Origin of the sequence: Methylococcus sp. ANG (assembly GCF_040730495.1) — a bacterium.
Taxonomy (GTDB): domain Bacteria; phylum Pseudomonadota; class Gammaproteobacteria; order Methylococcales; family Methylococcaceae; genus Methylococcus.
Genome location: NZ_CP160399.1, coordinates 3,660,001 through 3,714,087, shown reverse-complemented (window position 1 = coordinate 3,714,087; position 54,087 = coordinate 3,660,001). Strand labels below are relative to the sequence as shown.

At 63.5% G+C, this 54,087-nt stretch carries 59 protein-coding genes and 2 rRNA genes (2 of these 61 cut by a window edge); 30 read left to right on the top strand and 31 right to left on the bottom strand.

The annotated features are described in order from the left end of the window. The 3 genes from ABZN20_RS18170 to ABZN20_RS18160 form a co-directional block, all read left to right on the top strand. On the top strand, positions 1-279 hold the end of the coding sequence (locus ABZN20_RS18170) for a 1,2-dihydroxy-3-keto-5-methylthiopentene dioxygenase (protein ID WP_367026164.1). 288 nt of this gene lie to the left of the window's left edge; only the last 279 of its 567 coding nucleotides appear in the window; its start codon lies beyond the left edge, outside the window; the stop codon is at positions 277-279. Further along, entirely contained in the window at positions 276-959 is a 684-nt protein-coding gene (gene mtnC / locus ABZN20_RS18165; RefSeq protein ID WP_218805818.1) for an acireductone synthase, read from the top strand. The genes ABZN20_RS18170 and mtnC overlap by 4 nt, the downstream gene beginning before the upstream one ends. Positions 960-1,199: 240 nt before the next feature. Then, positions 1,200-1,787 carry a YcbK family protein gene (locus ABZN20_RS18160; protein ID WP_218805817.1) on the top strand — a complete coding sequence of 196 codons (588 nt, stop codon included), beginning with the start codon at positions 1,200-1,202 and terminating at the stop codon, positions 1,785-1,787. 71 nt (positions 1,788-1,858) lie between these two features. Here the strand turns inward: ABZN20_RS18160 and ABZN20_RS18155 are convergent, their stop codons facing one another. Further along, on the bottom strand, positions 1,859-3,109 hold the full coding sequence (locus tag ABZN20_RS18155) for a hypothetical protein (protein ID WP_367026163.1): 1,251 nt from the start codon (positions 3,107-3,109) through the stop codon (positions 1,859-1,861). 260 nt (positions 3,110-3,369) lie between these two features. On the opposite strand from ABZN20_RS18155, the gene ABZN20_RS18150 reads away from it, so the two are divergent. Continuing rightward, positions 3,370-3,714: a hypothetical protein gene (locus ABZN20_RS18150; RefSeq protein ID WP_255556288.1), complete on the top strand. Its 345-nt coding sequence runs from the start codon at positions 3,370-3,372 to the stop codon at positions 3,712-3,714. Between the two features lie 20 nt (positions 3,715-3,734). Then, a complete protein-coding gene (locus ABZN20_RS18145; protein ID WP_367026162.1) occupies positions 3,735-4,403 on the top strand; it encodes a thiopurine S-methyltransferase in 669 nt (222 codons plus the stop codon). 15 nt (positions 4,404-4,418) lie between these two features. Here the strand turns inward: ABZN20_RS18145 and ABZN20_RS18140 are convergent, their stop codons facing one another. The 4 genes from ABZN20_RS18140 to ABZN20_RS18125 all read right to left on the bottom strand — a co-directional run bounded on the left by ABZN20_RS18140 (position 4,419) and on the right by ABZN20_RS18125 (position 5,829). Further along, positions 4,419-4,685, bottom strand: a complete 267-nt coding sequence (locus ABZN20_RS18140; RefSeq protein ID WP_026045904.1) for an RNA recognition motif domain-containing protein — start codon at positions 4,683-4,685, stop codon at positions 4,419-4,421. Positions 4,686-4,854: 169 nt separating this feature from the next. Continuing rightward, complete coding sequence (locus ABZN20_RS18135; RefSeq protein WP_010960118.1) at positions 4,855-5,064, bottom strand: cold-shock protein; 210 nt, start codon at positions 5,062-5,064, stop codon at positions 4,855-4,857. A 193-nt stretch (positions 5,065-5,257) separates the two neighbouring features. Further along, complete coding sequence (locus tag ABZN20_RS18130; protein ID WP_367026161.1) at positions 5,258-5,494, bottom strand: hypothetical protein; 237 nt, start codon at positions 5,492-5,494, stop codon at positions 5,258-5,260. Between the two features lie 56 nt (positions 5,495-5,550). Continuing rightward, positions 5,551-5,829 carry a hypothetical protein gene (locus ABZN20_RS18125; protein ID WP_367026160.1) on the bottom strand — a complete coding sequence of 93 codons (279 nt, stop codon included), beginning with the start codon at positions 5,827-5,829 and terminating at the stop codon, positions 5,551-5,553. 81 nt (positions 5,830-5,910) lie between these two features. On the opposite strand from ABZN20_RS18125, the gene ABZN20_RS18120 reads away from it, so the two are divergent. After that, entirely contained in the window at positions 5,911-6,441 is a 531-nt protein-coding gene (locus ABZN20_RS18120) for a PepSY domain-containing protein (protein WP_218805813.1), read from the top strand. 132 nt (positions 6,442-6,573) lie between these two features. Here the strand turns inward: ABZN20_RS18120 and ABZN20_RS18115 are convergent, their stop codons facing one another. The 11 genes from ABZN20_RS18115 to ABZN20_RS18065 all read right to left on the bottom strand — a co-directional run bounded on the left by ABZN20_RS18115 (position 6,574) and on the right by ABZN20_RS18065 (position 16,244). After that, entirely contained in the window at positions 6,574-7,098 is a 525-nt protein-coding gene (locus tag ABZN20_RS18115; RefSeq protein ID WP_367026159.1) for an SRPBCC family protein, read from the bottom strand. Between the two features lie 18 nt (positions 7,099-7,116). Then, complete coding sequence (locus ABZN20_RS18110; protein WP_218805808.1) at positions 7,117-8,088, bottom strand: VWA domain-containing protein; 972 nt, start codon at positions 8,086-8,088, stop codon at positions 7,117-7,119. Further along, positions 8,085-8,648, bottom strand: coding sequence for an MxaK protein (locus tag ABZN20_RS18105; RefSeq protein WP_367026158.1), 564 nt, complete (start codon positions 8,646-8,648; stop codon positions 8,085-8,087). Before ABZN20_RS18105 ends, ABZN20_RS18110 begins: the two co-directional genes overlap by 4 nt. Beyond that, complete coding sequence (locus tag ABZN20_RS18100; protein ID WP_218805807.1) at positions 8,645-9,628, bottom strand: vWA domain-containing protein; 984 nt, start codon at positions 9,626-9,628, stop codon at positions 8,645-8,647. The genes ABZN20_RS18105 and ABZN20_RS18100 overlap by 4 nt, the downstream gene beginning before the upstream one ends. Next, positions 9,625-10,530 (bottom strand): nonribosomal peptide synthetase MxaA, encoded by a 906-nt coding sequence (locus tag ABZN20_RS18095; RefSeq protein ID WP_367026157.1) that lies wholly within the window; start codon positions 10,528-10,530, stop codon positions 9,625-9,627. The genes ABZN20_RS18100 and ABZN20_RS18095 overlap by 4 nt, the downstream gene beginning before the upstream one ends. Then, positions 10,530-11,372: a DUF58 domain-containing protein gene (locus ABZN20_RS18090; protein WP_367026156.1), complete on the bottom strand. Its 843-nt coding sequence runs from the start codon at positions 11,370-11,372 to the stop codon at positions 10,530-10,532. The genes ABZN20_RS18095 and ABZN20_RS18090 overlap by 1 nt, the downstream gene beginning before the upstream one ends. Next, entirely contained in the window at positions 11,369-12,388 is a 1,020-nt protein-coding gene (locus ABZN20_RS18085) for an AAA family ATPase (protein WP_367026155.1), read from the bottom strand. Before ABZN20_RS18085 ends, ABZN20_RS18090 begins: the two co-directional genes overlap by 4 nt. Before the next feature lie 311 nt (positions 12,389-12,699). Further along, positions 12,700-12,981: a methanol dehydrogenase [cytochrome c] subunit gene (locus ABZN20_RS18080; RefSeq protein WP_367027582.1), complete on the bottom strand. Its 282-nt coding sequence runs from the start codon at positions 12,979-12,981 to the stop codon at positions 12,700-12,702. 44 nt (positions 12,982-13,025) lie between these two features. Then, complete coding sequence (moxG, locus tag ABZN20_RS18075; protein ID WP_367026154.1) at positions 13,026-13,505, bottom strand: cytochrome c(L), periplasmic; 480 nt, start codon at positions 13,503-13,505, stop codon at positions 13,026-13,028. A gap of 4 nt (positions 13,506-13,509) precedes the next feature. After that, positions 13,510-14,370 carry a methanol oxidation system protein MoxJ gene (gene moxJ / locus ABZN20_RS18070; RefSeq protein WP_218805802.1) on the bottom strand — a complete coding sequence of 287 codons (861 nt, stop codon included), beginning with the start codon at positions 14,368-14,370 and terminating at the stop codon, positions 13,510-13,512. A 68-nt stretch (positions 14,371-14,438) separates the two neighbouring features. Further along, on the bottom strand, positions 14,439-16,244 hold the full coding sequence (locus tag ABZN20_RS18065; protein ID WP_218805801.1) for a methanol/ethanol family PQQ-dependent dehydrogenase: 1,806 nt from the start codon (positions 16,242-16,244) through the stop codon (positions 14,439-14,441). 236 nt (positions 16,245-16,480) lie between these two features. Here ABZN20_RS18065 and ABZN20_RS18060 point away from each other — a divergent pair, with 236 nt between their 5' ends. The 8 genes from ABZN20_RS18060 (at position 16,481) to ABZN20_RS18025 (ending at position 21,051) form a co-directional block, all read left to right on the top strand. Then, the gene (locus ABZN20_RS18060) at positions 16,481-16,714 is read left to right on the top strand and encodes a type II toxin-antitoxin system Phd/YefM family antitoxin (protein WP_218805800.1); all 234 of its coding nucleotides are present in this window, start codon (positions 16,481-16,483) and stop codon (positions 16,712-16,714) included. After that, complete coding sequence (locus tag ABZN20_RS18055; RefSeq protein ID WP_218805799.1) at positions 16,711-17,109, top strand: type II toxin-antitoxin system VapC family toxin; 399 nt, start codon at positions 16,711-16,713, stop codon at positions 17,107-17,109. Before ABZN20_RS18060 ends, ABZN20_RS18055 begins: the two co-directional genes overlap by 4 nt. A 154-nt stretch (positions 17,110-17,263) precedes the next feature. Further along, the gene (locus ABZN20_RS18050) at positions 17,264-17,539 is read left to right on the top strand and encodes a type II toxin-antitoxin system Phd/YefM family antitoxin (RefSeq protein WP_367026153.1); all 276 of its coding nucleotides are present in this window, start codon (positions 17,264-17,266) and stop codon (positions 17,537-17,539) included. After that, on the top strand, positions 17,539-17,880 hold the full coding sequence (locus tag ABZN20_RS18045) for a type II toxin-antitoxin system RelE/ParE family toxin (RefSeq protein ID WP_218805797.1): 342 nt from the start codon (positions 17,539-17,541) through the stop codon (positions 17,878-17,880). Before ABZN20_RS18050 ends, ABZN20_RS18045 begins: the two co-directional genes overlap by 1 nt. Positions 17,881-18,012: 132 nt before the next feature. Then, on the top strand, positions 18,013-19,359 hold the full coding sequence (locus ABZN20_RS18040) for an ATP-binding protein (RefSeq protein ID WP_255556283.1): 1,347 nt from the start codon (positions 18,013-18,015) through the stop codon (positions 19,357-19,359). After that, positions 19,356-20,003, top strand: coding sequence for a response regulator (locus tag ABZN20_RS18035; RefSeq protein WP_218805796.1), 648 nt, complete (start codon positions 19,356-19,358; stop codon positions 20,001-20,003). Before ABZN20_RS18040 ends, ABZN20_RS18035 begins: the two co-directional genes overlap by 4 nt. A gap of 16 nt (positions 20,004-20,019) precedes the next feature. Next, the gene (locus ABZN20_RS18030; protein ID WP_218805795.1) at positions 20,020-20,454 is read left to right on the top strand and encodes a DUF29 domain-containing protein; all 435 of its coding nucleotides are present in this window, start codon (positions 20,020-20,022) and stop codon (positions 20,452-20,454) included. A 27-nt stretch (positions 20,455-20,481) separates the two neighbouring features. Beyond that, complete coding sequence (locus ABZN20_RS18025) at positions 20,482-21,051, top strand: hypothetical protein (protein ID WP_218805794.1); 570 nt, start codon at positions 20,482-20,484, stop codon at positions 21,049-21,051. Positions 21,052-21,061: 10 nt separating this feature from the next. On the opposite strand, the gene ABZN20_RS18020 is transcribed toward ABZN20_RS18025, so the two are convergent. The 3 genes from ABZN20_RS18020 to ABZN20_RS18010 are packed head-to-tail and all read right to left on the bottom strand — an operon-like array spanning position 21,062 to position 22,832. Next, positions 21,062-21,439 (bottom strand): hypothetical protein, encoded by a 378-nt coding sequence (locus ABZN20_RS18020; protein ID WP_367026152.1) that lies wholly within the window; start codon positions 21,437-21,439, stop codon positions 21,062-21,064. Then, a complete protein-coding gene (locus ABZN20_RS20125) occupies positions 21,436-21,756 on the bottom strand; it encodes a toxin-antitoxin system TumE family protein (RefSeq protein ID WP_423246414.1) in 321 nt (106 codons plus the stop codon). The genes ABZN20_RS18020 and ABZN20_RS20125 overlap by 4 nt, the downstream gene beginning before the upstream one ends. A 47-nt stretch (positions 21,757-21,803) precedes the next feature. Beyond that, entirely contained in the window at positions 21,804-22,832 is a 1,029-nt protein-coding gene (locus ABZN20_RS18010; RefSeq protein ID WP_367026150.1) for a zinc-dependent alcohol dehydrogenase family protein, read from the bottom strand. A gap of 72 nt (positions 22,833-22,904) precedes the next feature. Between ABZN20_RS18010 and ABZN20_RS18005 the strand changes: the two genes are divergently transcribed. Next, positions 22,905-23,177: a BrnT family toxin gene (locus ABZN20_RS18005; RefSeq protein WP_266024111.1), complete on the top strand. Its 273-nt coding sequence runs from the start codon at positions 22,905-22,907 to the stop codon at positions 23,175-23,177. Then, on the top strand, positions 23,137-23,406 hold the full coding sequence (locus tag ABZN20_RS18000) for a BrnA antitoxin family protein (protein ID WP_218805790.1): 270 nt from the start codon (positions 23,137-23,139) through the stop codon (positions 23,404-23,406). Before ABZN20_RS18005 ends, ABZN20_RS18000 begins: the two co-directional genes overlap by 41 nt. Positions 23,407-23,427: 21 nt before the next feature. Here ABZN20_RS18000 and pepN read toward each other — a convergent pair whose 3' ends face one another. After that, positions 23,428-26,079 carry an aminopeptidase N gene (gene pepN, locus ABZN20_RS17995; RefSeq protein WP_367026149.1) on the bottom strand — a complete coding sequence of 884 codons (2,652 nt, stop codon included), beginning with the start codon at positions 26,077-26,079 and terminating at the stop codon, positions 23,428-23,430. Positions 26,080-26,272: 193 nt separating this feature from the next. Here pepN and ABZN20_RS17990 point away from each other — a divergent pair, with 193 nt between their 5' ends. The 6 genes from ABZN20_RS17990 (at position 26,273) to ABZN20_RS17965 (ending at position 35,067) form a co-directional block, all read left to right on the top strand. Continuing rightward, positions 26,273-26,794 carry a hypothetical protein gene (locus ABZN20_RS17990; protein WP_218805788.1) on the top strand — a complete coding sequence of 174 codons (522 nt, stop codon included), beginning with the start codon at positions 26,273-26,275 and terminating at the stop codon, positions 26,792-26,794. 7 nt (positions 26,795-26,801) lie between these two features. Beyond that, on the top strand, positions 26,802-27,533 hold the full coding sequence (locus ABZN20_RS17985; RefSeq protein ID WP_218805787.1) for a response regulator: 732 nt from the start codon (positions 26,802-26,804) through the stop codon (positions 27,531-27,533). Further along, positions 27,521-28,711 (top strand): ATP-binding protein, encoded by a 1,191-nt coding sequence (locus ABZN20_RS17980; RefSeq protein WP_367026148.1) that lies wholly within the window; start codon positions 27,521-27,523, stop codon positions 28,709-28,711. Before ABZN20_RS17985 ends, ABZN20_RS17980 begins: the two co-directional genes overlap by 13 nt. A 127-nt stretch (positions 28,712-28,838) precedes the next feature. After that, entirely contained in the window at positions 28,839-30,479 is a 1,641-nt protein-coding gene (locus ABZN20_RS17975) for an NAD(P)-binding protein (RefSeq protein ID WP_218805785.1), read from the top strand. 4 nt (positions 30,480-30,483) lie between these two features. Beyond that, the gene (nifJ, locus tag ABZN20_RS17970) at positions 30,484-34,050 is read left to right on the top strand and encodes a pyruvate:ferredoxin (flavodoxin) oxidoreductase (protein WP_367026147.1); all 3,567 of its coding nucleotides are present in this window, start codon (positions 30,484-30,486) and stop codon (positions 34,048-34,050) included. 15 nt (positions 34,051-34,065) lie between these two features. Beyond that, positions 34,066-35,067 (top strand): dihydroorotate dehydrogenase-like protein, encoded by a 1,002-nt coding sequence (locus tag ABZN20_RS17965; RefSeq protein WP_218805783.1) that lies wholly within the window; start codon positions 34,066-34,068, stop codon positions 35,065-35,067. A 72-nt stretch (positions 35,068-35,139) separates the two neighbouring features. On the opposite strand, the gene ABZN20_RS17960 is transcribed toward ABZN20_RS17965, so the two are convergent. Further along, on the bottom strand, positions 35,140-35,460 hold the full coding sequence (locus ABZN20_RS17960; RefSeq protein ID WP_367026146.1) for a ComEA family DNA-binding protein: 321 nt from the start codon (positions 35,458-35,460) through the stop codon (positions 35,140-35,142). A 179-nt stretch (positions 35,461-35,639) separates the two neighbouring features. Between ABZN20_RS17960 and ABZN20_RS17955 the strand changes: the two genes are divergently transcribed. Then, entirely contained in the window at positions 35,640-36,047 is a 408-nt protein-coding gene (locus tag ABZN20_RS17955) for a hypothetical protein (protein WP_367026145.1), read from the top strand. Between the two features lie 108 nt (positions 36,048-36,155). On the opposite strand, the gene ABZN20_RS17950 is transcribed toward ABZN20_RS17955, so the two are convergent. From ABZN20_RS17950 to nifL, 3 genes are all read right to left on the bottom strand, one after another. After that, positions 36,156-36,896, bottom strand: a complete 741-nt coding sequence (locus ABZN20_RS17950) for a hypothetical protein (protein ID WP_367026144.1) — start codon at positions 36,894-36,896, stop codon at positions 36,156-36,158. Positions 36,897-37,126: 230 nt separating this feature from the next. Beyond that, positions 37,127-38,662 carry a nif-specific transcriptional activator NifA gene (gene nifA / locus ABZN20_RS17945; RefSeq protein ID WP_367026143.1) on the bottom strand — a complete coding sequence of 512 codons (1,536 nt, stop codon included), beginning with the start codon at positions 38,660-38,662 and terminating at the stop codon, positions 37,127-37,129. Continuing rightward, entirely contained in the window at positions 38,655-40,223 is a 1,569-nt protein-coding gene (gene nifL, locus ABZN20_RS17940; RefSeq protein ID WP_367026142.1) for a nitrogen fixation negative regulator NifL, read from the bottom strand. The genes nifA and nifL overlap by 8 nt, the downstream gene beginning before the upstream one ends. A gap of 151 nt (positions 40,224-40,374) precedes the next feature. On the opposite strand from nifL, the gene bfr reads away from it, so the two are divergent. Next, positions 40,375-40,839 carry a bacterioferritin gene (gene bfr / locus ABZN20_RS17935; RefSeq protein WP_218805778.1) on the top strand — a complete coding sequence of 155 codons (465 nt, stop codon included), beginning with the start codon at positions 40,375-40,377 and terminating at the stop codon, positions 40,837-40,839. Between the two features lie 261 nt (positions 40,840-41,100). Here bfr and ABZN20_RS17930 read toward each other — a convergent pair whose 3' ends face one another. Then, on the bottom strand, positions 41,101-41,388 hold the full coding sequence (locus ABZN20_RS17930; protein WP_218805777.1) for a 2Fe-2S iron-sulfur cluster-binding protein: 288 nt from the start codon (positions 41,386-41,388) through the stop codon (positions 41,101-41,103). Positions 41,389-41,649: 261 nt separating this feature from the next. Here ABZN20_RS17930 and ABZN20_RS17925 point away from each other — a divergent pair, with 261 nt between their 5' ends. Continuing rightward, positions 41,650-41,949 (top strand): type II toxin-antitoxin system RelE/ParE family toxin, encoded by a 300-nt coding sequence (locus ABZN20_RS17925; RefSeq protein WP_367026140.1) that lies wholly within the window; start codon positions 41,650-41,652, stop codon positions 41,947-41,949. A gap of 496 nt (positions 41,950-42,445) precedes the next feature. On the opposite strand, the gene ABZN20_RS17920 is transcribed toward ABZN20_RS17925, so the two are convergent. Genes ABZN20_RS17920 through ABZN20_RS17905 form a run of 4 tightly spaced genes read right to left on the bottom strand, consistent with a single transcriptional unit; the run spans position 42,446 to position 44,229 of the window. Next, positions 42,446-42,847: a Dabb family protein gene (locus ABZN20_RS17920; protein ID WP_255556279.1), complete on the bottom strand. Its 402-nt coding sequence runs from the start codon at positions 42,845-42,847 to the stop codon at positions 42,446-42,448. Positions 42,848-42,889: 42 nt separating this feature from the next. Then, the gene (locus ABZN20_RS17915) at positions 42,890-43,207 is read right to left on the bottom strand and encodes a DMT family transporter (protein ID WP_218805776.1); all 318 of its coding nucleotides are present in this window, start codon (positions 43,205-43,207) and stop codon (positions 42,890-42,892) included. Positions 43,208-43,211: 4 nt separating this feature from the next. Continuing rightward, the gene (locus ABZN20_RS17910; protein ID WP_218805775.1) at positions 43,212-43,688 is read right to left on the bottom strand and encodes an HMA2 domain-containing protein; all 477 of its coding nucleotides are present in this window, start codon (positions 43,686-43,688) and stop codon (positions 43,212-43,214) included. Positions 43,689-43,710: 22 nt separating this feature from the next. Further along, entirely contained in the window at positions 43,711-44,229 is a 519-nt protein-coding gene (locus ABZN20_RS17905; RefSeq protein ID WP_367026138.1) for a WbuC family cupin fold metalloprotein, read from the bottom strand. A gap of 125 nt (positions 44,230-44,354) precedes the next feature. On the opposite strand from ABZN20_RS17905, the gene ABZN20_RS17900 reads away from it, so the two are divergent. From ABZN20_RS17900 to eutC, 5 genes are read left to right on the top strand one after another with little or no spacing between them, the layout of a single operon-like run. Next, positions 44,355-45,818, top strand: coding sequence for a TldD/PmbA family protein (locus tag ABZN20_RS17900; protein WP_367026137.1), 1,464 nt, complete (start codon positions 44,355-44,357; stop codon positions 45,816-45,818). After that, entirely contained in the window at positions 45,815-47,179 is a 1,365-nt protein-coding gene (locus tag ABZN20_RS17895; RefSeq protein WP_367026136.1) for a TldD/PmbA family protein, read from the top strand. The genes ABZN20_RS17900 and ABZN20_RS17895 overlap by 4 nt, the downstream gene beginning before the upstream one ends. 26 nt (positions 47,180-47,205) lie before the next feature. Then, complete coding sequence (gpmI, locus tag ABZN20_RS17890; RefSeq protein ID WP_367026135.1) at positions 47,206-48,846, top strand: 2,3-bisphosphoglycerate-independent phosphoglycerate mutase; 1,641 nt, start codon at positions 47,206-47,208, stop codon at positions 48,844-48,846. Beyond that, positions 48,843-50,231, top strand: a complete 1,389-nt coding sequence (locus ABZN20_RS17885; RefSeq protein WP_367026134.1) for an ethanolamine ammonia-lyase subunit EutB — start codon at positions 48,843-48,845, stop codon at positions 50,229-50,231. Before gpmI ends, ABZN20_RS17885 begins: the two co-directional genes overlap by 4 nt. Further along, on the top strand, positions 50,228-50,980 hold the full coding sequence (gene eutC, locus ABZN20_RS17880) for an ethanolamine ammonia-lyase subunit EutC (protein WP_367026133.1): 753 nt from the start codon (positions 50,228-50,230) through the stop codon (positions 50,978-50,980). Before ABZN20_RS17885 ends, eutC begins: the two co-directional genes overlap by 4 nt. A 206-nt stretch (positions 50,981-51,186) precedes the next feature. On the opposite strand, the gene rrf is transcribed toward eutC, so the two are convergent. Beyond that, positions 51,187-51,299, bottom strand: a 5S ribosomal RNA gene (gene rrf / locus ABZN20_RS17875). Positions 51,300-51,396: 97 nt separating this feature from the next. After that, positions 51,397-54,087 (bottom strand): 23S ribosomal RNA (locus ABZN20_RS17870) (it continues 204 nt past the right edge of the window).

The window sequence follows — 54,087 nt, the reverse complement described above, 5'->3', positions numbered from 1 at the left end:
GAGCACACCCACGGGGACTTCGAGGTGCGCTTCTTCGTCGAAGGCCGCGGCCTGTTCTACCTGCACGTCGGCGACCGCGTCTACGGCATCCTGTGCGAGCGGGGCGACCTCCTGAGCGTCCCCTCGAATACCCGCCACTGGTTCGACATGGGCGCCGAGCCCTGCCTGAAGTGCATCCGCCTCTTCACCACGCCGGAGGGCTGGGTGGCGGATTTCACCGGCAGCGACATCGGCGACCGGTTCCCCAAACTCGAAGATTATCTGAAGAACTACGCATGATCCGCGCGATCCTCACCGACATCGAGGGCACGACCTCCTCCCTGTCCTTCGTAAAGGAGACGCTGTTTCCCTATGCCCGCGCCCGCATGGCCGACTTCGTCCACAGCCATGCCCACGACGGCGCCGTGCAGGCCCTGCTCGCCGATGTAAAGGCGGCGGCCGGTGACGCTTCGCTGGACGAGGAAGGCGTCATCGCCCAGCTCGTCCGCTGGATCGACGAAGACCGCAAGATCACGCCACTCAAGGCGATCCAGGGCCTCCTCTGGGAAGAAGGCTACCGCAACCGCGACTTCTTCGGGCATGTGTACGAAGACGCCGTACGCCGGCTTCGAACCTGGCACGAACAGGGCATCGCCCTGTACGTGTTCTCCTCCGGCTCGGTCCACGCCCAGCGCCTGCTGTTCGGCCACACCCCCGTCGGCGATCTGCAGCCGCTGTTTTCCGGCTACTTCGACACCCGGATCGGCGCGAAGCAGGAACCTGACGCCTACCGTGCCATCGCCCGGGAGCTGAACCTGCCGCCCGAAGAAATCCTGTTCCTGTCTGACATCGAAGGCGAACTGAACGCCGCCAGGGAAGCGGGCTTCAGGACGTTCCTGCTGGTCCGCGAGGGCGGGGCGAAGACGAGTGCTCATCCGCAGGGCGCGGACTTCGACGCCATCCAGCCGGAACTCCTCTGAACCTCAAAAACACCGGGGGTTGCCGCGACCTTGACGACGATTTGAAACAGTTTCGTAACATTCGGAGGGTTGATTTCAGGCGTTCATAGCGCTTAAAGTTCGGCCTTTGCCCGATTCGGGTGCAGCGATGCCGCCACTCGGGCCACCAGGATGTCGCAAAAGCCACTGGCGACGGCTCCGGCCGCAGCGGCTTTTTCCGCACCCTGTCATCAAGATGTTCGACTACCGATAGGGGTAATAATGGGATTCAATTCGTCCTTGCGCGCGCACGCGGGCGCATCCGAACCCAATCTCAGCCGCCGCAGTTTTCTCACCCGTGCAGGGATCGCCGCAACCGGAGCCCTGCTGTTCCCCAGCTTCGACGCCTACGCGTACTCCTTGAGCAGAGAGCGCACTCTGTATCTCTACAACAAGCATACCGGCGAAGACATGACCTTGGTGTGCTGCCCGGAACGAAACTACGACCGGGGTCTGCTGCGGCAGTTCAGCCACTTCCTCCGGGACCATCACGCCGATGAAAGCTGTCCCATGGATCCGGGACTGATCGACATTCTCTACGCGATCTCCGCGATGACCCGCTCCAGCGGCACCTTCGAAATCATTTCCGGCTATCGCGCCCCAGAAACCAACCGGATGCTGCGCAGGCACAGCCACGGCGTGGCCGAACACAGCCTGCACATGGAAGGGAAGGCGATCGATCTGCGCATGAGCGACGTCAGCACCCGCACCATCCGCAAGACCGCACTCGCGCTGCAATACGGCGGCGTCGGTTATTACCGCCGCGCCGATTTCGTTCATCTGGACACGGGGCGCATCCGCTCCTGGTGAGGCTTTCGGCCGGGCACGCAGTCCTTTCCAATCCAGAAATGAGCCTGAAGGAGGGTTCTGAGTGAACCTGTTCAGGCGGCGGGTTGTTGGGCAGTGTTGATGTATTGGAACAGTTCGGTGCGCGCCTGGTTGAGGAGTCGCGCGGCCTCATTGTCGCTGATGGCGTAGGCGATTTCATCCAGTTGTTTGAAGGAGATGCCGGGCTTGAGGTACTGCTCGGCCTCGGGCAGGGATTTGAGTTTTTCGTAGGGGGTCATGAGATTGGCGTAGGGATAGCGCTTGCGCCGTTTGCCCTTGGCGTCGACGACCGCCTCGGGGAAGAGGCAGGGGCGGTGGAAGTTGAGGTAGGGGGTAAGGACGCCGCTGGAGAAGGTGTTGACCCGCGCGGCGAAGCGTCCGGGGATGTGGGCATAGCCGAGGTGCTTGCGCACGACGGAGCCGTTCTTGCTTTCGACGAGGGCGTTGTCGTTGGTCTGGCGGGCGCGGGACTTGGTGAAGTCGATGCGCAGTTTCTCCAGGAGTTGGGCGACCCGGTGGTTGATGTACTCCGAGCCGTTGTCGGAGTGGAAGCCGCGGATGACGAAGGGGAAGCTGTCGAGGAGCGGGTTGAGCGCCGGGATGAGGAAGTGCTCGCTGATCCGTTCGACGCTGACGACGCACTGCATCTGGGTGGCCTCGTCGACGGCGTTGAGGTGGTAGAGGCCCTTGATGCCATCGAGATCGCCCTGATGGACGGAATCGACGCGCAGGAAGCCGGGGCGTCCGTCCGGAAAGGGTTTGCGGCGCTCGCCGATGGCCACGGGCGTGGGTCGGGTCTTGTCGTGGTGAGTGCGCTGCCGTCGATAGGCCGTGGAGTGGCGGAGGTTGTAGAGGCCGCCGTTGGAGATGCGGGCGAGGCGGACGAAGCGTTGATCCGAGAAGACGTGGAAGGCGCGCTCGCAGAGCTTGCGGGTGGCGGGGCCGGAGAGGGTGCCGTGGAGGGCATCGAGTTCGGCCAAGAGCACGGCATCGGCGGGCAGATAGCGACGCTGAAAGGCGTTGGCCGGCCGACCGCGGTGGTCGCGTACCCGTCCCGTTCGGCGGTACTGCGCGATCAGGCGGGTGATCTGGGCGCGGGAGAAGCCGCTGACCTTGATCAGGTAATCCCGGACGATCCCCTTGTCGGCCTTGCCGAGGCGCAAGTAGCCGAGCTGACAGAGCGAGGACTCGATCCAGCCATAGGCCTCCGGGCGGGAGGGTACGGTGAAGTCCAGCGGTGAGGCGCCCTCCAGGAAGGCCCGGATCTCGTCGAGGGTTTGAAGGCGTTGGGTATGCAGTTTCACGATCATCCTCCGATGATCCCAAAACCCACCCCTTCAGGCTCACCTTCCGGTGGAATCACGCCCCTCCTTCAGGCTCATCTTCCGTTGGACAAGGCTCACGCTGGACAGCTTGGGCTCACTTGCGCAAACTATGCGCGATTCCGCCGTACGGCCGCCGGTGCCCTGCGCAGCCGGCCGACGGCTTGCCCAGATCTTTCCGGGATCATCCGGCCACGGGACGAGACGGTTCGCCCCCCTTTGGAATGGATACTCGCCAACGCATGAAAGCCCTGCGCCTCATCCTGCTGTGCCTGACCCTCGCTACCGCCCAGAATTCCGCCGCCATGGGACCGAACACGCTGAAAGGTCCCATGAGCTTCATCGAAGTGCTCAATGAGGTGCTGATCATGCGGCCGGTCGGCCTGGTGGCCACCATCGTCGGCACGACGCTTTTCCTGGCAACCAGCCCCCTCACCGGCATCGCCTCGGTGGCCGAGCCCCACGACGCCTTCCGCAAGGCCGGCGATGCGCTGGTCGTGGGACCGGCTGCGTTCACCTTCAGCCGTCCGTTCGGCGTCTACGGCTACAACCCGAAAGGGGTTTATCCGGACCGCCGGCCAAACTGAACACCTGAAATCCGCAGGCCATGGATCCCGACTTCTGGCACGAGCGCTGGCAGCAAAAACAGACCGGCTTTCACCAGACCCAGGTCAATCCGCTGCTGGAAACCTTCTGGCCTCGATGCGTCGGTCCGGCGCGGCCCAGGGTTTTCGTTCCCCTCTGCGGCAAGTCCCTGGACATGATCTGGCTGCGGAACCGGGGGCATTCCGTGCTCGGCAACGACCTCAGCCCCATCGCGGTCGATGAATTCGTCCGGGAAAACGGCCTGTCGGCGAGCGCGGCCCTCCTCGGAAACGGCTTCATCCGGGTGCAGAGTGACGATATGAGTTTGCTGTGCGGGAACTACTTCGACCTGCCCCCCGAGCTCATGGGTGAAATCGGTGCGGTCTACGACCGTGCCGCACTGGTGGCGATGCCGCCGGAAATGCAGGACCGCTACGCCGGGCAGATTCTCCGGCTGCTGCCGCATCGCCCTCCCATGCTGCTGATCACACTGGAGTACGACCCGTCGGAAATGGATGGTCCGCCGTTCCCCATCCCTGAGGAAACGGTGGTTCGCCTGTTCGGACCGGCCTACCGGATCGAGCTGCTGTCGGCGCGCGATACGTTGGAAGGGAATCCGCAGTTGCGCGCCAAAGGACTGAGCCGCCTGACCGAAAAGGCCTATTGGCTGCGGGCCCAGACTCCGGCCTGAACCGTGAACGCAGGCTCAGCGGCGCCCGCGGCCGCCCGAGCGCGGCCCCTTGTCCAAAGCGACGTAGATCGTCTTGCCTTCGTAATCGGAACCGTCCAGCGCCTCGATGGCCTTGCGGGCCTCGTGTCCTTCCATGCTGACCGAAGCCGTACCGCGGGCCTTGCCGGTGAACATGTCGCGGCTGAGCTGAAGCTCGAAAACCTTGCCGTAGCCGGTGAACAGTTCCTTGAGGCCCGCTTCGGTGGTCTGGGGCGGTAAATTTCTGACAAAAAGTTTCAACATGTGCTGGGCACCTTCGTAAAAGAGTCGAGCGGAGCGCTGCGACGAAGCGCAACGTCGCGCTGAGTGAAGAGGAAAAAACAGGCCGCTTGAAGCGGCCTGTTTTCGTCAGTAGCGGTACGTGACAGCGGGCTTGTCGCCCGCACGCCATCCCGGCATAACGAGATGGTGGTTACAGAACCACGACGTTCTCGGCCTGCGGCCCTTTCTGGCCGGCGACCTCGGTGAAGCTCACCCGCTGGCCTTCTTTCAGGGTCTTGAAGCCTTGACCCTGGATCGAACGGAAATGAACGAAAAGATCACTGCCGTTTTCACGCTGGATGAAACCAAATCCCTTGCTTTCATTGAACCATTTAACGGTTCCCTGTTGCTGTTGTGACATATCGAATCTCTCGAAAAAAATGAGTGGAGACGTAGAGCGTAGTATTACGGCGAGTGGGCAGGTGGAGCGGGTATGGTTCCGGGTGGAACGGACGCTACTGAAACTTGCGTGGCACGGACCCCAATACGACATGCCTAAAGTAAAGTAATTCGATACCGTTTTCAAGAAAAATCGAAAAGTCCGCATCGAGAACTCAGCGAAATGGAAGGAAGGCGGACGGCCAGCCCCACGAAATGGCCAGGTTCACCAAGACATGCGGCACGCCAGCCATCGCAAACGTGTGGAAATCCGGCGTAACCCGGTGTTTTTCCGCATGCTGAACGATGATGACGTTGCCGGCCGCTCCGAGGATCAGAAAATTCCCCGCCACCGTGCTGCCGGCAGCCAAAGCCATCCACACCTCGGTCGACATACCGGCTTCACGCTGCATGGGCAGATGAGGCGCAACCAGAGGTACGTTCGAGACCGATTGGCCAAGGCCGGCACTCAGGCCGAGTACGGCCGGAACGTCCGTCGTTTCGGGCTGAACAGTAACACGGGGACCACCGCCGCCAGGGCGATCCAGCTCAGGCGCATCCCCTTGAAAGCCAGCGCAAGCGGCATCGTGCGCGGATCGAGATCGTGCGCCCGAACCAGCCGCAACACCGGCGACGTACCGACGATGGCCGCGGTAACGTTCATCAGCAGCGCCGACGCCAAGCCGCCGATGGGCCGGGCCGCGATCAGGCAGAAAACCGCGGCGGGCGCAAAAAGGGAGATATTCATGGAACCCTTTACGAAAAGCTCCGCCTATAGTAGAGGTAGCACACCGTCGCACTGGCGTGTCCGTCAAACCGAGGAGGCACTATGAAAAAGGCACATCTAACCCTGCTCGCCGCCGTCGGCTCAGGGATCGTTACCGTTTCGGCCCAGGCCGGCGAAACGGGGCTGCCCAAGACCAAGGTCAGCATGGAAAACTGCATGCACGCGGCGCTGGCCAAGCGCGCCGGCGAAGTGGTCAAACTGGAATTCAAGGAGGAACGCGGCGCGCCCACTTATGAATTCGAAATCCTGGGAAGCGATGGGAAATCCTGGGAACTGGAATGCGACGCGCTGACCGGCAAGATCACCGAGGAAGAGCAGGAGGTCGCCGACGCCGAGGACGCCCTTTTCAAGGCCAAGGCAAAAATCAGCCTGGAGGAGGCGAAGAAAATCGCGCTGAGCGCGCATCCGGGCGAGATCGTGGAAGTCGAATACGAAATCGAGTCCGACGGCAATGCGTCCTACGAATTCGACATCAAGACCAAGAGCGGCGAAGTGAAGCTCGAAGTGGATGCCGCGACCGGCAAGATCATCGAAGACAACGAAAAGGAGCTTTATCAGATCGGTAAGGAATGAGTCCCCGACGATCGTCGTGACGGAATGCCCGCAAGCTCGCGGGCATTCCGTTCCTAACGCAAGCTCCTCCGCTCCCGGAGCGCTCGCCCTGCCCGCCTCGAAGTAAGCCGGAGCGGATATCAGCGACGATACTTATCTCCCGCTCTCAAGGCTTTTCTTGAGATTGTCCAGCCCTGCGCGGAAAAACTTCTGCATCGCCGCCACGGCGGCCTCGTCGTTGAGCTCGTCCGGCGGGAAGTTGCCGGTATCGCCGCGGTAGAGCCGGCTCTTCCACTCGACCTGGCTGCCCTTCTCGGTGGCCGTGACCTTGAGCACGGCGGAATAGGAGCTGGCCGGCAGCGCCTTGAGGTTTTCCTTGCCCAACCGGTAGGTGTATTCATGGGCCGCCGGCTCGTAGGCGTCGAGTTCCTCGGTGAGCTGCTCGCCGGTGGGGAAATGGAGGGTGCGCTTTTCGCCGGTGACGTTGCCGCCGGTGCTTTCGCTCTTGGCCAGGGCTGGATTCCACTTGGCGATCGCACCGAAGTCCTTCACGGCGTTCCAGACCTGGTCGATGGGAGCCGCGATTTCCACGGTCTCGACGACCTTCTGCGGAGTGGGGCCATGCGCCATCGATGCGGAGGCGAACAGCAGCGTGGCCAGGGCCAGTATCGGTTTCATGAGGTTTCTCCTTGTTCTTCAGTTTGCGGTTGAAAATCCAAGACGCGGGAGCAGCGCCCGCAGATACACCGCCGCCAGCACGGCCAGCGCCAGGGCGGCGGGAATCCAGCGGACGTCGGCGGCGACCCGCTGCCGCCGCGCCAAGGCCGGTGCGGTGAGGGCGCGGGCCAGTCCTTCGGGCGATTCCAGGCGGTGGTAGCCCAGGCCGGCGGCTTCGGCGAGCTGGCGCAGGTATGCCTCCTTGAGCTGGGACAGGTGTTCCGTGCCCCCGGCTCTTTCGCTGCCGAAGGGTGCGTTGCGGGCGTGGTAGCCCTCGATCTGCTCGGGCGGCAGTTCCGACAGGCCGAAGCTCGAGCGCTGGGGGACTTCGTCCTCGGCGTAAAAACCTAAGCGCCTGCCCGACTCGTCGTACTTGGGGATGGGCGAGAGTCCCAAGTCCCCGACCCCGACGATCAGCCCTCGGACCTTGCCGCTCAGGTCGGCAAAGTCCGGGCGGTAGCGCGGATTGAGCGGCGGCGCCTCGTGGCCGTCGGTGACGAAGATCACGTCCGCATCGCCACGCCCCAGCAAATCCAGGGTGTTGCGCAGACCCGCCGCGATCAGGCTGTCGGCGGCCCAGGCCATGCGCCAGTCGAGCTGTTCGATGGTGGCGCTGACGGCGGAAAAGCCGGCGCAGGTTTCGATCGGCTCGAACAGCAGCGCCGGCTCGCGTTCGGTGAAGACGCCCAGCCCCAGGGTGGACCCGCAGGGCAGGTCCGCCGCGGCGCGGATCAGGCTTTGGCGGACGAATTCCAGCCGCGACACGGCGCGCCCTCCCTGCCGGTAGTCCTCGACGTTCATGCTGCGGGTGATGTCGACGACGACGATGTGGCTGAACACCGGCTGCTCCAGCGCCAGCCGGAGCGGAAAGCAGGCGGCCACGGCCAGGACGAGGGCCGCGATCAGACCCGCGAAAACCGGATCGGCGAGGCGCTGCCGCCAGATGCTCAAGGCAAGCCTCGCGGGAATCCGGGCAGGCCGGTCCACAGCCGCTTGGATTCGGCCCTGGGAGGCTCGTCATCGGCATGGCTGACCCGGTCCATCTCGGGCATGAGGCGCATGGCCACTTCCAGGTTGTATTTGGCATCCCAGTGGCCGGGCACCAGCAGGAGGGCGCGCCGGTAGGCTTCCTTGGCCAGCTCGGCGTAAACACGGGCCTGGTCGATCTCCGATTTTTCGACGCGGTCCAACGCCTGGATGAGCTGCAGGTTGCCCTGGTTGTAATACACGTCGGCGCGGAAGGCCGCATCGCCCCGGGTCTCCAGCACGTCCAGCAGTTCCAGCGCATCGTCGTAGCGCTCGTGGCGGGCGAAATACACGGCGCGCGCCAACTGGACCGGGGGAGATGCCACCGCCAGCCGTTCCGGGACGATGTCGTGTCCGGCCAGCAGCGCCGCGATGTCGGCATTGGCCGCCACGGCCTTCCGCCATTGCCTGACCCCCAGCAGCGCCAACAAGGCCAGCATCAGGGCCAGCCCGGCGGCGATCCGGACGCGCCATTCCCCCCTCACCGCGCCACCTCCATGCCCTTCGCCGCGACCAGCCAGGCCAGCGCCAGCGCCGCCGCCAGATAACAAAAGGCTTGCAGGTTCCGCCGCGGCACCCGCTCGGCATACCGCAAAGGACGCTGCTCTTCGCGATCGACGTCGGCGATGGCGCGCTTCAGCGCGTCGGCGTCTTCCGCCTCGTAGGCGCGGTAGGGGATGCCCAGGCTGGCGAAGAACAGATGCAGATAGCGCTCCGGCATCGCCTGGGCATTGTCGTCCTCCGGATTGTCCGGCGTTTCGAAGATCCCGTGGCTGCCCGCGGTGCGCAGGAATATCCAGTACAGCCGTATGCCCTTCTCCTTGAACCAGCGGCGCAGCTTCAGCTCGCTGTCCGGGTCCACCTCGGCGGCGCCATCGGACACCAGCAGGACGATGCGCGAACCTGCGGACGGCTCGTCGCCGAAATACGAAAGCGCCATCGCCAGCCCCTTGCTTACATGCGTCTGCGCCAGGCCCGGCAGCTTCATGGCGTGGACCGCCGCCAACACCGCGGCTTTGTTATCGGTCAGCGGCAGCACGAACAGAGGCGAGGTGCTGAAGGCGGCGACGCCGACCAGATCGTTGCGTCCGCTCGAGACGAAACCGCTCAAGAGGCGCTCGGCCGCGGCGGACTTGGATTCCTCGCCCCCCGTGGGGGTACGCCCGGCGAAGCTGTCGTCCATGCTGCGGCTGCGGTCCAGCAGCAGCACCATGTGGGCGCCGTAGCCCGTGCGTTCGACGGTGTACTCGCGCCGGTGCAGACCGGCGCTGCCCAGCAGCAGCGCCAGGATGGCGCCGGCGCCGGCCAGGCGGAGGCTCAGGTCGACGGCACGCGATGCGGCATCGGCGGGCAGCAGCGCCTGCCAGGAGCACGGGTCGGGCCGCAACGGCAACCGCCACAATGGAAGCAGTATCAGCGGCAGGCCCCACAGCCATTGCGGCGTGTCCAGCGCCCAATCGGTCATGGCCGCCTCCTTTCGGCAAGCTGGCAGGAGCGGGCAAGCGCCTCCATGCGCCTCAGGTCGAACGGCGGCACCGGAGCGCCCTCCCCGAAAAAGACTTCGTACGAAGCCAGGAAGAAATCCCGGATCTCATTGCGCAAGGGATCGTAGGCCGGATGGCCGCGGAAAAACTCGTCCAGCCCTTCGATGAACAGCGGCTCGCCCAAAGTCCGATTGAACGCCTGGTGCAGACAGGAAAAGCCTCTCGGCAAGGTCTCCCGGCTATTTCCCTGTCCACGCAGACGCCGCAGCTCCAGGCAGGCGGCGGCGAAATGGCGGCCGCGCAAACCGAACGGCAGCCAGGCGCTCAGATAGGCCCACCAGGCCAGCGCGCCCAGTGCCGCGAGCCCGAAGCCGGCACTCGCAGCGGCAAGGCCAAAAGTCGGCAGCCGTGCCGGCACGGCATCCGGGCGCATCGGCGGCAGGCCTTCGGCGCGCAGCACGGACAGCTCCCGGATGGGCGCGGTGGTAAAAGTCCAGTCGGGGACCGTCATCCGCTCACCCGAGCCGGCCAATTGCAGTTCGAAGCCGGGAATCGTGAGGTTCTTCACTTCCAGCGGCGCATAGAAGGTCTGGTATTCCAGCGTCAGCACTTGGCGCTTGCCCTCGCGGTGAACTTCGGCCCGCCGCAGCATCAGCCAACGGCTGATCCAGCCTTCCTTGGGCAGGGAGGCAGCATCTATTCCCCGGCCCGTATCGGTTTCAACCCGCACTTCGTGGTGTATGAGGTCGCCGATGACGTAGCCGAAAGCGCGGGGCGTGTCGAACGAGAATGCCTTCACACCGGACGGCAACTCAGCAGCAGCCGCCAGGCAGCACCACAGCCCCAATTGGAAAGATATCGAATGACGGAACACCGGCAACATCAGCCTGCATGGAAATAGCGGGTGACCGCGTCGGGATCGAATCCGCCGGACAGAAACAGCGGTTCCCTGCCGAAGCCGCGCAGCATCGCCACCAACCGGTCGCGGCGCTCCTGGAAGGTCTGCGACAAACGGGTGCGCAAGGCCGGACGCAGCCACATCAGCCGCTCCATGCCGTTCTCCATGTCCTGCATCCGCGCCAGTCCGGACGCTTCCGGCGCCGATTCCTCCGGGTCCCACAGCACGACCGGCACGACGTCGTGATGCGCCAGCGATTCCATGAGCTGCTTCAAGAATCCCAAGGGAAAATGGAAGTCCGACAGCAGAAACACCAGTCCGCGGCGCGACGGCAGATAGCGGACGGCATGCAGCAGTCCGCGCGCGCTGCCGCCCCTGGGCCGGAAACGGCGCAAGCGCTCGGCCAGCTTCAATGCCGCCCCCACCTGCCGGGTCGGCGGCAGCAGGAAATCCGGAACGCCGCGGTCGGACAGCCCGACGAAACCCATGGCATCCCCCGTCCGGTTCGACGACAGCGCAAGCCCCTCAGTGAAATCCGCCAGCACGGCCGTTTTCGATGCGCGCCCGCGATAACCCATCGAGGCGGACAAGTCGGCCAGCGCGTGAACGGTGATCCGCCCCCGCTGCTCGTGCAACCGCACCCAGTAGTGCCCGGCGGGGTCGCCCAGGCTGGCCCGGAGATGCAGCCTGCGGGGATCGGGATGCGCCAGGAACGGCACCAGGCGCTGAAAGGCGTGCACGCCGCCGCCCTGCCGACTCGGATGGGCCCCCGGCTGGACGCCGTCGGCGCGCCAGGCCAGCCGGTAATGGAACTCCTTGCGCTTCATGGCGCCGCGATCTGCCGGATCAGCTTGCCGACCAGTTCCGGGATCAGCTCGGCGCGGCGGTATTCGTAGACAGGCTTTAAGAAAATGCGATGGCCGACCGCCGGCGCGAATACGTATTGCACGTCCTCCGGCTCGACCCGGTCCCGGCCACTGAGCCAGGCCTGTACCCGCGCCAAGCGGACCAGGTAGCTCATGCCCCGTGGACTGGCCCCGGCCTCGATCATGTCGCCGGAATCCGCCTCGTGCAGATCGATGCCGAAGTCCTCCGGTCGCCGGGTCGCGCGCCACAGATCCTGCACGTAGGCCCTGAGACGGGCGCTGACGTGGATGCCGCCTTGCAGGGCTTCGGCGATACCGTTGAGTTCGCGGAACGAGAGCGTCTCCGCCGGCGCGGACTCGACCAGCCGGTCCGGATCGTAGAAGCGCGGATCGAACAGGATTTGGTCCATATGCGCCGCATCGGTCGGCGGCTCGATGGCGATTTCGAGCATGAAGCGGTCGCGCGCCGCCGCGGGCAGCTCGAAGGTCTCCTCCTTCTCCACCCGGTTGCGGTCCGCGAACACCTGCAGGTGCGGAAACCGGAACTCGCGGTTGAACGCCGACACGCTGCGCTCGGCCATGACCCGCAGCAGCAGGGAATGCACCTGGGGCCGGGCGCGGTTGATCTCATTGAAGAAAAAGATGGAGAGCTGCTCGCCGTGCTTGAGCAAAGGTCCCGGTGCGACGCCCGGCCGGCCGTGCTCGTCAAGATAGGTGTAATAGACCAGATCGTTCGGCATCAGGTCGATGGTGCCCTCGATCCGCTCGTAGTCTCCGCCGATGCCGCGCGCCACGGCGCGGAGCAAGGTAGTCTTGCCGACGCCGACGCCGCCCTCGAGCAGCGCGTGGCCGCGGGCAAACACCGCCAGGGTCAGCAGCCGGATCGGGCGCTCCTGCCCGAGCACGACTTGCCGCAGGCCTGCTTCGAAGCGCCTGGCGCGCTCCAGGCTGTCGGCAAGTGGGTTGTCTTGATTCATGGGCAAATGGCGAGTGGCGGACTTCAAGATTGAGGCGAGGCTGGGCAATTCCCCCAAAGCGTCTGGAAATCGTCATACCGGCAGGGAATGCCGGACCAATCCGCCGGAAGCGGATTGGCACCGGCCCGCAGGGTGCCGGGCAGGAGAGCACGGCATGAATCCAGTTCACAGGGATGTGCAGCGTCGCCCTCCACGGCCTCTGGGTTCCGGCAGTCCCCCGGCAATCCCTGCCGGGGCAAGCTCTGCCGGAACGACGAGCGTTTCTTAAATTGACGGTGTCGAGCATTCAGCGGCGAGGCTTACCGCTACCGTCATTTGATGTCTTCGACCTTGTAGACGAACTTGCCGGTCTTGGCGTAGTTCTCCACGCGCTTCTGGTTGCGCGCTTCCATCGCCTTGATCGACTCCGACTGCTTGTTGAGCTCGTTCGGATCGTGCTTGGGATCGTACTTGCTGCCGGCGACCTTGTCCGGATAACCGGGCTTGGGCTCCCAGCAGTTTCCGGGCGCCTTGCAATTGGTGCCGTCGTAGGCCTGGGCGCCCATGGCGAACAGGGCGGCTGCAGCAGCCACCGCGAGACTCGTTTTGTGCATCATGAGGAAGTCCTCCTATTTGGGGGTCGGGATTGCGGGAAATGTCACTTCAGCCATTCGGCCTTGGCCGGATCGCCTTTGTAGACGCTGCGGGTCCAGGCCATGATCTTGAGCATCTCGTCGTTGTTCAGGTTGACGTATTGCGGCCCCATCATGCCCTGGGCGCCGCCGAACAGGATTTCGAACAATCCCGCGTCCGTGGCCGCACGGGGATAGGTCCAATAGTCATCCGCCAGGCCAGGCCCGAGCTTGCCTTCGGCCTCATGGCCGTGGCAGCCGGAACAGGCCGACAGATACAGGCTATGGCCTTTATCGACGGCGTCCTTGTCGCCGTTGTAGGGGTTCTTGCCGGTCTGCAGGAACTGCTTGACGGCCTCGGTATCGCCGCCCGCCTTGGCGTAGGACAAATCCAGCGTCTCGCCGGTGATGGCGTGGCGTAGGGTGATGTCGGCCTGGGCAGGCAGTGACAGCAATCCGGCGACACACATACCGGCCGCGCCGAACCTCGCTTTCTTCAGATTCATCTCTTCAGCCTTTCCTTTGATCGTTGGAAGCCGTCCTGGCCGGTTTTTCATCCATGGGCAGCAGCGGAATGCCTTCCGCCTCGAGCACCGCGTTCACTTCCTTGCCGTGTTTGGCCAGGACCTGATCGATCTGCTTGAGCAAGGCCTCCTCGCCCTTGCGCACGCCGACGGAAGTCGAGTAGTGGTGGGGCACTTTCTCGCCGTCGGAGCGCACGTTGTCATCCGGAATGACGGTCATGGCCAACCCCGCATCCTTGACATAACGCGCCGCCGCCGGCCCCCATAGCACCGCGACCTCGGCGTTCCCATTGGCGACTTCGGCCACCAGCTTGGCCGGGTCGTAGCGGACGTACTGGTTGCGTCGCGACTTGAAGCCGACCAAGGAATGCATGTAGTTGAACATGTCGTTGTAGCGTCCGATCTTGCGGATCATCGTTTCCGCCGGGGTGTCCGGCATGAACGCGATCCGCTTCGCGGTCTTCAGCGCGTCGCTATTCCAGTCCTTGATGTTCAGACCCTTGTCCTTGCGGTAGACGAAGACGTAGCCCGAGCGGTAGTAAGGCGCGCTGGTGAGCATCCTCGGGTCGCCGGTATCGACGCCGATGACCACATCGCACAAACCCTTGTCCAGGGAGTCCCGGACGAAATAGCGGGCATCGGTCCACCACACGTTCTCGACCGGACGTCCCAGTTCCTTGCCTATGAGGTCGGCCAGCTTGTTTTCGAAGCCTTCCCCGGCCTTGTCCGAATACGGCATCTCGTTTTCTGCCGAGCAGATTTTGAGCGGTTCCGCGCCCTTCGCTGCCTGCACGCCGCCCGAAACCGCGAGGGAAGCGATCAACCCAGCGGCGGCAATACGGTTCATTCGCATAACTTATCCTTTCAATGACAGAGGGTAGGAGCGTTTCCGGAGCACGCCCCCACCCGTTCGACTCAGAGCGAGAACACGAACACCGAGCCGCCCATCTGAGTGTAGTGCGCCAGTTCCTTGAAGGCGCCCACCGCCCCCAGGCCCGCGGTCGGGTCCTTCAGGTCGAACACCAGCCCCACGCCCGGCCAGCCGCCGACGCCGGAGTAGATGGCGACGTACTGCTTGCCGTTATGCTGGTAGGTGATGGGATGGCCGATCACGCCGGAAGGCAGTTGGAACTGCCACTTCAACTCGCCGGTGCGGGTGTCGCGGGCCTTGATGAAACCGTCCAGGGTGCCGTAGAACACCAGATCGCCGGCGGTCGCCAGGGTGCCGCCCCAGACCGCGAACTTCTCGGGCACTTCCCATTCCATCTTGCCGGTGACCGAGTTCATGGCCTTGACCTGGCCCAGCATGCCCTTGGGTCCCGGATACATGTTCAAGGTCGCCCCCACGAAGAACTGGCCGGCGCGGTAGGGCAGCATGAACGGTTCCCAGTCCATGCAGATGTGGTTCACGCCCATGAAGAACAGCTTCTTGTCCGGATCGTAGGACTCGATGCCCTGGTTGTGGTAACCCATGGCCGAGGGACAGATGCCCTTGGCATTGTGATCCATGCGGGTGCTGTATTCCGGATCGCGGATCGGCAGGCCCGTCTTCAGGTCGACCTTCTTCACCCAGTTGACGGTGTCGTCGATCTTGAAGGCGTTGACCATGGCGCCGGTTTCCCGGTTGAGGGTGTAGACCAGGCCGTTGCGGTCCGGGTGGGTCAGCAGCGGCGTCATCTTGCCGTCCACCTCCTGCTCGGACAGCCCCATGTAGTTGACGCCGGCGTAATCCCACTCGTCATGCGGCGTCTTCTGGTAGCCGAACTTGGCGCGGCCGGTGTCGGCGTCGCGGCCCCAGATGGTCATGGTCCATTTGTTGTCGCCGGGCCGCATGGTCTCGTTCCAGGGCGCCGGGTTGCCGGAACCGTAATAGATCATGTCCAGCTTGGGATCGTAGGCGTACCAGCCCCAGTTGGTGCCGCCGCCGATCTTCCAGGCGTCACCCTCCCAGGTCTGCAGCCCCAAGCCGAACTGGCCGTAATGCGGGTTGTGCTTGTTGAACTCCTTGTCCAGCAGCAGGTCCTCGTCGGGGCCGGTGGCGTAGGCCCGCCATTCCTGCTTGCCGTCCTTGATGTTGTAGGCCGTGACGTAGCCGCGCACGCCCAGTTCGGCGCCGGCCGAACCCACCAGCACCTTGTCCTTCACCACGAACGGCGCGCCGGTCAGGGTGGAACCCATGGCGATGTCGGAGTTTTCCATCTTCCAGATCTCTTCGCCGGTCTTGGCGTTGAGCGCGACGATGTGGCCGTCGAGCTGGTTGAGGAAGATCTTCGCCGGGCCGTGATCGCCGGCCGGCACATAGGCTACGCCGCGGTTGACCACATCGCAGCAGGCCACGGCACGGGCCGCCGGATTCTGCTTGGGCTTGTACTGCCACAGGATCTTGCGGGTGTCGTTCAGGTCGACCGCGTAGACGTTGTTCGGGAACGGCGTATGGATGTACATGATACCGTCCACCACCAGCGGCGCACCTTCGTGGCCGTGCAAGGTGCCGGTGGACATGGTCCAGGCCACCTTCAAGTTCTTGACGTTGTGGCTGTTGATTTCCGTCAGCCGGCTGAAATGGGTGGCACCGTAGTCCTTGGTCTGCATGACCCAGTTCCGGTCATCCTTGGACAACCGGTCCAGCTCCGGATTAGCGTGCGCGGATTGCGTGGCCAGCATGGCGCCCATCGCCAGCACCGACCCGCCGAAGCCGCTTGCCAGTTTGCGAATTTGCATGTGTCTCCTCCGAGAATGAATGACGCCGACCCTGCATCGGCGCTCTACGAACAGCGGCGGAGATTCTGGGACAGATCATGTCAGCGGCGTTACGGAATTCCCCCTCGAACGAGCCTTGAAAAACTCTCGAATGCTTGATGGAAAAACTCCCGTTCCGAGCGAGTCCGCCCGAGCGGCGCAAATCTAATGAGCTTCGGCTAAAATATGACTACAGTCAGATGACTAGAGGCGTCAGTATGAGCGTTCACGTATCCAAGTCCCAATTCAAGGCGAGAGCCTTGGAATTCTTCCGCCAAATCGAACTCACCGGCGAGCCGGTGGTGGTGACGGACCACGGCCAGCCCAAGCTGGAGGTGCGGCCCTACCAGCCCCGCGCCAGTGATCCGCTGGATAGGCTGCGCGGTTCCGTGTTGCGCTACGATCATCCGACCGCCCCGGTGGGCGAAGACGACTGGGAAGCCGGGACGTGATCGTACTGGATACGCATGCGCTGCTTTGGTGGGCGTCCGGAGATCGGACGCAACTCTCGGAGGCGGCCGCTCAAGCGATCGCGGACGAATTGAACGGCGGCCGGATCGTCGTCTCGTCCATTTCCGCCTGCGAACTCGCCATGCTGGTCGCCAAAGACCGGTTAGCGCTTTCGATGGATGTCGAGGACTGGCTGTCGGTCGTGAGCCAGATCGAAGCCGTCCGCTTCATGGCGGTGGATAACGACATCGCCGTGAAGAGCATTGAACTGCCCGGTGAATTCCATAAAGATCCGGCCGATCGCATCATTGTGGCAACAGCCCGCAAGCTGGCCGTGCCGCTGGTGACCGCGGACGACAAGATCCGCAGCTATCCGCATGTGCGTACGCTTTGGTGATCCGGAAGAGGAAGAAGCTGGGTCAGCTCTTGCAAAACAGCATGCTTACATGCAAGACCTGACCCCACTACCCGCGTAGTCCGGTTTCATCGACTGTTGCGGGAAGTCTTTAAAAAGACTATATGTAGTCTTATCCAACATCGAGGACATGAGCATGCGCTACTCATCCCAAGTCAAACCCATCAGCTACCTCAAGGCCAACGCCGCCGAGGTGCTGGCGCGCCTCGCCGAACGGCGGGAGCCCTTGGTCATCACCCAGAACGGGGAAGCCAAGGCCGTCTTGCAGGATGTGGTTACGTTCGAGGAGACCCAGGAAACGCTGGCTCTGCTGAAGATCCTCGCGCTGGGAAACCGGGAGGTGCAAGCCGGTAGCGTCAGGACTGTCGCCGACGTCGTGGCCCGTCTGCGCGCCGAGCGCGCAAGCGCTTGATGGCGGGCAAGCCGCCCCCATACGAAGTCCTGCTCACCCAAGGCGCGGAACAAGACCTGGAAGCCATTCACGACTACATTGCCGAGTTCGACTGCGCGGCGAATGCCGGCTACGTTCTCGACCGGCTGCTGGAGGTTGTGGAGGACTTGGCGCAGTTCCCCGAACGCGGCGGCTACCCGAAGGAGCTGGTGTCGCTGGGTATCAAGGAATATCGGCAAACCACGTTCAAGCCCTACCGGGTGATCTATCGGATCATGGGTCACCAGATCATTATTTACCTGATCTCCGATGGCCGCCGGGACATGCAGTCGGTGCTGGCGCGTAGACTGCTCGGCGCTTGAAGCCGCCACCCCCGTCTGGCCGGTGGTTCCGCATCTCCCCGGCACGCCCCTCCGACAATCAGGAATATCTCCCTGTCAAAACACTCGCCAATCGAGGCAGACTAACCCGATTTTTTCCCGGAGTAAGCGCCTTTGAGCCTGCGGTTTCGCCTGAACCTCATGATCGGGCTGGTGATGCTGGCCATCATCGGCATGGGCACGCTGTTCGTGGTACACAACGCGCGCCGTTCGGTGGCGGAGGAAGTCCGCTCCTCGGTCAACCTGGCGTTGCAGCTGATCGACGCCGGCCTGGAGCAGGCGGTCGCCGCCGGCCGTTCGCCGGTGGATTGGATCGCCCAGCTCGCCCGGCTCGACCGTACCCGCCATTTGAGCCTCAGCGTCCATCAAGGCGAAAGGACTATCATCGACCTCCCCTCCTCCCTTGCACCGGCGGAGGGTGAAGAAGCGCCCCGCTGGTTCGCCTGGGCGGTGGCGCCGGAACCCCTGGTGGCGGAGAAACACCTGCACCAGATCGGCAACCCGATGATCCAGATCACCATCGACGCCAACCCGGCCGACGAGATCGCCGAAGCCTGGACCGAAGCGCGCGGCTTTCTGCTGCTGATGCTGGCGCTCGCCGTGACGGTGTACCTGGTCGTCCATACCACCCTGGGGCGTGCATTCAAATCCGTGGGCGTGATCCTCGAAGGGCTGGAGAATCTGGAAAACGGCGATTACAGCCGGCGCCTGCCGGAGTTCTACCTGCCCGAGTTCGCCCGCATTTCGCGGACCTTCAACCACACGGTCTGCGCGCTGGAGAAGACCCGCGAGGAAAACCGGGCGCTGACCCAGCGCTCGCTGGCGATCCAGGAAGAGGAACGGCGTTACCTCGCGCAGGAATTGCACGACGAATTGGGCCAGTCGCTGAGCGCGATCAAGGCGATCGCCGCGTCGCTCCGCAAGCCGGAGCGGGACGACAAATCGACCGCCGATGCCGTCGGCGCCATCCAGTCGATCTGCGACCATCTGTTCGCCGTGCTGCGCACCCTGATGCAGCGCCTGCGCCCCTTGATGCTGGACGAGCTGGGACTGAAAGCCTCGCTCGAAGACATGATCGAGAACTGGCGCAACCGCTATCCCGGCATCGCGCTGGACTTCCGTTGCGACGACGGTATCGACGAATGCGTCGGCGACTCCCGGATACATGTCTTCCGGATCGTGCAGGAAAGCCTGACCAACGTGGTGAGGCATTCCGGCGCGAGCAATCTCGGAATACACCTCAACCTGATCGAGGCGGTGGACGAACGGCCCGAAGCCCTCCTGCTCAAGGTCAGCGACGACGGAGCCGGCTTCGATCCCGCTCAAGCCCCGGCCGGCTTAGGGCTGCTCGGCATCCGCGAACGGGTGGAGAGCCTGGGGGGACAGTTCAGCCTCAACACCCGCCCCGGCGCCGGCGTCACCCTGCGCATCAAGATTCCCTGCGGAGACGAATGTTCATGAAACCCAAGATTACCGTGATGCTGGTGGATGACCACGCCGTGGTCCGCGCGGGCTACCGCCTGCTGCTGTCCGGCACCCAGAACATCGAAGTCGTCGGCGAGGCCGAGCGGGGGGAGGAGGCCTGCCAGCTCTACGCCGACACCCGCCCGGACGTGATCGTCATGGACCTTTCGCTGCCCGGCATCGGCGGATTGGCCTCGATCCGCCGCATCCGCACCCGCGACGCCTCGGCCCGTATCCTGGTGTTCAGCATCCACGACGAGCTCATCTACGTGGTGCGCGCGCTGGAGGCCGGCGCCAGGGGCTACATCACCAAGAGCTGCGCGCCGGAAATCCTGGTCGACGCGGTGGCCAGGATCGCCTCAGGCGAATCGTTCCTGGAACCGGAGATCGCCCAGCGCCTGGCGATGCAGACTCTGGGCGGCGCCGAGGCGGCCACCGCTTTGAACACGCTCTCGGCCCGCGAGTTCGACGTCTTCCTGCTGCTAGCCAAGGGCTACACCACCCGGGAGGTCGCAGAAGAACTGCGGCTCGGCTATAAAACCGTCGCCAATTACAGTACCCTCATCAAGAGCAAGCTGGGCGTGAACACCACCGCCGAAATGGCCCGCCTCGCCTACCAGAACGGGATATTCAAGACCTGAAAGCCACAGTCCCCCGATGAGCGCAAATCTTTACGACACCGACCACGCCGCCTGGCTGCATCAGCAGGCCGAGTTGCTGAAAGCAGGCCGGTTGAGCGACATGGACACAGCGCATCTGATCGAGGAACTCGAAGCCGAGATAGCCAATTATGAAAGGATTCTGTACCGGCATTTCCGGGTGCTGCTCAACCACATGCTGAAATGGAAATACGTGTCTGATAACAGGCCCCGAGGCTGGCGCACGGTGATAGATTTGCAACGCGACGATCTTGCCGACATCCTGAGGGATAACCCCAGTTTGGAATCCGTCGTAGCAGCCGCAATTGAGAAGGCTTACCCCGACGCCGTGGAACTCGCGGCGGACGAAACCGCCAGGCTGGAAGATATGTTCCCGGCCTCCTGCGAATGGGAACAGGCGGAAATCCTGAATCCGGACTTCTGGCCGGATTGAGACTCCGGCAATGAAGAGCTGACGGCCATGCCCAAAACAACTCACTATTCAAAACCCTTCGCCGAACTCCTGGCCAACGAACGGCTGAACAGCCTGGTACCGGGCGTACCCAACCTCGGCATGCGGCCGCGGCTGGAGGCGTTGCGGATCGAAACGGCTTTCGAACCCGAAACGGTCCGCGACCATGACATGGCACGGTGCTGCCTGGCGGCGGTCTGGCTGTATCACGATTTTTTCGACGAAAGCCACCGAATCAGCCAGGGCATCGCCACGGCCAGCGGCAGCTACTGGCACGGCATCCTCCATCGCCGCGAGCCGGACGCCTGGAACAGCAAGTACTGGTTCAAGCGAGTCGGCAGCCATCCGGTCTTTCCCGAAGTGGCCGCCGCCGCGCGGGAGCTGACCCAAGCCGAACCGCCCTCGCGCGAAACCGAATTCCTGCTGCGGCAAACCGCCTGGGACCCCTTCGCCTTCATCGACCTGTGCGAAACCGCCCGCCTCGGCCACACGCCGGCAGAGGCCTTGTGCCGGCGCATCCAGCTCGCGGAATGGCGGATACTGTTCGACCATTGCTACAGAGGGGCCGTTAGGGACTGAAAATTCCGGCTCAAGCCACCCGCCCTTGCGGAAGGCGAATGTCCACTACGATCTCGGAATAGGGGGCGCTCACCCATCCCCGCTCATCCCGCTCCACGGCATGCCACGCGGAAAGCTTCTCCACGTCGCCGTGCACGTTCTTGTAGTCGCGCTTCAGCCGCCGCGCCAGCTCCGCAACGGTCATGGGACCGCATTCCCGCAGAACGGCGAGCAAATCCCAGCGGCGCGGCGTGAACAACGCCGCGAACTGACCGACGTCGGCAAAACCGATCCCGAAATACGGCGCAGGACTCTCCCCAAGCTCCAGCGCCTCCACCATCCGGGCCGCACGGGACAGATTCGCCTCGAGAGGCTCCCCCACTTTCACATTCAAAACTCGCTCGGTCATTGTTCGACACCTTCTATATCGGCTATGAAATCAGCCATCAATTGTTGGGGATTGACGAAGCGATACGGTGCCTCTTGGTTACCGATATGTTTGTGATCGCCCTTGCCTCGTTCATTGTCATAACCCACTCTCCGCTCGCCATCCACAACGTAAACCAGCCGGTACTTGTAAGGATGCTGCGACGGAGGCACAGGAGACGGAACCCTCCAAATCACGATCTCGACGAACCCCTCGCCGCGTAAGCCTCCTTGGTACGAAAAAGTTCCACGGCTTTCATGGGGTCTATTACACCATAAGCGGGAGCGGGGCGAAAACACTTGTCCGCGGTGTCGTACTTGGTAAGGGGACGAAGTAAATCGGCCGTTCAGGCCACCCGCAACACCTTCGCCCCGCGAATCCGGCGCTGCTTGAGGTCGAGCAGCGCCCGGTTGGCGTCCTCGAATGCGTACTCCTCCGTCTCGGGACGGATGCCGATTTCCGCCGCCAGCGCCAGAAAGCCGGCCACGTCGCTGCGCGCCACGTTGGCGACCGACTTGATTTCCCGCTCCATCCACAAATGCCGGGCATAGTCGAGACCGGCCAGGCAGTCACGGTCCCCGGGCTCCTTGCGTATCGCATTGACGACCAGCCGGCCGCCGGGAGCGAGGTTGGCGAGCGCCGCGACCACCGGCTTCCAGACCGGCGTGGTGTCGATGATGGCAGCCAGCGGCGCGGGAGAAATATCCGCGGTATCGCCGGCCCAGACCGCGCCCAACTGCAGCGCGAAGGCGCGTTCCTCAGGATTGCGCGCGAACACGTAGACTTCCGAATCGGGGAACCGGTGCCGCGCCATCATCAGCACCAGATGGGCGGACGCCCCGAACCCGGTAAGCCCCAGCCGCTGGCCGTTTTGGAGCCCCGCGAGGTTGAGCGAACGGTAGCCGATGGCGCCGGCGCACAGGAGCGGCGCGGCCTCAAGATCGGTGAACACCTCCGGGATACGGACGACGAAGGCCGCAGGCGCCTTCATGTACTCCGCATAGCCGCCGTCGGCGTCGCGCCCGGTGGCGCGGAATCCGGAACAGAGGTTCTCCCGTCCCGACCGGCAGTACTCGCATTCGCCGCAGGCGGAAAATATCCAGGCCACGCCGACGCGATCGCCCACGGCGAATCCCGTCACACCCGCCCCGAGAGCCGCGATTCGGCCGACGACCTGGTGCCCGGGCACCACCGGCAGGCAGGGCGGCGCGGCGCGGCCCTCGATCTCGTCGATTTCGGTGTGGCACACGCCGCAGACCGAAACCCGCAGCAGGATTTCGCCAGGGCCGGGCACCGGCACCGGGAGGTCGGCGAGCCGCAGCGGGGCTCGCGACGAATCCAGCGGCCCTGTTTGGTCGATCAACCAGGCTTTCATGACAGTCCCATGCTCTGCCGAGCCGTACGGCACCCTTGACGGCAAAAATAATCGTAACTACGATAATTCGACATGTTGATCGAATTCGATCCCGAAAAACGCAACAAGACCCTCGCCGAACGCGGCGTGGATTTCGCAGATGCCGCTGAAATATTTGCCGGACGCCACTTTACCCTGGAAGACGCCCGCGAAGATTATGGCGAATCACGCTTCATCACAGTCGGCATGCTGAAAGGCCGAATGGTGGTTCTGGTCTGGACACCTCGCGGCGAGGCTCGCCGCATCATTTCCTTGAGGAAAGCCAATGAACGCGAAACAACCCGTTACGCCCACCGAGTGGCATGATCCGGACGACGCCCCGGAACTCACGGACGAATTCTTCGAGCAAGCCGACGAATTTGTCGGCGAAAAACTGGTGCGCCGGGGGCGCCCCAGGGCGGAAAACCGCAAGGTCGCCCTGACGGTACGCTACGACGCCGACATCGTTGCCGCCTTTCGCGCCACCGGCCAGGGTTGGCAATCGCGCATGAACGCCGCCTTGCGCGATTGGCTCAAGACCCATTCCCCGGCATAAACCGGGGGCGGACGTCACCGCCTACGCCAGACTCTTCACCGCCACCTCGTACACGTCCTTCGACACGCCTTCCAAGCCCGCGATGCGCTGCAACTGGCGACACATGGCTTCCTGCCGCCCCTGGTCGTAGCGGCGCCACTGGGTCAAGGCGCCCAGCATGCGGGCGGCGACCTGGGGATTGATGGCGTTGAGGGCGACGATCTGATCCCCTAGGAATTCGTAGCCGCTGCCGTCGGCCGCATGGAAATTGACCGGGTTGGCCTGCGAGAACGCGCCGATCAGCGAACGCACGCGGTTGGGGGTGCGCAGGTCGAAATCGGAATGCGCGGTCAGCGCCTTGACGCTCTCCAGGGTGCCGGGCAGATGACAGCTCGCCTGCAGAGCGAACCATTTGTCAATGACCAGCGCCTCCTCACGCCAGCGGCGGTAGAACTCGGCCAGGCAGTCCGCCTTTTCCGGATGGGCGCTGTTGACGATCGCTCCCAGGGCCGCGATCTGGTCGGTCATGGTGCGGGCTTCGCGGAACTGGGCTGCGCACAGCTCGTACGAATCGGCCGTCTCCAGTTCGGCGATGAATCCCAGGCAGGTGTTCTTGATCCTGCGCCGGTTTCTCGCGGCCGGATCGAGACCGCCCGTTTCAGCCGCATGGTGCTCCCAGTAGAGCCTCAGGAAGTCCTCGGCCAGAGCGGCGGCCAAGGCTTTGCGGACCGTCTGGCGCGCCCGGTGGATGGCTTCCGGATCGGCCACGCTCATCAAGGCGGCGACGTAATCTTCCGAAGGCAGGCCCAGCAGCAGCGCCTGATAGGACAGGTCAGCCGCCGGTCGCGCCAGCAGCGCGCGGAAGGCATCGACCAGGTTCGAGTCGAGGCTTTGCGGAGTTTCGCCCGCCTGGATGCGCTCGATGAGGCCGAGCATCACCTGGGTCGCCAAGGTCTGGCCGGCGTCCCAGCGGTTGAAGGCGTCGGTGTCGTGGGCGAACAGGAATGCCAGTTCCTCGGCGCCGCGTTCCATTTTCAATCGGACCGGCGCGGAAAAGCCGCGCAAGGCGGAGACTACGGGCCGTTCCGGCACGTCGACGAATTCGAACACCTGTTCGGCCTCCCGGATGTGCAGCACCCGGGTTCCCGGGCCGGCCTCGGCTTCGCCCGCCAGCCGCAGCGGCAATTCGCGCCCATCCTCCGCCAGCAGGCCTACGGCCAACGGGATGTGCAGAGGCTGCTTGACCGGCTGGCCCGGCGTCGGCGGGCAGGACTGGCGCACCGACAGGCGCAGGGTCCGGGCCCCGGCGTCGTATTCGGATTCGAGCCGCAGTTCCGGGGTGCCAGCTTGGGCATACCACAAGCGGAACTGGCCCAAATCGATGCCGTTGGCGTCCTCCATGCAGCGCACGAAATCGTCGCAGGTCACGGCTTGCCCATCGTGGCGCTCGAAATAGAGGTCCGTACCCTTGCGGAAGCCCTCGGGGCCGACCAGGGTCCGGAGCATCCGCACCACCTCCCCGCCCTTCTCGTACACGGTGAGGGTGTAGAAGTTGTTGATCTCGATGTAGGAATCCGGCCGCACCGGGTGCGCCAGGGGACCTGCGTCCTCGGCGAACTGGCGGGTCCGCAGCAGGTTCACGTCCTCGATACGCTTGACCGCCCGCGAGCTCCGGTCGGCGCTGAACTCCTGGTCGCGGAACACGGTCAGCCCTTCCTTCAGGCTGAGCTGGAACCAGTCGCGGCAGGTGATGCGGTTGCCGGTCCAGTTGTGGAAATATTCGTGGCCGATGACGCCCTCGATGTGTTCGTAATCGGCGTCGGTCGCGGTATCGGGCCGCGCCAGCACGAACTTGGTATTGAAGACGTTGAGCCCCTTGTTCTCCATCGCCCCCATGTTGAAGTGGCTGACGGCGACGATCATGTACAGGTCGAGGTCGTACTCGCGGCCGAAGCGCTCCTCGTCCCAGCGCATCGCGTGCTTGAGCGACTGCATGGCGTGATCGCACTTGTCCAAGTCGTGCGGCTCCACGTAGATCTGCAGCGCCACCTCGCGGCCCGAGGCGGTGACGAATCGGTCTTCCAGGCAGGCCAACTGCCCGGCCACCAGGGCGAAGAGATAACAGGGCTTCTTGAAGGGGTCCTCCCACTTGACCCAGTGCCGGCCGTTCTTGAGTTCGCCGCGCGCACTCCGGTTGCCGTTCGACAGCAGCACCGGATAGCGGCTCTGGTCCGCCACGATCGTCGTGGTGAACAACGACATGACGTCGGGCCGGTCGATGTAATAGGTGATGCGGCGGAAGCCGTGCGGTTCGCACTGGGTGCAGAACATGCCGTTGGACAGGTACAGCCCTTCCAGCGCGGTGTTGGCTTCCGGGTTGATCCGGTTGACGATCTCGAGTTCGAACGGACGGTCCGGCACCGCATGGATCACCAGCCCCGTGTCGCTGACGCTGTACTCGCCCTCGGTCAGCATCCGTCCGTTGAGCTTGGCGGACTCGAATGCCAGTTGCTCGCCGTCGAGCGCGAGCACGGGCTTCCATTCCTCCACCGCCGGATTGTGGCGTAGCTTCAGCCGGGAAGTGACGCGGGTGGACTGGGGATCCAGCTCGAAGAACAGGTCGATGGCGTCGACCAGATATTCGGGTGGCTGGTAATCCTTGAGGTAGATGGTCTTCGGGGTAGCGTCACGCATGTGTTGCGGGTCTTGGTCCTGGAAAAGCGGAGATCCCGATGATACGGCTTAACCCGGCCCGGTCCAAACCCGTGGCCCGATTCAATGCTGATACATTTCGGAAATTCTGCCGACACCGGCCCTCGAGACCATGCCATCGCCGGGTAAGACAGGCCCGGCGGCATCCGCTGAAAACTCAATCAGGAGATCCCCCATGAAGCGTTATCGTTCTCTCTTGCAGAAATTGATCGCAGCCTCTGTGTTCGCAGGCCTCGCCTCGGTCGTATCGACGGCCGGCGCATTCCCCCCGCCCGAACCCGATCCGGAGGAGCGGCTGGCCGGGTTGCTTTGGCGCATCCACGGCGAGCTGAACCTGAACGGCGAACAGGACGGTCTGTGGAAACGCGCCGAAGACGATACCCGGCAGATGACGAAGTCGCACCGCGAGCGCTTCGAGGCCGCCCAGAAGGACATCAAGTCGGCGCTGAGCGATGGCCACGCCGATCTTCACGCCCTCTTCGACAAACTGGGCGCGGACAAGAACGGCGTCGAAGCCAGGATGAAGGAAAACCGGAAACTGTGGCTGAGCTTCTACGACAGCCTGGATGCAGCCCAGAAAAAGACCGTAAACGCCCAACTGCTGGCCGAACTCGATAAAATGGGCCCCATGCCGGCCGACGGCAAATGCCGATTCACTCCCGGAAAAGCCGAAGGCAGCCCCCTCCCCCTGAAGTAACAGCTCCATGCAGGCACCGACCACACGTATTCTGATCGTGGATGACGACGTCGAGATACGGAATCTGCTCGGCGGATACCTCTCGCGCTTCGGCATGGAAGCCGTCGGTGTCCACGATGGCGCGGAGATGAAAAAAGCGCTTGCGGACAGCCCGTTCGACCTCGTCGTACTGGACCTGATGCTCCCCGGCGAAGACGGCCTGAGCCTGTGCCGGTCGCTGCGCGCCGAGAGCGATATCCCGGTCATCATGCTCACGGCCAGGGGCGATCCCATGGACCGCGTGGTCGGCCTGGAACTCGGCGCCGACGACTACGTGGCCAAACCGTTCGAGCCGCGCGAACTGGTGGCTCGCATCCAGACCATCCTCCGACGCGCCCGCCACGAACGTGAAACGGAAAGCCCCGAAGCCTCCGACATCGCCGTGGAATTCGAAGGCTGGCGGCTGCACCGGGTGCTCCGGCAACTGACCTCGCCCGAAGGCATGGTCGTTCCCCTTTCCAACGCCGAATTCCGCCTGCTGAGCGTGTTCATCGAGCGCCCGAACCGCATCCTGACCCGCGACCAGTTGCTCGACTATGCCCGCGGCCGGGCCATGGAGGTCTTCGACCGCAGCATCGACCTGCTGGTGTCCCGGCTGCGCCAGAAACTGCAGGACGACCCCAAGAATCCCAAGCTCATCAAGACCATCCGCGGCGAAGGCTATTTCTTCAGCGCCCAGGTAAGCAAATGCGGCGCCTGATCCCGGACACGCTGTTCATCCGGCTGTTTCTGCTGCTGCTGGTGACCTTGACCGCCAGCCACTTCCTGGGGATGGCGGTCGTGTTCAACCTGGAGCTGTTCGAACCCCCGTCTCCACCGCCGGCCCCGGCGCAGCCGGCTCCCCAGCCTCACCTGCCGCCTCTGCCCGAGTGGATGTCGCGGCCGCCTCCACCCGGCGACTTCCCGCCGCCGAAAGACAATTTCGGTTGGCGCGTCCCCGGCCTGGATCCGACCCCGGTTCCCACGCCCCAGACCACACCCGAGCCGACCCCCGGCGGCGCCTTCGGCACCGGGCTGTCCCTCCCCTACCGCCCGCACGGCGGCTGGATCAGTGCGGCGATGCGGCTGGTTGCCCTGGGGCTGACGGCATGGATCGGCGCCCGCTGGCTGTCCCGGCCCATCATCCGCATCGCCCGGGCTGCCGAGCATTTCGGCGACAGCCTCAGCACCCAGCCGCTGGAGGAAAGCGGTCCCGCCGAGGCCCGCCAGGCCGCCCGCGCGCTCAACCGCATGCAGGCGCAACTGCTCGAACAGATCCGCCAGCGCAGCCAGTTCCTGGCGGCGGTATCCCACGATTTGCGCACGCCGATCACCCGCCTCAACCTCCGCGTCGAAGGCGTGGAGCCACCCGAACTCCGCGAAAAACTGCACGAGGATCTGCGCGAAATGTCGATCATGCTGGGATCGACCCTGGATTATCTGCGCGGCCATGTCGAACCCGAGCCGCTGCAGCCGCTGGACGTCGAAGCCCTGGTGAATTCGCTCGCGGAGGACGCGCAGGATCAGGGTCAGGAGGTCAGCGTCAGCGGCGAGGCCAGACCGATCATGGCCCGTCCCATCGCGCTGCGGCGCTGCCTGGACAACCTGATCGGCAATGCCCTGCGCTACGGCCGGAGCGCCGAGATCACGCTGAAGGATGCGCCGGGCAATCTGGTCATCGAAGTGAGGGACCACGGGCCGGGGATTCCGGACGACCAGCTCGAAGCGGTCTTCGCGCCCTTCGTCCGGCTCGAAACCTCCCGCAACCGCGCCTCCGGCGGCACCGGCCTGGGGTTGTCCATCGCCCGGGACGTCGCCCTCGGCCACGGCGGCCGTCTGACCCTGCGCAACTGCCCCGAAGGTGGACTCATCGCCCGGCTCAACCTCCCTCGGAGGTGATCGCCCGCCCCTGTGTGGCAGCTCGGCGGTCTCGCCGGCGTCCGTTTTTTCACACTTTCCCGCTAAACTTGAACCGGAACGGATGATTTCCTACCGTTCGGCAGGCCCGACCCGATGGAGAAACGCAATGAGCGGCCCCAAGTTCAGCGACATCACGCATCCCGCCGATCTTGCCAGCCATGGCAAAGGCACCGGCCCGGTGCGCCGCCGGCGCCCGATCTACGTCGACCTGCTGCCGCCCTGCAACAGCGCTTGTCCGGCCGGCGAGAACGTCCAGGCCTGGCTGGCCGAAGCCCAGGCCGGCCGTTACCGGCGCGCCTGGCAGATCCTGATGCGGGACAACCCGATGCCGGCGGTGCACGGCCGGGTCTGCTACCACCCGTGCGAATCCCATTGCAACCGCAACGAGGTGGACGATTCCGTGAGCATCCACGCGGTCGAACGTTTCCTGGGCGACACCGCCCTGCGGGAGGGCTGGGAGGCGGAGACCGAAACGCCCCCCAGCGGCAAGCGGGTGCTGGTGATCGGCGCCGGCCCCAGCGGGCTGTCCGCCGCCTACCATCTCGCCCGGCTGGGGCACCAGGTCGAAATTTTCGAAGCGGGCCCGCTGGCCGGCGGCATGATGCATTTCGGCATCCCGGCCTACCGCCTGCCCCGCCGCGAACTGGAGCAGGAAATCCAGCGCATCGAGCGCATGGGGGTCAAGATCAGGCTCAACCGCCGGGTCGACGACGTGCTCGAAGAAAAGACGGCGGGGCGCTTCGACGCCGTCTTCCTCGCCATCGGCGCGCACCTGAGCAAGCGGGTCGATATCCCCTCCCGCGATGCCGGCAAGATTCTCGATGCGGTCAGCTTCCTGCGCCAGGCGGCCAGCGGCGATCCGCCGAAGCTGGGCCGCCGGGTGGCAATCTACGGCGGCGGCAACACCGCGATGGACGCGGCCCGCACCGCCAAACGCCTGGGGGCGGAAGAGGCCTTGATCATCTACCGCCGCGACCGCGAGCACATGCCGGCCCATCCGTTCGAGGCCGACGAGGCGCTGGAGGAAGGCGTCAAGATCAACTGGCTGCGCACCATCAAGCAGATCGACCAGACCCACATCCAGGTCGAGGTCATGCGCATCGACGAACGCGGTTATCCGCAGCCGACCGGAGAATTCGAGACCCTGGAAGCCGACGCCCTGATCCTCGCCCTGGGCCAGGACACCGACACCGCCTTCCTGCACAAGATTCCCGGCATCCGCTTCAAGGACGACGGCACGGTGCTGGTGGACGCAAACATGATGACCGGCAAAGCCGGCATCTTCGCCGGCGGCGACATGGTGCCCAGCGAGCGCACTGTCACGGTCGCGGTCGGCCACGGCAAGAAGGCCGCCCGCCACATCGACGCCTATCTGCGCGGCACAGCCTATGCCCCGCCCCCCAAACATCCCATCGTCGGCTTCGACAAGCTCCACGTCTGGTACCTGACCGAGGCGGACCAGCGCGAACAGGCCGAGCTCGACCCGGCCGCGCGGGCCTACGGCTTCGACGAGGTCGTGCAGGGCTTGAGCGAAACCGAGGCGCTGTTCGAGGCCCGGCGCTGCTTCTCGTGCGGCAACTGTTTCGAATGCGACGGCTGCTACGGGGCCTGCCCCGAACAGGCCATCGTCAAGCTGGGGCCGGGCAAGCGCTACCGCTACGACTACGATCGCTGCACCGGCTGCGCCGTCTGCTACGAGCAATGCCCCTGCCATGCCATCGAAATGATCAACGAACCGGGAGCCTGAGACCATGCATCCGACCACGGAAACCACGCTCGAGGGCAACGAGGCGGTGGCTTACATCGCCTACCGGATCAACGAGGTCTGCGCGATCTATCCGATCACTCCCTCCTCCACCATGGCCGAACTGGCCGACCAGTGGGCGGCCGAAGGCAAGCCCAACATCTGGGGCAACGTGCCGCTGGTGGTGGAGATGCAGAGCGAAGGCGGAGCCGCCGGCGCGGTGCACGGGGCGCTACAGACAGGCGCCTTGACCACCACTTTCACCGCCTCGCAGGGCCTGCTCCTGATGATCCCGAACATGTACAAAATCGCCGGCGAGCTCACCCCTACGGTGTTCCACGTCGCCGCCCGCGCACTCGCCGCCCAGGGCTTGTCCATCTTCGGCGACCATTCGGACGTCGCCGCCGTGCGCCCCACCGGCTTCGCCCAGCTCGCCTCCGCTTCCGTGCAGGAGGCGCACGACATGGCCCTGCTGGCCCAGGCCGCCACCCTCGAATCGCGGATTCCCTTCGTACATTTCTTCGACGGCTTCCGCACCTCGCACGAGGTCAACAAGTTGAAGCTGATCGCCGACGAGGACATCCGCGCCATGATCGATCCCGCCAAGGTCCGGGAGCATCGGACGCGGGCACTGAATCCGGACCATCCCTTCATCCGCGGCACCGCCCAGAACCCGGACGTCTATTTCCAGGGCCGGGAGACCGTCAACCCGTTCTATGCCCGCTTGCCGGAGATCGTGCAGGCGCAGTTCGACAAATTCGCGGCGCTCACCGACCGGCAGTACCGTTTGTTCGATTACTTCGGCGACCCGCAGGCCGAACGGGTCGCGGTGATCCTGGGATCGGGAGCGCTCACCCTGCGCGAGACCGTGGCCTTCCTGTGCCGGCAGGGCGAGAAGGTCGGCGTGGTGCAGGTACGCCTCGCCCTGCCCTTCTCCACACCCTACTTTTTGGCGGCGTTGCCGGCGAGCGTCCGGGCCATCGCGGTGCTGGACCGGCTCAAGCTGCCGGGCTCCATCGGCGAGCCGCTCTACACCGACGTGGTCACGGCGCTGGCGGAACACGGCTCATCGGTCCGAGTCATCGGCGGCCGCTACGGCCTCTCGTCCAAGGAATTCACGCCGGCCATGGCCAAGGCGGTGCTGGACGAGTTGGCCCAGCCGGAGCCGAAGAACCATTTCACCATCGGGATCCGCGACGACGTCTCCCACACCAGCCTGGATTACGACGAGCGGTTCGAGATCGAGCCGGACGACGTGGTGCGTGCCCTGTTCTTCGGCCTGGGCGCGGACGGTACGGTGGGGGCCAACAAGAACAGCATCAAGATCATCGGCGAATCCACCCCGCTGCACGCGCAAGGCTACTTCGTCTACGACTCGAAGAAATCGGGCTCGCGCACCGTCTCCCACGTGCGCTTCGGCCCCCGCCCGATCGAATCGCCCTATCTGATCCGCTCCGCCGGCTTCATCGGCTGCCACCAGTTCAACATCGTGGAAAAAAACGACGTGCTGGAACTCGCCCGCCAGAATGCGGTGTTCCTGCTCAACAGCCCGTACGGGCCGGACGCGGTGTGGGACCGTTTGCCCCGCCCGGTACAGGAGCGCATCATCGAAAAGGATATCGCTTTCTACGTCATCGACGCCTCCAAGGTCGCCGCGGAATCCGGCATGGGCAGCCGGACCAATACCGTGATGCAGACCTGCTTCTTCGCCATCTCCGGCGTGCTGCCGCGCGAGGAGGCGATCGAGCGGATCAAGGCCTCGATCCGCAAGACCTACGGCAAGAAAGGCGAGGACGTGGTCAAGATGAACTTCGCCGCGGTGGACCATACCCTGGCGCATCTGTACCGGGTGGAAGTACCGGCGCGGTCCAGCAGCCGCCTGGAAATGGCGCCGCCGGTGCCGCCCGAAGCGCCGGAATTCGTCCAGCGGGTGACGGCGGCCATGATGGCCGGCGCCGGCGACGCCTTGCCGGTGTCCGCCCTGCCGGTCGACGGCACCTATCCCTCCGGCACCACCCGCTGGGAGAAGCGCAACATTTCCGATACCGTACCGGTGTGGGAACCGGACCTCTGCATCCAATGCGGCAACTGCGGCTTCGTCTGCCCGCACAGCGTCATCCGCTCCAAGTTCTATCCGGAATCGCTGCTCGAAAATGCGCCCGGCGGCTTCAAGTCCGCCCCCATCAACGCGCGCGGCTTCCCGGAAACCCGCTATACCCTGCAGCTCTACGTGGAGGACTGCACCGGCTGCGGCCTGTGCGTGGAGGTCTGCCCGGCCCGCAGCCCGCGGGAAGCCGGCGTCAAGGCGATCAACATGCGGCCGAAAGCCCCGATCCTGGAACAGGAACGCATCGGCATCCGCTTCTTCGAGCAACTGCCGGTCAACGACCGCTCGCGGGTGGACTTCTCCTCCGTGCGCGGCGCCCAGTTCCTGGAGCCGCTGTTCGAGTTCTCCGGTGCCTGCGCCGGCTGCGGCGAAACACCCTACGTGCGCCTCCTGTCCCAGTTGTTCGGCGACCGCCTGCTCGTCGCCAACGCCACCGGCTGCTCCTCGATCTACGGCGGCAACCTGCCGACCACCCCCTGGACCAAGAACGCGGAAGGCCGCGGCCCGGCCTGGTCGAACTCGCTGTTCGAGGACAATGCCGAATTCGGCTTAGGGTTCCGGCTCAGCGCCGACAAGCATCTGGCCCTCGCCCGCCAGCGGCTGGAAGAACTTGGGCAACAGCTGCCGGCCGGGCTGGTCGACGAAATATTGAACGCGCCGCAGCTCACCGAATCCGAAATCCGCCGCCAGCGCCTGCGCGTCGCCGCCCTGAAATCCGCCTTGCGGGACATCGATTGCGAAGCGGCGCAGGACCTGCTCTCGGTGGCCGACCATCTGGTACGGCGCAGCATCTGGATCGTCGGCGGCGACGGCTGGGCCTACGACATCGGCTCGGCCGGGCTCGACCATGTCCTGGCCAGCGGCCGGGACGTCAACGTCCTGGTGCTGGACACCGAGGTCTACTCCAACACCGGCGGCCAGATGTCGAAATCCACCCCGCTCGGCGCCGTCGCCAAATTCGCCGCCGCCGGCAAACCGGTCGCCAAGAAGGACGTCGCACTGCAGGCCATCGCTTACGGCAACGTCTACGTCGCCCGGATCGCCATGGGCGCCAATCCCCAGCAGGCGTTGCTGGCCCTGCGCGAAGCCGAAGCCTATCCCGGTCCCTCGCTGATCCTGGCCTACAGCCACTGCATCGCCCACGGCATCGACATGCGGCAGGGCTTGAAACAGCAGGACCTGGCCGCGGCCAGCGGCCACTGGCCGCTGATCCGCTACAACCCGGCGCTGCGGCAATCCGACCGGAACCCCTTCGTACTGGACTCGCCCCGCCCCCGCATCAAACTCAAGGACTATGCTATGAACGAACTGCGCTACCGGATGCTGGCCCGCGCCCACCCGGCGGAAAGCGAGCATTTGATGGCGCTGGCCCAGCAGGCGGTCGACCAGAAGTGGGAAACCTACGAGGAGATGGCGAGCCGGAGCGGCGCCCACTTCCATCCCGACGCCAGCCTCAAGACCCAATGATCGAGGAGACGCGCCATGGACCTCAGCACAAACTACATGGGACTGACCTTGAAACACCCCGTCGTCGCCTCGGCCTCCCCGCTTTCGGAAAGCCTCCACGGCATCCGGCGGCTGGAAGACGGGGGCGTCGCAGCCGTCGTTCTGTTCTCCCTGTTCGAAGAGCAGATCCGGCATGAAAACGAGGTGTGCTCACGGCTGATGGCCTCTGGCAGCGAGAGCTTCGCCGAGTCGTTGAGCTATTTTCCGGCGGCCGCCGATTATCACGCCGGACCGGAGCGCTATCTCGAGCTGATCCGGCGGGCCGTCGAAGCCGTCGACATTCCGGTCATCGCCAGTTTGAACTGCGTGAGCGACGAAGGCTGGATCGACTACGCACGACAAATCGAACAGGCCGGCGCCCATGGCCTGGAGCTGAACATCTACGGCATCGAAACCGATCCCGGCATCTCCGGCAACGAAATCGAACAGCGCCATGTGGACATCCTGACGACGGTCAAGTCGGCGGTGCGCATCCCCGTCGCCTTGAAGCTCAGCCCGTTCTTCAGCGCCATGGCCCACATGGCCGGCCGCCTCGAACGAGCAGGCGCCGACGCGCTGGTGCTGTTCAACCGCTTCTACCAGCCGGACGTCGACATCGAGCGGCTGGAGGTCCTCCCTTCACTGGAACTGAGCAGCCCCGGCGAAATACGCCTGCCTTTGCTCTGGATCGCCCTGCTGCACGGCAAGATTGGCCCTTCGCTGGGCGCGACGACCGGCGTGGCCGGCGCCGGGGAGGTCGTCAAATACCTGCTCGCGGGAGCCGATGCCGTCATGACGACATCGGCCCTGCTCCGGCACGGCCCCAGCTACGCCGCGGTGCTCGTGAAAGGCCTCGAGCACTGGATGGATGCCCATGGGTTCGCATCCGTCGCCCTGCTCAAGGGAAGCATGAGCCATGGCAGGATCGCCAATCCCGGCGCCTACGAACGGGCCAACTACATCAAGGTCCTGGAGTCTTTTCAGATTCCGCCGGTCTGAACACGGAACGACAAAAAAGGCGCGGCCCGGGAGCCACGCCTTCCCGCGAAGGAAAAAAAAACCGTTATCGGCTCAGTGCGGAGGCTTCGCCGCCGGCGCTGCGGTCGCAGCCGCGGCGGGCGTGACGGCGGCCGTATCGCCCTTGACGGCGATCTTGTCGCGATTCTTGGACAGAATGCCTTCCTTGATTCCCTTGACGCGCTTCAGATCGTCGACCGACTTGAAATTGCCGTGAGCCTCACGGTCCTTCACGATGGCTTCTGCCTTGGCTTTTCCCACGCCCGTCATCGTCGCGGCGATTTCCTCGGCGGTTGCGGTGTTGATGTCCAGGGGCTCGGCCCAGGCTGCGATGCTGAAAAACATGAGCAGAAGCAAGGCGAACAGCTTTTCCATATTTCACTCCAACTTGAGGTTTGCAGGAGATTTTTACTATAGAAGAGGTTCTCCGAAAATCAATGTGGCCTTGGAGCCTCCGAGCGGGGCTTGCCCTGCCCGGCCCTGGCTGGGTAAAGTGCCTCTCCCGTTGAACCTGCGCCCAGACTCCATAAACAAACCCATCCTGAGGGCATTCCATGGATCAAGATAAAGCTTTCCGCCGGGCCCTGGCCGGCCTCGCCGCAACCGCCGCCCTGCTCGCCGGCTGCGGCAGCGAAACCCCGGAGCCGGCCAAGACTTCAGCTCCGGCCGCCACAACGAGCCCCATCCCTGCTGCGCCTTCGCACATTCCGGTGACTCAATCCGAGCACGAGATTTTCGAAAAACTCTACGTCGAAAAATGCATCAAGGGGCAGCAGAATGATCCCGACAACCTCGTCAAGAACGACCAGGAGCTGGGACGGATATGCGAATGCATGGCGAAGGAGATATCGCAGCGGCTCAGCAAGGCCGACGCCGTGCATTTCAATCAGAAGGGGGAATTTCCGTTCGACCTGGTCATCATGAGCAACCAGGCCGCGAACCACTGTCTGGGTTCACCGTAAGAGCCGGCACCGCATCCAGCCGACGGCCACGCGAATCCCGATCGGCCGCCAGGCGCAGGCGGCGCGCCGATCGGGATTTCGAGGCCGGCGGGCTATCCCGCCGATGCCTCAGGGGCCGTCGGGCAGATTGCCGCTGATCGTCGACTGCTTCCCTTTGAAGGTGATGGTGCCCGACACCCCGCCATTGCTGGCCGCGATGTTGCCGGTGATCACGGAACCGGTGATCGTGGTTATCGAACCCGGGGCACTCTTGAGTCCGCCGCCGTCTCCGCCGGCCTGGTTGCCGTTCAGCACGGAATTCTTGAGATAGGCGGAACCGAAGCTGTAAATCCCGCCGCCACTGCCGCCGGCCTTGTTGCCGGTCACCTCGGACCCGTACAGGGACAGGGTTCCCCAACCCGAGGCGGAGCTGTTGTTGTAGACGCCGGCGCCGTCCAGGCCGGCGCTGTTTCCGGTAACCTGCGACTGCTTCAGGGTGGTCGTGCCGTAATTGTAAATACCGCCGCCGTTGTTCACGGCGTTGTTCCCCATCACCACCGAACCGACCAGCGTCAGGTTGCCGTAGTTGAGAATCCCGGCGCCGTCGCCAACGCCGCCGCCACCGGTGATGGTGAGATTCTTCACCTTGACCTTGTTGGCCGCTCCGAGGATGGTCAACACCGTGCCGCTGCCGGCCCCGAACAGGGTCGGAGCCGTGCCTTTGCCTTGAAGTTCGACGTTTTTCCAGACCACGAAATGGCCGACGCAGGTTCCGGATATCTGCAGGGTACCGCCCGACTTGATGGCATCCAGCTCCGACTGGAGATTGGTCGGACAATACACCCGTTTTGCCAGGGCGGGTTCGGCCATCGACGCCAGGAGGACGAGAATCACCCCGGACCGGGGCCCAATCCTTGCTGCTCCGCTGACTCGCCTCACCTGACGCTTTCCATCATTCATAACCACCTCGCATTGTTCTTGGGAAGGACGCGCGGACCGGCCCCCGGCACGCACGGGCAAGAGCCTGCCGACATGCACATGGCGTGTCAATACGGACCCTGCGGCGGCGAATCCGCTGGCGGCAAACGCCGCGGCGGATTCTACAAGTGTTTCATGTGGATATTCAGGATCTTGACGCGGTAGGCGATCTGTCTCGGGGTCATGTCGAGCAGGCGTGCGGCCTTCGCCTGCACCCAGCCGCTCTGCTCGAGCGCGGCGATGATCCGCTCCCGTTCGTCCAGGTTCTCGTCGTCCAGGTCGGCCTTGTACGAGGCCGCATCGGCCGCCGTCGTCAGCTTTTCCTTGAGCCCGGTCAAAGCGATCACCTCGCTGTCGATGACCCCTTCGCGGCTCATGATCGCCGCGCGCTCGAGCAGGTTTTCCAGCTCGCGCACGTTGCCGGGCCAGTCGTGCCGCATCAGCGAACGGATGGCGCTCTCCTTGATTTCCAGGGGCCGGTCGCCCTGGTTGCGGGAAATCCTGCCCAGCAGGAAACGGGAGAGTTCCGGGATGTCCTCCTTGCGCTCGCGCAGAGGCGGCATCTGGATGGGCATCACGTTGAGACGATAATAAAGGTCCTCACGGAATGATCCCTCCTCCACCGCGGACTCCAGGTCCCGGTTGGTCGCCGCGATGATCCTGACGTCGACCTTGAGCGTGTGAATCCCGCCGACCCGTTCGAATTCGCCCTCCTGCAGCACCCGCAGCAGCTTGGCCTGGAACGCCGGGGAAATTTCGCCGATCTCGTCCAGGAAAAGGGTTCCATGGTTGGCCAGCTCGAACCGTCCCTTGCGCTGGTTGACCGCGCCGCTGAAAGCGCCTTTCTCGTGGCCGAACAGCTCCGACTCCAGGAGGTTTTCAGGCAAGGCGGCACAGTTCAGCTTGACGAAGGGACCGCTTGCCCGTGGCGAATTGAAGTGGATCGCGCTGGCGATCATTTCCTTGCCGGTGCCAGACTCGCCCCGGATCAGCACCGTGGTGTTCCATTTCGCGACCTGGCGCACGGTCTCGAACACCCGCAGCATCGGCGGCGTCCGGCCGATGATGTTCTCGAAACCGTAATTCGAGCGTAGCGTCTGCTGCAACTGCTCGCATTGGGTCGTGAGATCACGCTGTTTCTGCTCCATTCCGCGCAGCAGGCCGACGCTCTGCGCGACCAGATTGCTCACCATTTCCAGGAACCGGGCGCGCTCGCCCAGCAGCTCGCGCTCGCTGGGCTGCGCCGCCAGCACGCCGAGCAATTCATCTTTGCCCACATGGATGGGCGAACCGATGAAGGGCAGCTCCGGATCGTAGAGGCCGAGGCGGCCGAGAAAACGCGGCTCGTCGGCAATGCGCTCCACCACAATGGTGCAGTTCGCTTCCAGAATGGTGCCGATCAGGCCTTCGCCCGGCTCGTAACGCACCGGCTCGTCGGAAATCCGTCCGGCTTCGCCCCGCCGCAGTACCGCCAGTACCAACGCACCGGTTTCCGGTTCCCGCAGCGCGATCATTCCGGAGCGCAGATCGGCCTGTTCGTGCAGGACGTTGAGCACTCCCTCGAGCTTGCCCTTGAGCTCGGCCGTGCTGTTCAAGACCTGGCCGACCTGATAAAGGGCTTCGAGCTCCCGCTCGATCAATGCGTAACGGTCAACCATGGGAAACCTTCGCAGACCTCTCCGGCTGCGTCTGTCTGATTTCAAACTGCATATGGATACGGCAGCCCTCGTTGTAGTCCGGATCGATGCGGATCAGGCCGTTGTGCTGGTTGACGATCTCGTGGGCGACGGCCAGCCCCATGCCGACGTGCTGGCGGCCCAGGCTCGCCTTGGTGGTGAAAAACGGCTCGAACACCTGGGTACGCAGCCCCGGAGGTATACCGGGCCCGGTATCCTCGATGGTGATGTGGATCAACTGATCGCGCGTCCAGGTGTGGATGCGCAGTTCGCGCTGCCTGGAATGCGCCATGGCGTCGATGGCATTCTCGATGACCTGTTTGAACAGCGAGCGCAGCCGGTTCTCCGAGCCCCGCAGGCTGGGCAGGACCGGAGTCGGCACCCATTCCACCACGATGCCGCTGGCGAGCAGACGCTCGGTCAGCAGCGTGATCGCATCGTGCAGCACCTGATTCAGATTGACCGGTTTGAACGCATTGTTGTCGGTATGGGGTATGCACTTCTCCAGCGTGCAGATGGATGCCTCGCCGGCCGCAATGACCTGCTGCAGCAGGTCGCGCAGCGCCACGTTGCCGGCGTCGTCACCGCGGCGGTCCAGGATGTTCTTGGCCGCGCCGATCAGGTTCAGCGGCCCCTGGATCTGGTGGATGGCGGCGAACAGCGTTTCCTTCAGGCTCTCGAGCTTTTCCTCCTCGGCCATCAAGGCCTGGAGCCCCCGCAGGCGGTATTGTTCCTGCTGTTTTTTCTGCTGGGTGACGTCATCGACCGTCAGCAGCAGATAGCCTTTCTCCGAGCCGGAGAAAAATCCGTCGACCGTACCCTCCTCATGGCGGAACCACTGGCCCGCGCAGGAGAACCAGCGCGAAGGTCTGCCGCCACCCGGATCGAAACGCAACTCCAGATTCCTGAACGCCTTTTCGCGGTGCCAGAAATCGCTCCATTCCTCGCCGGATTCCTCGCGCAACAATTTCAGGAACAGCAGCGCGGGCTCCTCGACTTTCAGGTCGCTGGCCAGCGCCTTGTACATCAGGTTGTCCAGGACGATGCGGCCATTCTCATCGATCAGCACCGCGGAAACGGGAATCGATGCCACCACGGTTTCCAGGAACAAAGTCTGCTGCCGCACTTGCTGCTGCAGCAGATACTCTTCCGTAACGTCGCGGTGCATGCCGATGAAATGCGTGGTCTCCCCCGCTTCGTTCAGCATCGGAGCCACCGTGAGATCGGCAAGGTAGCGCCGCCCGTCCCGGTGGCGGTTCAGCAAGCGGCCGCGCCAGGCCTGCTGCCGGGTGATGCATCCCCACAGCTCCTGATAAACCGCCGGGGGCGTGCGGCGGTCCGACAGCATCGATTCGTTGCGACCGATGCACTCTTGTGGTGCATAGCCGGTGATCTCGCTGAATGCGGCGTTGACGTACAGAATGTTGGCTTTCAAATCCGTGATCGAAATTGCCACCGGCGCCTGGTCCACCGTTGCGCGCACCAGGGAGAACGGCAGATCGCGATCGGATGGGCTTTCAGAATTCGACAAGTCTATTGGCACGGTAATCCCTCCTTCGATACCCATGAGGCAATATATGTGCCCAGGAGTTTCCGGCAAGGCGCTTTCGCAGCGCCCGCGGTCCATGTTTGCCACTACCGATACCCATCGGCCCCGGGTACACTAACCGCGTTCACCACACGGAGTACCCGACATGAAAGGCGACAATCAAGTCATCGAATACCTCAACAAGGTTCTCACCAACGAGCTGACCGCCATCAACCAGTATTTCCTGCACGCCCGGATGTTCAAGAACTGGGGCTTTGGAAAGCTCAACGAACACGAGTACAAGGAATCCATCGACGAGATGAAGCATGCCGACCGTCTCATCGAGCGGATTCTGTTCCTCGAAGGACTGCCGAACCTGCAGGACCTGGGCAAACTCAAGATCGGTGAGAATCCCGAGGAGATGCTGCGCTGCGACCTCCAGCTCGAGCACCAGGCCCTGCCTCTGCTGAAGGATGCCATCGCCTACTGCGAAAAATGCGGCGACTATGTCAGCCGCGAGCTGTTCGAGGACATCCTCGAAAACGAGGAGGAGCACGTGGACTGGCTGGAAACCCAGCTGGAGCTGATCGGCAAGGTGGGCCTGCAAAATTATCTGCAGTCTCAGATGTGAGTAACCGACGGCAGACGTCGTGCGCGAAGGCCGTTCTCTAAGGAACGGCCTTCGTTTCATGTATTTGCTGCCGAAAACTCTTGCCCGGCTATCGTTCCATGCGCGCCCGCCTGAAGGCCGTGCCGAAGCAGATGCGCAGAATCAAATAGGCGGTCAGGACGACCAGCATGACCACCGTGATTTCCAGCCAGTTCATCTCATATCTCATCGTTCCGGACCCCGGTCAATAAGAGAAAAGCCGCATTCGGCAGCGTTGGATAGTCAGGCAGGCCTGACGGAAATTTCGCCGCCCAGAACCTGCGCCTGGCAAGCCAGCCGGTTGTTTTTCCCGGCCATGTTTTCCCGCAGGATCTTGTCTTCCAGAACGGACGGTTCGCTCAAATTGTCTCCGCCGGCAGTGACCACCATGAGACAGGTGCCGCAGTCTCCCTCCCGGCAACCGTAAATGATCCCGGAGCCCACCTTCTCCGATATTTCGATCATCCGGGTTCCGGCCGGGACGGTTACCGTGACACCGATGTCCTCGAACGTTACAGTAGCTTTGGCCATGCGCGCTAAAACCCTCTCTCCGTTATCTGCCCCTCTCAAGCAGAGCCCATGCCAAGACCGATTCCTTTGTATTTCATGTGGTTATTGAGATATCACCTGTTGCATTTGCGACATTGAGCCGGACTCCCCTGTCGCAAACGCGACAGACGGATACCGCCGTCCAATCTCGGGACACATCCCCGACATGGACACTTGGTTCGAGAGAAGACGAGGGACAGGCTGAACCGGGTTGATCTGTGATCGGATTGACGAGGTAATCCAGTGCACTACGCTGCTGCCATGATCCGGTCGTTCAAACACCAGGGACTGTCCAGGTGCTTCACCGATGACGATCACCGCGGCATCAACCCCAAACATGCCGCCCGCATCCGTCGCCTGCTGGGCCGCATGGACGCCGCAGCCCAAGCGGAAGACATGAACCTTCCAGGATTCGGGGTTCATGGACTCGCCCATAACCGGGCCGGCGGGTATGCCGTGACGGTTTCCGGAAACTGGCGGATCACCTTCCGTTTCGAGGACGGCCACGCATTCGATGTGAACCTTGGGGACGACCACCGATGAAAAGCTTACGCCACGGCCAGCGCAGACCCACCCACCCCGGAGAGCTGGCTGACCATGCAGCAGGCCGTGGACCTGTGGGAAGTGAATCAGCACCCGGAGCGGTACGCAGGGATCAATCCCGTGGCCGCGTGATATCAGGAATCACCGCGCCTAACCCGGCCAGGCGAAGCCAATTTTCTCGCATCGGTGGCGCGATTTCCTTCTTGCAAAGGTGCCGAGCGAGACAGTATACGCCCCCCGAATGCCCCCTCGACCACGCAGCCGAACTACTCGGGGTTGCGCGCTTAAGAACCCCTTGCGCGTGCCGGAAACAGGCGCATCGCATTGGTGTACGTCATTCCTCGAAGCACCCGCGCCATGGGTATTCAGGCATCCGAAACCTCGACCGAAGTCGACCCGCTGCCTTTTTGTAACAGAGCGACGGAAAACGTCAGGAATTCTTGAGCGATGCTTACAAGCAGAAGCCGCGTTGGGCCGGCTGAACGCCCGCGGAAACTCAGTTCGACTCCTTGAAGTCGTAGACCACGGCTTTTTCCACCAGCGGTTTGAGGGACTCCTCGATCACTTTGCGATGCTCGGGATGCGCCAGGTAGTCCCGTAGCGCCTGGTCGTTTTCGAACGTAGCCACTACCCCCACGTCGTAGGAACCGTCGACCACGGCTCTATCCCCGGCCAAGACCGTTCCCACCTGATAGCGGAGAACCATGGGCAATTTGCCAAGACGCCGGCTGTTTTCGATGTACTGCTGCCGAGCGGCCGGGTTGCCATGGTCCTTCAGCCACACGATGACCACGTGCTGGACCCGCCCGCCGTCCGCCGGAATGACATCCGCCGAACCCACCGTGGGAAACACACAGCCGAGCAGCACCGCCCCCGAAATGCAAATTTGCTTGAACATCGTCTAATCCCTCGTTGTGTTGAAAAACCCGACACCCCCACTTCAATGCGCCAGCTTGAGGGTCACCACGCCTGCCACGATCAGCGCCGCCCCCAGGTACCGTCCCAAGCTGGCCGCATCGCCGAAAAACCATACGCCGGCGAAAAAGGTACCGGCCGCGCCGATGCCGGTCCATACGGCGTAAGCCGTGCCCATGGAAATCTCCCGCTGCGCCAGCCACAGGAAAAGGCCGCTCAGCGCCATGCACAGCACGGCCAGCACCAGGCCCGGCAGCCGTGCGCCTTCGGTTTGCGACAGTTTGAAACCGAGCGGCCAGCCGATTTCCAGGCAGCCGGCCAGGATCAGATATGCCCAGCTCATGCCCTCAGCGGCTCAGCTTCCAGACGAGTACCCCAAGTGCGATACCAGCCCCCAGCAGCCGGAGCACATCTCCCGCGACGCCGTTTTCGGCGGCGGCCTCCTGTGCCGGCTCATGGCCCCGCCCCCATAGCGAACGGACCGCATCGGCAGGCGAAAGCCCCACCAGCGCGAATAGCCCTTCCACATCGCCCGCCTCGATGTCGACGGCGATGAGGCCCAGAGCCGCCGCCAGTTCGGCAAAAAACGTGAGCGACTCCAGCGCCCTCGAATGATAGTGGAGAGTGATGCTGCCGGTCGCCGGATTGACCGCGGCATGATGGATTCCCTCCACTTTGGAGAGTCGCGCGGCGAGCCGCTCTGCCTCCTCCGGCCGTCCCTTCAGGCGTTCGGACTTCAACCGGATGCGGCCCGGTACGGCATGCGTCACGTGCAATCCGTGCCGGGGGGAACCGTGATGGCTCTTGGCCTGGCCGTTCGTCATGGCAACCTCGCACCCCAATGAATCATGAATGGCAGCCGGTGGAAACGACCCGGTCGCCCGGCTGCGCCGATTCCAGCCGGCGCACCAGTGCGGTCGCATCCGCGCTCCCCTCTTCCGGCGCCCAGGCGGCAAAATCCTTGTCGGCGATCGGCGAATAGGGTCCCGGCTTGACCTCGAACATGACGGTTCCGGGCAGCCGGCTGACCACCGTGTGCCAGGACCCCGCCGGAATTTCGACGGCGCAGTCACCTCCGTCCGCCCGCAGATCGACCCTTTCGACGACGCGGCCATGATCGTCGAAACGCAATACCGAAAACGCACCGCGCACCACGACCATCAGCTCCCAGCCATCAGGGCGGGAATGGCGGTGTGGCCGCGCGTAGGTGCCGGGCTCCATGGCGTTGAACAAGCGCTGGACAGGGTCCTCCAATACCGGATGAACGTTGAGGTTCTTGCGCAAGCGGGCCGAACGCGCGGCTTCTTCACTCAGCCCGGTCAGCATTCCGGCGGTGAAAAGCTTCATGTCGACAAGTGACGGCATGGAGAAATCCTGATGTCAAACCTGGCTCCCAGCGTATCCCGCCCGTATGAATCGCGCAATCTTGCCGGCCCGGAACTGATAAAATCCGCCGTAAGCCCCTCGGACCGACACCCCATCCGGCCGCCATGAACGCACCCGAAGCCGCCCCTGCAGAATTCGACCCGGTGTCGGCGCTCTCCTCCCTTGCCGGCGAGGCCGACTGGGTCGGTTTACGCTTCGTCGAAGAAGTCAGCCAGCACCGTGCCGTCCGCAACGGCCGGCCCGACCGGAACCAGGTACATGTCAGCCGGGGCGCGATGGTCGAAGCCGTGATGGACGGCAATCTGGCCTACGCGGCGACTCCCGACCTGTCGCATACCGGCTTGCGCGAAGCGGCGAGCCGCGCCGCCCGACTGGCCCGCGCGAGTGCCCGCCATGCCGTGGCCGTTTTTTCCCCCCGCCTGCGCCCCGCCGTGTACGGCACTGTCACCGGCCCCTGCGAGCGGCGCTTCGACGCCCTCTCCCTGGGTGAACTGACGGCCAATCTGATCGCCGCCTGCGCCCGGCTGCGGGTGTCCGGCAACATCGTCGAGACGTCGGCCGAAATCACCCTGACCGAGCATTCGAGCCGATACGTCACCTCGAGCGGTGCCGACGTCGCTCAGCGCTTCCATCTGGTCAGCCAGAACTTCATGGCGACTGCCCAGGACGGTCCGGAAATCCAGCGGCGCTCCCTGAACGGCCCAGTTGCCCGGTGCCTGCAGGGCGGGCTCGAAACGCTCGACTTCGACCGCATCTACGGGGAATGCGAACGGGCCGGTCGGGAGGCCTTGGAACTGCTGACTGCGGAAGATTGTCCGAGCGACACGCGCGATCTGCTGCTGGCGCCGGACCAGATGCTGCTGCAGATCCACGAATCGGTCGGCCATCCCCTGGAACTGGACCGCATTCTCGGCGACGAGCGCAACTACGCGGGTTGGAGCTTCGTCAAACCGGAGGATTTCGGCCGGCTGCAATACGGATCGCCCCTGATGAACGTCAGCTCCGATCCCACCCTCCCAGGCGAATTCGCCTCCTACGGCTTCGACGACGGCGGCAACCGCGCCGAACGCGAATATTTGATCCAGGGCGGCCTGCTGCTCCGCGGGCTCGGCAGCTTGGAAAGCCAGGCGCGGCTCGGCCTTCCCGGCGTCGCCAATTTCCGTTCGGCGGGCTGGAACCGGGCGCCGATCGACCGCATGGCCAACCTCAACCTCGAACCCGGCGACAGCACCCTGGACGAAATGATCGCCTCGGTCGAGCGCGGCATCTACATGAGCGCCAACCGCTCCTGGTCGATCGACGACTACCGGCGAAAGTTCCAGTTCGGGTGCGAATACGCGCGCCTGATCAAGGACGGGCGACTGAGCCGCGTGGTCCGGAATCCCAACTACCGGGGCGTCAGCATCCCCTTCTGGCATTCGCTGAAAAAGGTCGGTAACCGGGACACCCTTGGTGTTTTCGGCACCCCGTTCTGCGGGAAGGGCGAACCCAACCAGATGATCCGGGTCGGCCACGCTTCGCCGCATTGCCTGTTTTCCGGCGTGGAAGTCTTCGGGGGCGGCCGGTGAGCTTTGCGCAGGAAGCCCATCGCCTCCTGGAACGGCTGAGCGACGACGCCTTCGCCGCGCTCCGCCCGGGGGAAACGGCAAGCTTGAGCCTGTCGGGAGAAGACCAGACCTATCTTCGCTTCAATGCGGGCAAGGTCAGGCAGGCGACCGGCGTCCGCCAATTGCGGCTGGAGCTGGATTTTCGGGCTCGAGACCGGAGTGCGAAACTCACGACGGACCTGTCCGGCCGGGCGGACCGGGATCTCTGCGACCTCCGCGCGCTGCTGGCGCGGGCCCGCTCGGAAGCCGCATCCCTGCCGCCCGACCCTTTCGCATCACCGCTGGAAAATCACGGCCAGAGCGAGGAGTGGCACGAGGCCGCACTGCCCGACCCGGCGGTGGTCGTCGAACAAATCGCCCTCACGACCGTCGGCACTGATTTCGCCGGGCTGTTCGCCGCCGGCCCGCAGGTTCGTGCCGTACGGAATTCGACGGGGCAGCGCCACTGGTTTGGGACTTCCGGCTTTTTCCTCGACTATTCCCTGTTCACCGTGAATTCGGCGGGCGAAAACAAGGCGGTCAAAGGCTTGCTGTGCGGCACGGACTGGAGCGCCGCCGATTTTGCCGTCGCCATCGAAGCGGACCGCCAACGGCTCGACCGACTACGGATGCCTTCCAGGACGCTGCCGCCGGGCGAATACCGCGCCTATCTCGCCCCTGCCGCCGTCGCCCATATCGTCGACCTGCTGTCCTGGGGCGCGGTCAGCTACGGCGCCTGGAAGAAGGGAGGATCGGCCCTGCGACGCTGGATCGAGGGGGAAGTACCCTTGTCCGACCAGTTCAGCCTGAGGGAAAACTTCGCGCTCGGGCTCGGCCCGAGGTTCAACGGCCTCGGGGAAGTCGCCCCCGAGCAACTGCCCATCGCCGAACGCGGCGCCCTGAAGAATCTCTTGATCGGGGCACGCTCGGCCCGGGAGTACGGCGTGGCCTCCAACGGCGCCGAATCCGGTCTGTGGTCGGAAGAGCAGCTGCGCTCGCCGGAAATACTGCCCGGCGATCTGCCCGAACGAGACGTGCTGAAACGGCTGGATTCGGGCCTTTACATCGGCAACCTGCATTACCTCAATTGGAGCGACCTGCAGAGCGCCCGGGTGACCGGCATGACCCGCTACGCCTGTTTCCTTATCGAGCACGGCGAGATCGTCGCCCCCATCCACGACCTGCGTTTCGACGACAGCCTTTTCCGCATCTTCGGTGCGGAACTCGAGGCACTGAGCGACGAAGCCCGGCTGTTCCGCTCCACCGATACCTACGAACAGCGCTCGCTGGGCGGCTGCAAGGTGCCCGGCATCCTGCTGTCCCGCTTCAGGCTGACCCTCTAACCCGACTCCGTCCCACGACAAACCCCATGTTGAAAAAGCACCCTACCTTCCCCGGCATCCAAGGCCCGGTCGTCACCATCGTCATGGATGGCTTCGGCTACAGCCCCAAAACCGCCGGCAACGCCATCGCCCAAGCCTACACCCCCACCCTGGACCGGCTGCTGGCGACCCACCCGCATACCTTCCTCAAGGCGCACGGCAAGGCCGTGGGCATGCCCAGCGACGAGGACATGGGCAATTCCGAGGTCGGCCACAATGCGCTGGGTTCCGGCCAGGTCTACCAACAGGGCGCCGCCCTGGTCGCGGAAGCGATCGCCTCCGGCGCGCTGTTCGAGGGTACGGCATGGCGGGAAGTCGTCGCCAACGCCAGGGAACACGGATCGACCCTGCATTTCATCGGCCTGTTCTCCGACGGCAACGTCCATTCCCACATCGACCACCTCAAGGCGATGATCGCGCGGGCCAAAGCCGAAGGCCAACGGCGGGTACGCGTCCATATCCTGCTGGACGGCCGGGACGTACCCGAAACCTCCGCGCTGGACTATGTCGGGCCGTTCGAAGCCTTCCTTGCGGAACTCCGGAACGAAGCATTCGATGTCCGCATCGCCAGCGGCGGCGGACGCATGAACATCACCATGGACCGCTACGAAGCCGACTGGGGCATGGTCGAACGCGGCTGGCGCACCCATGTGCTGGGCGAGGCACGCCATTTCGAATCGGCGGCGCAGGCCATCGAGACCCTGCGTGCGGAGCATCCCGGCGTCATCGACCAGGACCTGCCACCCTTCATCGTCGCCCACGACGGCGAACCCGTCGGACGGATATTGGACAAGGACAGCGTGATCTTCTTCAACTTCCGCGGCGACCGGGCGATCGAAATCAGCCGAGCCTTCGAAGAAGAGGAATTCGCGCCCTTCGACCGCGTGCGCCATCCCGGCGTGACCTACGCCGGCATGCTCCAGTACGACGGCGACCTCGGCATCCCCCGGCGCTATCTGGTGTCGCCCCCGGCCATCCGTGGCACGATGGGCGAATATCTGGCGGCGGAAGGCATCACCCAACTCGCGATCTCCGAAACCCAGAAATACGGGCACGTCACCTATTTCTGGAACGGCAATCGCAGCGGCAGGTTCGACGAGTCGCTGGAAACCTACGTCGAAATTCCTTCCGACAGGGTGCCGTTCGAACAGCGCCCCTGGATGAAATCGGCCGAAATCACCGACGAGCTGATCCGCCAGCTCAAGACCGGCAAGCACCGCACCGCGCGCGTCAACTACGCCAACGGCGACATGGTCGGGCACACCGGTAACTACCAAGCGACGATCATCGCCGTCGAAGCCGTGGATCTGGCGCTGGCTCGGCTGCTGCCGGTGATCGATGCCCTCGACGGCGTGGCCCTGATCACTGCCGACCACGGCAACGCCGACGAAATGTACGAACTGGACAAGAAAACCGGCGAGCCCCAGCGAAGCCAGAGCGGCGCTCCCAAGGCCAAGACTTCGCACACGCTCAACCCCGTGCCATTCATCTATTACGACAGCCGCCGCCGAGCGATCGTCAATAATCCGGGCGAGGCCGGCTTGAGTGCCGTGGCAGCCACCACGGTGAACCTGCTGGGATACGAGGCGCCGGACATGTGGGACCGGGGGCTGCTGGAGTTCAGATGAAATACTCAGCGTCGGTCAGAGGCAGGGGCTACCGTTTTCCCGACCTGCGAAGCCTCTTGGCCGTGGCCTCGCCACTGCGCTCCGCCGACGAACTGGCGGGTCTGGCGGCGGCCAGCAAAGAGGAGCGGGCCGTGGCCCAGCGCATCCTCGCCGACGTGCCGTTGCGGCGGTTCCTGGAGGAACCGTTGATTCCGCCGGAACGGGACGAGGTCTCACGGCTGATCCTGGAACAGCACGATGCTTCAGCGTTCTCGCCGGTCGCATCGCTCTGCGTCGGCGAATTCCGCGAATGGCTGCTGGCGGAATCTGGCGACTTGAACGCCCTGGCCCGGGGCCTGACGCCGGAAATGGTGGCGGCGACCAGCAAGATCATGCGCAACCAGGATCTGATCGCGGTCGCCCGCCGTTGCAGCGTCACGACCCGATTCCGGAATTCCATCGGCTTGCCGGGCCGGCTCTCCACCCGCCTGCAGCCCAACCATCCGACCGACGATCCCACGGGCATCGCCGCCAGCACCCTGGATGGCCTGCTTTACGGCAGCGGCGATGCCGTGATCGGCATCAATCCCGCCACCGATAATCTGGAAAACGTCCACGCCCTGCTGAGCCTGCTCGACGAATTGCGCATCCGTTACGAGATCCCCACCCAGTCATGCGTCCTGTCCCATGTGACGACCACCATGGAGTTGATCCGGCGTGGCTCACCGGTCGATCTGGTATTCCAGTCGATCGCCGGCACCGAGGCGGCGAACCGCAGCTTCGGCGTCGACCTCGCCATGCTTCGCGAAGCCCGGCAGATGGCGCTCGAACTGAAACGAGGCACCCTGGGCGACAACCTCATGTATTTCGAAACCGGCCAGGGCAGTGCCCTGTCCCCCGGCGCTCACCACGGTCTCGACGCCCAGACCTGCGAGGCCCGCGCCTACGCCGTCGCCCGGGAATTTTCGCCGCTGCTGGTGAATACCGTGGTCGGCTTCATCGGCCCGGAATATCTCTACGACGGCAAGCAGATCATCCGCGCCGGCCTGGAAGACCATTTCTGCGGCAAACTGCTAGGTTTGCCGATGGGCTGCGACGTCTGCTACACCAATCACGCCGAAGCCGACCAGAACGACATGGACAACCTGCTCACCCTGCTCGGCATCGCCGGTTGCACCTACGTCATGGGGATCCCCGGCGCCGACGACATCATGCTCGCCTACCAGAGCACCTCGTTCCACGACGCACTGTATTTGCGGCGGGTGCTCGGACTTCGGCCCGCCCCGGAGTTCGAAGCCTGGCTGGAACGCATGGGTATTTTCGACGGACGGAACGCGCTGTCCGGACGGCGCTCCGCCACTCCTTTGCTGAGCGCCTTCGGCCGCTTCACCGGGAGCGCGTCATGAACGACCGCTGGAGCGAACTGCGTACGCTCACGCAGGCGCGCATCGCACTGGGGCACGCCGGACATGCCTTACCGACCGCGGCACTGTTGGATTTTCAGCTCGCCCATGCCTCCGCGCGCGACGCGGTGCACAAGCCGTGGGACGTCGAAGCCTTCGCCGAAGGAGTCCGTGCGCTTGGATTACGGCCGCTACTGCTGGCGACCCCCGTCGCGGACCGTGCCGAATACCTCAAACGGCCCGACCTGGGCCAGATGCTCGACAGGGAGTCCGAACGGAAACTTCGGTGTCCGCCGCCCGAAGCCATGGACATTGCGCTGGTCGTCACCAACGGATTGTCTTCGACGGCACTCGACCGGCACGGACTTCCGCTGGTCCAGGCAATTGCCAGCGCCTGCTGCGAAAATGACCTGCGCCTGGGACCGGTTTGCCTCGTCGCCAACGGCCGTGTCGCCGTGTCGGATCCGGTCGGAGCAGGCTTGCATGCCCAGGTCGCCGTAATCGTTATCGGCGAACGTCCCGGCCTCAGCGCCGATGACAGCTTAGGACTCTACTTCACCTACGCTCCCCGTCCCGGCAGGTCCAACGCCGAGCGCAACTACATTTCCAACGTCCGACCGCCCGCAGGTCTGGGTTACCACGAGGCGGCGTCCAAACTTGTTTACCTGACCCGCGAATCGTTCCGGCTTGGTCTTTCCGGCGTCGCCCTGAAGGACGAGACACAGTTCCGCGCAATTACCGCTGGGCGTTGACACTTTGGCTAGCCGATCATGAACGCCATGGATCTGCGGTTTCAGATCGGGTTAATTATCGCCTTGATCGGTTTGGGAACGATCAACTGGTTTGTTATCGGTACGCGAACGCCCTAGAACAAGGGCAGCCGCGACAGCGGCGGGCAACAAAAAACCCCGAGTCTCGGTCGAGGAGATCGGGGTTGATTGTTGTTGTTGAATTAAGAGCCTGGCAGTTCCCTACTTTCGCACAGGTATCTGCACTATCATCGGCGCTAAGCGGTTTCACTTCCGAGGTCGGGATGGGATCGGGTGGTTCCCGCTCGCTCTGGCCGCCAGGCAAAACTGGTGATCGAGCTCGAGCTCTTGAGGAATTTGGTCAACGTACACGGTGTTCGCGGTCTGTCTGGCACACACCCAAACGTCTTGGGTGTTATATGGTCAAGCCTCACGGGCAATTAGTATCGGTTAGCTTCATGCATTACTGCACTTCCACACCCGACCTATCAACCTGGTGGTCTTCCAGGGCCCTTCAGGGGACTCGCGGTCCCAGGGAGATCTCATCTTGGGAGGGGCTTCCCGCTTAGATGCTTTCAGCGGTTATCCTGTCCGAACATAGCTACCCGGCAATGCTTCTGGCGAAACAACCGGAACACCAGCGGTTCGTTCACTCCGGTCCTCTCGTACTAGGAGCAACTTCCCTCAAATCTCCAACGCCCACGGCAGATAGGGACCGAACTGTCTCACGACGTTCTAAACCCAGCTCGCGTACCACTTTAAATGGCGAACAGCCATACCCTTGGGACCGGCTACAGCCCCAGGATGTGATGAGCCGACATCGAGGTGCCAAACACCGCCGTCGATATGAACTCTTGGGCGGTATCAGCCTGTTATCCCCGGAGTACCTTTTATCCGTTGAGCGATGGCCCTTCCATACAGAACCACCGGATCACTAGGACCTACTTTCGTACCTGCTCGACTTGTTCGTCTCGCAGTCAAGCGCGCTTTTGCCCTTACACTCTGTGCGTGATTTCCGACCACGCTGAGCGCACCTTCGTGCTCCTCCGTTACGCTTTGGGAGGAGACCGCCCCAGTCAAACTACCCACCATGCACGGTCCCCGATCCGGATTACGGACCTGGGTTAGAACTCCAAATTCACCAGGGTGGTATTTCAAGGTCGGCTCCACCCGAACTGGCGTCCGAGTTTCTCAGCCTCCCACCTATCCTACACAAGTCAATTCAAAGTCCAGTGCAAAGCTATAGTAAAGGTTCACGGGGTCTTTCCGTCTAGCCGCGGGTACACTGCATCTTCACAGCAAGTTCAATTTCACTGAGTCTCGGGTGGAGACAGTGTGGCCATCGTTACGCCATTCGTGCAGGTCGGAACTTACCCGACAAGGAATTTCGCTACCTTAGGACCGTTATAGTTACGGCCGCCGTTTACCGGGGCTTCGATCAAGAGCTTCGCTTGCGCTGACCCCATCAATTAACCTTCCGGCACCGGGCAGGCGTCACACCCTATACGTCGACTTTCGTCTTTGCAGAGTGCTGTGTTTTTAATAAACAGTCGCAGCCACCGTTTCACTGCAACCCCCTTCGGCTCCGTGAGCAAGTCACTTCACCTACCAGGGGCGTACCTTCTCCCGAAGTTACGGTACCATTTTGCCTAGTTCCTTCACCCGAGTTCTCTCAAGCGCCTGAGAATTTTCATCCTGCCCACCTGTGTCGGTTTTGGTACGGCCGCCTGCAACCTGAAGCTTAGAGGTTTTTCTTGGAAGCTTGGCATCAATCACTTCGGCTGAAGTCGCCTTCAGCACCGTCATCACGCCTCAGAATTGATCCCCCGGATTTGCCTAAGGGACCTTCCTACACGCTTAAACCGGGACGTCCAACACCCGGCTGACCTAGCCTTCTCCGTCACCCCATCGCAGTTGCAGCCGGTACCGGAATATTAACCGGTTTTCCATCGACTACGCCTTTCGGCCTCGCCTTAGGTGCCGACTAACCCTGCGCCGATTAGCGTTGCGCAGGAAACCTTGGGCTTTCGGCGAACGGGTTTTTCACCCGTTTTGTCGTTACTTATGTCAGCATTCGCACTTCCGATACCTCCAGCCAACTTCTCAGTTGACCTTCGCAGGCCTACGGAACGCTCCTCTACCACTCACCCCTAAGGATGAATCCGCAGCTTCGGTACATGGCTTAGCCCCGTTGAATCTTCCGCGCAGGCCGACTCGACCAGTGAGCTATTACGCTTTCTTTAAAGGATGGCTGCTTCTAAGCCAACCTCCTGGCTGTCTCTGCCTTCCCACATCGTTTTCCACTGAGCCATGATTTGGGGACCTTAGCTGGCGGTCTGGGCTCTTTCCCTTTTCACGACGGACCTTATCACCCGCCGTGTGTCTCCCGTGATTGCACTTCTCGGTATTCGGAGTTTGCATCGGTTTGGTAAATCTAGACGACCCCCTAGCCGAAACAGTGCTCTACCCCCGAGAGTGAGACACGAGGCGCTACCTAAATAGCTTTCGAGGAGAACCAGCTATCTCCGAGCTTGTTTAGCCTTTCACTCCTATCCACAGCTCATCCGAATCTTTTTCAACAGATCCCGGTTCGGCCCTCCAGTAAGTTTTACCTCACCTTCAGCCTGGCCATGGATAGCTCGCCCGGTTTCGGGTCTATTCCCAGCGACTCATTCGCCCTATTCAGACTCGCTTTCGCTACGCCTCCCCTATTCGGTTAAGCTTGCCACTGAGAATAACTCGCTGACCCATTATACAAAAGGTACGCAGTCACCCCTTTCGAGGCTCCCACTGCTTGTACGCATACGGTTTCAGGTTCTATTTCACTCCGCTCACCGCGGTTCTTTTCGCCTTTCCCTCACGGTACTGGTTCACTATCGGTCGGTAAGGAGTATTTAGCCTTGGAGGATGGTCCCCCCATGTTCAGACAAGGTTTCACGTGCCTCGCCCTACTCGTCTTCACACCAGCGTTCCTTTCGTATACGGGACTATCACCCTCTATGGTGCGACTTTCCAGACGCTTCTACTAAAAACAATGATGCTTAAGGGCTGCTCCCCGTTCGCTCGCCACTACTAAGGGAATCTCGGTTGATTTCTTTTCCTCCAGGTAC

What these genes read in the sequence shown, in the direction of transcription:
- mtnC (WP_218805818.1), top strand. Translation starts at nt 276, where the DNA reads ATGATCCGCGCGATCCTCACCGACATCGAGGGCACGACCTCCTCCCTG.
- ABZN20_RS18160 (WP_218805817.1), top strand. Translation starts at nt 1,200, where the DNA reads ATGGGATTCAATTCGTCCTTGCGCGCGCACGCGGGCGCATCCGAACCC.
- ABZN20_RS18150 (WP_255556288.1), top strand. Translation starts at nt 3,370, where the DNA reads ATGAAAGCCCTGCGCCTCATCCTGCTGTGCCTGACCCTCGCTACCGCC.
- ABZN20_RS18145 (WP_367026162.1), top strand. Translation starts at nt 3,735, where the DNA reads ATGGATCCCGACTTCTGGCACGAGCGCTGGCAGCAAAAACAGACCGGC.
- ABZN20_RS18140 (WP_026045904.1), bottom strand. Translation starts at nt 4,685, where the DNA reads ATGTTGAAACTTTTTGTCAGAAATTTACCGCCCCAGACCACCGAAGCG.
- ABZN20_RS18135 (WP_010960118.1), bottom strand. Translation starts at nt 5,064, where the DNA reads ATGTCACAACAGCAACAGGGAACCGTTAAATGGTTCAATGAAAGCAAG.
- ABZN20_RS18130 (WP_367026161.1), bottom strand. Translation starts at nt 5,494, where the DNA reads ATGCAGCGTGAAGCCGGTATGTCGACCGAGGTGTGGATGGCTTTGGCT.
- ABZN20_RS18125 (WP_367026160.1), bottom strand. Translation starts at nt 5,829, where the DNA reads ATGAATATCTCCCTTTTTGCGCCCGCCGCGGTTTTCTGCCTGATCGCG.
- ABZN20_RS18120 (WP_218805813.1), top strand. Translation starts at nt 5,911, where the DNA reads ATGAAAAAGGCACATCTAACCCTGCTCGCCGCCGTCGGCTCAGGGATC.
- ABZN20_RS18115 (WP_367026159.1), bottom strand. Translation starts at nt 7,098, where the DNA reads ATGAAACCGATACTGGCCCTGGCCACGCTGCTGTTCGCCTCCGCATCG.
- ABZN20_RS18100 (WP_218805807.1), bottom strand. Translation starts at nt 9,628, where the DNA reads ATGACCGATTGGGCGCTGGACACGCCGCAATGGCTGTGGGGCCTGCCG.
- ABZN20_RS18095 (WP_367026157.1), bottom strand. Translation starts at nt 10,530, where the DNA reads ATGTTGCCGGTGTTCCGTCATTCGATATCTTTCCAATTGGGGCTGTGG.
- ABZN20_RS18090 (WP_367026156.1), bottom strand. Translation starts at nt 11,372, where the DNA reads ATGAAGCGCAAGGAGTTCCATTACCGGCTGGCCTGGCGCGCCGACGGC.
- ABZN20_RS18085 (WP_367026155.1), bottom strand. Translation starts at nt 12,388, where the DNA reads ATGAATCAAGACAACCCACTTGCCGACAGCCTGGAGCGCGCCAGGCGC.
- ABZN20_RS18080 (WP_367027582.1), bottom strand. Translation starts at nt 12,981, where the DNA reads ATGCACAAAACGAGTCTCGCGGTGGCTGCTGCAGCCGCCCTGTTCGCC.
- moxG (WP_367026154.1), bottom strand. Translation starts at nt 13,505, where the DNA reads ATGAATCTGAAGAAAGCGAGGTTCGGCGCGGCCGGTATGTGTGTCGCC.
- moxJ (WP_218805802.1), bottom strand. Translation starts at nt 14,370, where the DNA reads ATGAACCGTATTGCCGCCGCTGGGTTGATCGCTTCCCTCGCGGTTTCG.
- ABZN20_RS18065 (WP_218805801.1), bottom strand. Translation starts at nt 16,244, where the DNA reads ATGCAAATTCGCAAACTGGCAAGCGGCTTCGGCGGGTCGGTGCTGGCG.
- ABZN20_RS18060 (WP_218805800.1), top strand. Translation starts at nt 16,481, where the DNA reads ATGAGCGTTCACGTATCCAAGTCCCAATTCAAGGCGAGAGCCTTGGAA.
- ABZN20_RS18050 (WP_367026153.1), top strand. Translation starts at nt 17,264, where the DNA reads ATGCGCTACTCATCCCAAGTCAAACCCATCAGCTACCTCAAGGCCAAC.
- ABZN20_RS18045 (WP_218805797.1), top strand. Translation starts at nt 17,539, where the DNA reads ATGGCGGGCAAGCCGCCCCCATACGAAGTCCTGCTCACCCAAGGCGCG.
- ABZN20_RS18035 (WP_218805796.1), top strand. Translation starts at nt 19,356, where the DNA reads ATGAAACCCAAGATTACCGTGATGCTGGTGGATGACCACGCCGTGGTC.
- ABZN20_RS18030 (WP_218805795.1), top strand. Translation starts at nt 20,020, where the DNA reads ATGAGCGCAAATCTTTACGACACCGACCACGCCGCCTGGCTGCATCAG.
- ABZN20_RS18025 (WP_218805794.1), top strand. Translation starts at nt 20,482, where the DNA reads ATGCCCAAAACAACTCACTATTCAAAACCCTTCGCCGAACTCCTGGCC.
- ABZN20_RS18020 (WP_367026152.1), bottom strand. Translation starts at nt 21,439, where the DNA reads ATGACCGAGCGAGTTTTGAATGTGAAAGTGGGGGAGCCTCTCGAGGCG.
- ABZN20_RS18010 (WP_367026150.1), bottom strand. Translation starts at nt 22,832, where the DNA reads ATGAAAGCCTGGTTGATCGACCAAACAGGGCCGCTGGATTCGTCGCGA.
- ABZN20_RS18005 (WP_266024111.1), top strand. Translation starts at nt 22,905, where the DNA reads ATGTTGATCGAATTCGATCCCGAAAAACGCAACAAGACCCTCGCCGAA.
- ABZN20_RS18000 (WP_218805790.1), top strand. Translation starts at nt 23,137, where the DNA reads ATGAACGCGAAACAACCCGTTACGCCCACCGAGTGGCATGATCCGGAC.
- pepN (WP_367026149.1), bottom strand. Translation starts at nt 26,079, where the DNA reads ATGCGTGACGCTACCCCGAAGACCATCTACCTCAAGGATTACCAGCCA.
- ABZN20_RS17990 (WP_218805788.1), top strand. Translation starts at nt 26,273, where the DNA reads ATGAAGCGTTATCGTTCTCTCTTGCAGAAATTGATCGCAGCCTCTGTG.
- ABZN20_RS17985 (WP_218805787.1), top strand. Translation starts at nt 26,802, where the DNA reads ATGCAGGCACCGACCACACGTATTCTGATCGTGGATGACGACGTCGAG.
- ABZN20_RS17980 (WP_367026148.1), top strand. Translation starts at nt 27,521, where the DNA reads ATGCGGCGCCTGATCCCGGACACGCTGTTCATCCGGCTGTTTCTGCTG.
- ABZN20_RS17975 (WP_218805785.1), top strand. Translation starts at nt 28,839, where the DNA reads ATGAGCGGCCCCAAGTTCAGCGACATCACGCATCCCGCCGATCTTGCC.
- nifJ (WP_367026147.1), top strand. Translation starts at nt 30,484, where the DNA reads ATGCATCCGACCACGGAAACCACGCTCGAGGGCAACGAGGCGGTGGCT.
- ABZN20_RS17965 (WP_218805783.1), top strand. Translation starts at nt 34,066, where the DNA reads ATGGACCTCAGCACAAACTACATGGGACTGACCTTGAAACACCCCGTC.
- ABZN20_RS17960 (WP_367026146.1), bottom strand. Translation starts at nt 35,460, where the DNA reads ATGGAAAAGCTGTTCGCCTTGCTTCTGCTCATGTTTTTCAGCATCGCA.
- ABZN20_RS17955 (WP_367026145.1), top strand. Translation starts at nt 35,640, where the DNA reads ATGGATCAAGATAAAGCTTTCCGCCGGGCCCTGGCCGGCCTCGCCGCA.
- ABZN20_RS17950 (WP_367026144.1), bottom strand. Translation starts at nt 36,896, where the DNA reads ATGGCCGAACCCGCCCTGGCAAAACGGGTGTATTGTCCGACCAATCTC.
- nifA (WP_367026143.1), bottom strand. Translation starts at nt 38,662, where the DNA reads ATGGTTGACCGTTACGCATTGATCGAGCGGGAGCTCGAAGCCCTTTAT.
- bfr (WP_218805778.1), top strand. Translation starts at nt 40,375, where the DNA reads ATGAAAGGCGACAATCAAGTCATCGAATACCTCAACAAGGTTCTCACC.
- ABZN20_RS17930 (WP_218805777.1), bottom strand. Translation starts at nt 41,388, where the DNA reads ATGGCCAAAGCTACTGTAACGTTCGAGGACATCGGTGTCACGGTAACC.
- ABZN20_RS17920 (WP_255556279.1), bottom strand. Translation starts at nt 42,847, where the DNA reads ATGTTCAAGCAAATTTGCATTTCGGGGGCGGTGCTGCTCGGCTGTGTG.
- ABZN20_RS17915 (WP_218805776.1), bottom strand. Translation starts at nt 43,207, where the DNA reads ATGAGCTGGGCATATCTGATCCTGGCCGGCTGCCTGGAAATCGGCTGG.
- ABZN20_RS17910 (WP_218805775.1), bottom strand. Translation starts at nt 43,688, where the DNA reads ATGACGAACGGCCAGGCCAAGAGCCATCACGGTTCCCCCCGGCACGGA.
- ABZN20_RS17905 (WP_367026138.1), bottom strand. Translation starts at nt 44,229, where the DNA reads ATGCCGTCACTTGTCGACATGAAGCTTTTCACCGCCGGAATGCTGACC.
- ABZN20_RS17900 (WP_367026137.1), top strand. Translation starts at nt 44,355, where the DNA reads ATGAACGCACCCGAAGCCGCCCCTGCAGAATTCGACCCGGTGTCGGCG.
- gpmI (WP_367026135.1), top strand. Translation starts at nt 47,206, where the DNA reads ATGTTGAAAAAGCACCCTACCTTCCCCGGCATCCAAGGCCCGGTCGTC.
- ABZN20_RS17885 (WP_367026134.1), top strand. Translation starts at nt 48,843, where the DNA reads ATGAAATACTCAGCGTCGGTCAGAGGCAGGGGCTACCGTTTTCCCGAC.
- eutC (WP_367026133.1), top strand. Translation starts at nt 50,228, where the DNA reads ATGAACGACCGCTGGAGCGAACTGCGTACGCTCACGCAGGCGCGCATC.